56 protein-coding genes, 1 tRNA gene and 1 pseudogene (2 of these 58 cut by a window edge) are annotated in these 55366 nt (G+C 60.1%); 31 read left to right on the top strand and 27 right to left on the bottom strand.

Features of this window, described 5'->3' with window-relative positions; all coding sequences use genetic code 11:
* Positions 1 to 251, bottom strand: partial view of a YoaK family protein gene (locus BLU37_RS25905; RefSeq protein ID WP_090210187.1) — the 5' portion only. It extends 448 nt beyond the left edge of the window; the window shows 251 of its 699 coding nt (coding positions 1-251); its start codon is at positions 249 to 251; the stop codon falls past the left edge of the window.
* A 297-nt stretch (positions 252 to 548) separates the two neighbouring features.
* On the opposite strand from BLU37_RS25905, the gene BLU37_RS25900 reads away from it, so the two are divergent.
* The gene (locus BLU37_RS25900) at positions 549 to 764 is read left to right on the top strand and encodes a DUF2790 domain-containing protein (protein WP_090210185.1); all 216 of its coding nucleotides are present in this window, start codon (positions 549 to 551) and stop codon (positions 762 to 764) included.
* Between the two features lie 104 nt (positions 765 to 868).
* On the opposite strand, the gene lysA is transcribed toward BLU37_RS25900, so the two are convergent.
* From lysA to BLU37_RS25850, 10 genes are all read right to left on the bottom strand, one after another.
* Complete coding sequence (lysA, locus tag BLU37_RS25895) at positions 869 to 2107, bottom strand: diaminopimelate decarboxylase (RefSeq protein ID WP_090210183.1); 1239 nt, start codon at positions 2105 to 2107, stop codon at positions 869 to 871.
* A 205-nt stretch (positions 2108 to 2312) separates the two neighbouring features.
* Entirely contained in the window at positions 2313 to 3230 is a 918-nt protein-coding gene (locus tag BLU37_RS25890; protein WP_090210181.1) for a LysR family transcriptional regulator, read from the bottom strand.
* A gap of 146 nt (positions 3231 to 3376) precedes the next feature.
* Positions 3377 to 4729: an OprD family outer membrane porin gene (locus BLU37_RS25885; RefSeq protein ID WP_090210178.1), complete on the bottom strand. Its 1353-nt coding sequence runs from the start codon at positions 4727 to 4729 to the stop codon at positions 3377 to 3379.
* A 220-nt stretch (positions 4730 to 4949) separates the two neighbouring features.
* Positions 4950 to 6791 (bottom strand): DAHL domain-containing protein, encoded by a 1842-nt coding sequence (locus BLU37_RS25880; RefSeq protein WP_090210175.1) that lies wholly within the window; start codon positions 6789 to 6791, stop codon positions 4950 to 4952.
* 182 nt (positions 6792 to 6973) lie between these two features.
* On the bottom strand, positions 6974 to 8350 hold the full coding sequence (locus tag BLU37_RS25875) for a nucleobase:cation symporter-2 family protein (RefSeq protein WP_090210172.1): 1377 nt from the start codon (positions 8348 to 8350) through the stop codon (positions 6974 to 6976).
* A gap of 75 nt (positions 8351 to 8425) precedes the next feature.
* On the bottom strand, positions 8426 to 9526 hold the full coding sequence (locus BLU37_RS25870) for a DNA alkylation repair protein (protein ID WP_090210169.1): 1101 nt from the start codon (positions 9524 to 9526) through the stop codon (positions 8426 to 8428).
* Positions 9527 to 9637: 111 nt separating this feature from the next.
* Complete coding sequence (gene lpdA, locus BLU37_RS25865; RefSeq protein ID WP_090210167.1) at positions 9638 to 11026, bottom strand: dihydrolipoyl dehydrogenase; 1389 nt, start codon at positions 11024 to 11026, stop codon at positions 9638 to 9640.
* A 2-nt stretch (positions 11027 to 11028) separates the two neighbouring features.
* Positions 11029 to 12309, bottom strand: coding sequence for a dihydrolipoamide acetyltransferase family protein (locus tag BLU37_RS25860; protein ID WP_090210165.1), 1281 nt, complete (start codon positions 12307 to 12309; stop codon positions 11029 to 11031).
* On the bottom strand, positions 12310 to 13365 hold the full coding sequence (locus BLU37_RS25855) for an alpha-ketoacid dehydrogenase subunit beta (protein ID WP_090210163.1): 1056 nt from the start codon (positions 13363 to 13365) through the stop codon (positions 12310 to 12312). It lies immediately after the preceding gene.
* 3 nt (positions 13366 to 13368) lie between these two features.
* A complete protein-coding gene (locus BLU37_RS25850) occupies positions 13369 to 14604 on the bottom strand; it encodes a 3-methyl-2-oxobutanoate dehydrogenase (2-methylpropanoyl-transferring) subunit alpha (RefSeq protein WP_090210161.1) in 1236 nt (411 codons plus the stop codon).
* A gap of 195 nt (positions 14605 to 14799) precedes the next feature.
* Here BLU37_RS25850 and bkdR point away from each other — a divergent pair, with 195 nt between their 5' ends.
* Positions 14800 to 15288, top strand: a complete 489-nt coding sequence (bkdR, locus tag BLU37_RS25845; protein ID WP_010443703.1) for a Bkd operon transcriptional regulator BkdR — start codon at positions 14800 to 14802, stop codon at positions 15286 to 15288.
* A gap of 71 nt (positions 15289 to 15359) precedes the next feature.
* Here bkdR and csrA read toward each other — a convergent pair whose 3' ends face one another.
* Positions 15360 to 15554, bottom strand: a complete 195-nt coding sequence (gene csrA, locus BLU37_RS25840; protein WP_010443705.1) for a carbon storage regulator CsrA — start codon at positions 15552 to 15554, stop codon at positions 15360 to 15362.
* Positions 15555 to 15806: 252 nt separating this feature from the next.
* Here csrA and BLU37_RS25835 point away from each other — a divergent pair, with 252 nt between their 5' ends.
* A complete protein-coding gene (locus BLU37_RS25835) occupies positions 15807 to 16145 on the top strand; it encodes a hypothetical protein (RefSeq protein WP_232000414.1) in 339 nt (112 codons plus the stop codon).
* A 121-nt stretch (positions 16146 to 16266) separates the two neighbouring features.
* On the opposite strand, the gene BLU37_RS25830 is transcribed toward BLU37_RS25835, so the two are convergent.
* Complete coding sequence (locus BLU37_RS25830; RefSeq protein WP_090210156.1) at positions 16267 to 16956, bottom strand: endonuclease; 690 nt, start codon at positions 16954 to 16956, stop codon at positions 16267 to 16269.
* A gap of 3 nt (positions 16957 to 16959) precedes the next feature.
* Complete coding sequence (locus BLU37_RS25825; RefSeq protein ID WP_010443711.1) at positions 16960 to 17160, bottom strand: DUF1654 domain-containing protein; 201 nt, start codon at positions 17158 to 17160, stop codon at positions 16960 to 16962.
* A gap of 371 nt (positions 17161 to 17531) precedes the next feature.
* On the opposite strand from BLU37_RS25825, the gene BLU37_RS25820 reads away from it, so the two are divergent.
* From BLU37_RS25820 to BLU37_RS25770, 11 genes are all read left to right on the top strand, one after another.
* On the top strand, positions 17532 to 17999 hold the full coding sequence (locus BLU37_RS25820; RefSeq protein WP_232000412.1) for a hypothetical protein: 468 nt from the start codon (positions 17532 to 17534) through the stop codon (positions 17997 to 17999).
* A gap of 215 nt (positions 18000 to 18214) precedes the next feature.
* Positions 18215 to 19159, top strand: a complete 945-nt coding sequence (locus BLU37_RS25815; protein ID WP_029532163.1) for a sugar ABC transporter substrate-binding protein — start codon at positions 18215 to 18217, stop codon at positions 19157 to 19159.
* A 71-nt stretch (positions 19160 to 19230) separates the two neighbouring features.
* On the top strand, positions 19231 to 20784 hold the full coding sequence (locus BLU37_RS25810; protein WP_010443714.1) for a sugar ABC transporter ATP-binding protein: 1554 nt from the start codon (positions 19231 to 19233) through the stop codon (positions 20782 to 20784).
* On the top strand, positions 20781 to 21758 hold the full coding sequence (locus tag BLU37_RS25805) for an ABC transporter permease (RefSeq protein WP_010443715.1): 978 nt from the start codon (positions 20781 to 20783) through the stop codon (positions 21756 to 21758). The genes BLU37_RS25810 and BLU37_RS25805 overlap by 4 nt, the downstream gene beginning before the upstream one ends.
* 3 nt (positions 21759 to 21761) lie before the next feature.
* The gene (locus BLU37_RS25800) at positions 21762 to 22772 is read left to right on the top strand and encodes a LacI family DNA-binding transcriptional regulator (protein WP_090210152.1); all 1011 of its coding nucleotides are present in this window, start codon (positions 21762 to 21764) and stop codon (positions 22770 to 22772) included.
* Between the two features lie 55 nt (positions 22773 to 22827).
* Positions 22828 to 23748, top strand: coding sequence for a ribokinase (gene rbsK, locus BLU37_RS25795; RefSeq protein WP_090210149.1), 921 nt, complete (start codon positions 22828 to 22830; stop codon positions 23746 to 23748).
* Entirely contained in the window at positions 23745 to 24149 is a 405-nt protein-coding gene (gene rbsD, locus BLU37_RS25790; RefSeq protein WP_010443718.1) for a D-ribose pyranase, read from the top strand. The genes rbsK and rbsD overlap by 4 nt, the downstream gene beginning before the upstream one ends.
* 28 nt (positions 24150 to 24177) lie before the next feature.
* On the top strand, positions 24178 to 25206 hold the full coding sequence (locus BLU37_RS25785; RefSeq protein ID WP_010443720.1) for a nucleoside hydrolase: 1029 nt from the start codon (positions 24178 to 24180) through the stop codon (positions 25204 to 25206).
* Positions 25207 to 25299: 93 nt separating this feature from the next.
* Positions 25300 to 25605 (top strand): hypothetical protein, encoded by a 306-nt coding sequence (locus tag BLU37_RS25780; protein ID WP_010443721.1) that lies wholly within the window; start codon positions 25300 to 25302, stop codon positions 25603 to 25605.
* Between the two features lie 169 nt (positions 25606 to 25774).
* Entirely contained in the window at positions 25775 to 26098 is a 324-nt protein-coding gene (locus BLU37_RS25775; protein WP_172833063.1) for an I78 family peptidase inhibitor, read from the top strand.
* A gap of 187 nt (positions 26099 to 26285) precedes the next feature.
* On the top strand, positions 26286 to 27176 hold the full coding sequence (locus tag BLU37_RS25770; protein ID WP_090210145.1) for an AraC family transcriptional regulator: 891 nt from the start codon (positions 26286 to 26288) through the stop codon (positions 27174 to 27176).
* Positions 27177 to 27311: 135 nt separating this feature from the next.
* Here BLU37_RS25770 and BLU37_RS25765 read toward each other — a convergent pair whose 3' ends face one another.
* From BLU37_RS25765 to BLU37_RS25755, 3 genes are read right to left on the bottom strand one after another with little or no spacing between them, the layout of a single operon-like run.
* A complete protein-coding gene (locus BLU37_RS25765; protein WP_232000410.1) occupies positions 27312 to 28781 on the bottom strand; it encodes an efflux transporter outer membrane subunit in 1470 nt (489 codons plus the stop codon).
* Positions 28768 to 31860 (bottom strand): efflux RND transporter permease subunit, encoded by a 3093-nt coding sequence (locus BLU37_RS25760; protein WP_090210143.1) that lies wholly within the window; start codon positions 31858 to 31860, stop codon positions 28768 to 28770. The genes BLU37_RS25765 and BLU37_RS25760 overlap by 14 nt, the downstream gene beginning before the upstream one ends.
* An 11-nt stretch (positions 31861 to 31871) precedes the next feature.
* Entirely contained in the window at positions 31872 to 33017 is a 1146-nt protein-coding gene (locus BLU37_RS25755) for an efflux RND transporter periplasmic adaptor subunit (protein WP_090210141.1), read from the bottom strand.
* Positions 33018 to 33366: 349 nt separating this feature from the next.
* On the opposite strand from BLU37_RS25755, the gene BLU37_RS25750 reads away from it, so the two are divergent.
* The 3 genes from BLU37_RS25750 (at position 33367) to BLU37_RS25740 (ending at position 36591) form a co-directional block, all read left to right on the top strand.
* Positions 33367 to 35682 carry a TonB-dependent siderophore receptor gene (locus tag BLU37_RS25750; RefSeq protein ID WP_090210138.1) on the top strand — a complete coding sequence of 772 codons (2316 nt, stop codon included), beginning with the start codon at positions 33367 to 33369 and terminating at the stop codon, positions 35680 to 35682.
* A 131-nt stretch (positions 35683 to 35813) separates the two neighbouring features.
* On the top strand, positions 35814 to 36203 hold the full coding sequence (locus BLU37_RS25745; RefSeq protein WP_232000409.1) for a hypothetical protein: 390 nt from the start codon (positions 35814 to 35816) through the stop codon (positions 36201 to 36203).
* Positions 36190 to 36591 carry a hypothetical protein gene (locus BLU37_RS25740; RefSeq protein WP_090210136.1) on the top strand — a complete coding sequence of 134 codons (402 nt, stop codon included), beginning with the start codon at positions 36190 to 36192 and terminating at the stop codon, positions 36589 to 36591. Before BLU37_RS25745 ends, BLU37_RS25740 begins: the two co-directional genes overlap by 14 nt.
* 92 nt (positions 36592 to 36683) lie before the next feature.
* Here the strand turns inward: BLU37_RS25740 and BLU37_RS25735 are convergent, their stop codons facing one another.
* Together BLU37_RS25735 and BLU37_RS25730 are read right to left on the bottom strand one after the other, a co-directional pair.
* Positions 36684 to 36896 (bottom strand): cold-shock protein, encoded by a 213-nt coding sequence (locus BLU37_RS25735; protein ID WP_007956027.1) that lies wholly within the window; start codon positions 36894 to 36896, stop codon positions 36684 to 36686.
* Between the two features lie 283 nt (positions 36897 to 37179).
* Complete coding sequence (locus tag BLU37_RS25730) at positions 37180 to 37488, bottom strand: hypothetical protein (protein WP_019363482.1); 309 nt, start codon at positions 37486 to 37488, stop codon at positions 37180 to 37182.
* A gap of 382 nt (positions 37489 to 37870) precedes the next feature.
* Between BLU37_RS25730 and thrS the strand changes: the two genes are divergently transcribed.
* The 14 genes from thrS (at position 37871) to BLU37_RS25660 (ending at position 49206) form a co-directional block, all read left to right on the top strand.
* Positions 37871 to 39793 carry a threonine--tRNA ligase gene (gene thrS, locus BLU37_RS25725; protein WP_010443724.1) on the top strand — a complete coding sequence of 641 codons (1923 nt, stop codon included), beginning with the start codon at positions 37871 to 37873 and terminating at the stop codon, positions 39791 to 39793.
* On the top strand, positions 39793 to 40344 hold the full coding sequence (gene infC, locus BLU37_RS25720) for a translation initiation factor IF-3 (RefSeq protein ID WP_172833141.1): 552 nt from the start codon (positions 39793 to 39795) through the stop codon (positions 40342 to 40344). Before thrS ends, infC begins: the two co-directional genes overlap by 1 nt.
* Positions 40345 to 40404: 60 nt before the next feature.
* Positions 40405 to 40599: a 50S ribosomal protein L35 gene (gene rpmI, locus BLU37_RS25715; protein ID WP_002553160.1), complete on the top strand. Its 195-nt coding sequence runs from the start codon at positions 40405 to 40407 to the stop codon at positions 40597 to 40599.
* Between the two features lie 30 nt (positions 40600 to 40629).
* Positions 40630 to 40986, top strand: coding sequence for a 50S ribosomal protein L20 (rplT, locus tag BLU37_RS25710; protein ID WP_010443727.1), 357 nt, complete (start codon positions 40630 to 40632; stop codon positions 40984 to 40986).
* A gap of 109 nt (positions 40987 to 41095) precedes the next feature.
* Positions 41096 to 42112 carry a phenylalanine--tRNA ligase subunit alpha gene (pheS, locus tag BLU37_RS25705; protein WP_019363481.1) on the top strand — a complete coding sequence of 339 codons (1017 nt, stop codon included), beginning with the start codon at positions 41096 to 41098 and terminating at the stop codon, positions 42110 to 42112.
* Positions 42113 to 42139: 27 nt separating this feature from the next.
* Positions 42140 to 44521, top strand: coding sequence for a phenylalanine--tRNA ligase subunit beta (gene pheT / locus BLU37_RS25700; protein ID WP_090210134.1), 2382 nt, complete (start codon positions 42140 to 42142; stop codon positions 44519 to 44521).
* A gap of 3 nt (positions 44522 to 44524) precedes the next feature.
* Positions 44525 to 44827: an integration host factor subunit alpha gene (ihfA, locus tag BLU37_RS25695; protein ID WP_002553164.1), complete on the top strand. Its 303-nt coding sequence runs from the start codon at positions 44525 to 44527 to the stop codon at positions 44825 to 44827.
* The gene (locus tag BLU37_RS25690) at positions 44808 to 45164 is read left to right on the top strand and encodes a MerR family transcriptional regulator (protein ID WP_019363545.1); all 357 of its coding nucleotides are present in this window, start codon (positions 44808 to 44810) and stop codon (positions 45162 to 45164) included. Before ihfA ends, BLU37_RS25690 begins: the two co-directional genes overlap by 20 nt.
* Positions 45165 to 45254: 90 nt before the next feature.
* A tRNA-Pro gene (locus tag BLU37_RS25685) sits at positions 45255 to 45331 on the top strand.
* Positions 45306 to 46640 carry an AAA family ATPase gene (locus BLU37_RS25680; protein WP_157696413.1) on the top strand — a complete coding sequence of 445 codons (1335 nt, stop codon included), beginning with the start codon at positions 45306 to 45308 and terminating at the stop codon, positions 46638 to 46640. Before BLU37_RS25685 ends, BLU37_RS25680 begins: the two co-directional genes overlap by 26 nt.
* Positions 46637 to 47278, top strand: a complete 642-nt coding sequence (locus tag BLU37_RS25675; protein WP_090210130.1) for a DUF4276 family protein — start codon at positions 46637 to 46639, stop codon at positions 47276 to 47278. Before BLU37_RS25680 ends, BLU37_RS25675 begins: the two co-directional genes overlap by 4 nt.
* 169 nt (positions 47279 to 47447) lie before the next feature.
* Positions 47448 to 47621, top strand: coding sequence for a YhfG family protein (locus BLU37_RS29625; protein WP_090210128.1), 174 nt, complete (start codon positions 47448 to 47450; stop codon positions 47619 to 47621).
* A gap of 159 nt (positions 47622 to 47780) precedes the next feature.
* On the top strand, positions 47781 to 48710 hold the full coding sequence (locus tag BLU37_RS25665) for a hypothetical protein (RefSeq protein WP_090210126.1): 930 nt from the start codon (positions 47781 to 47783) through the stop codon (positions 48708 to 48710).
* Position 48711: 1 nt separating this feature from the next.
* Complete coding sequence (locus BLU37_RS25660) at positions 48712 to 49206, top strand: hypothetical protein (RefSeq protein WP_090210124.1); 495 nt, start codon at positions 48712 to 48714, stop codon at positions 49204 to 49206.
* A gap of 156 nt (positions 49207 to 49362) precedes the next feature.
* Here the strand turns inward: BLU37_RS25660 and pabB are convergent.
* The 8 genes and pseudogenes from pabB to BLU37_RS25620 form a co-directional block, all read right to left on the bottom strand.
* Positions 49363 to 49578 (bottom strand): annotated as a pseudogene (gene pabB / locus BLU37_RS25655) (aminodeoxychorismate synthase component I); the annotation flags it as partial.
* An 88-nt stretch (positions 49579 to 49666) separates the two neighbouring features.
* Positions 49667 to 50266, bottom strand: a complete 600-nt coding sequence (locus BLU37_RS25650) for a TetR/AcrR family transcriptional regulator (protein WP_090210120.1) — start codon at positions 50264 to 50266, stop codon at positions 49667 to 49669.
* A gap of 85 nt (positions 50267 to 50351) precedes the next feature.
* A complete protein-coding gene (tnpC, locus tag BLU37_RS25645; RefSeq protein ID WP_090202057.1) occupies positions 50352 to 51863 on the bottom strand; it encodes an IS66 family transposase in 1512 nt (503 codons plus the stop codon).
* A gap of 18 nt (positions 51864 to 51881) precedes the next feature.
* On the bottom strand, positions 51882 to 52241 hold the full coding sequence (gene tnpB, locus BLU37_RS25640; protein WP_004883347.1) for an IS66 family insertion sequence element accessory protein TnpB: 360 nt from the start codon (positions 52239 to 52241) through the stop codon (positions 51882 to 51884).
* An 80-nt stretch (positions 52242 to 52321) separates the two neighbouring features.
* On the bottom strand, positions 52322 to 53137 hold the full coding sequence (locus BLU37_RS25635; protein ID WP_090210118.1) for a 3-hydroxyacyl-CoA dehydrogenase NAD-binding domain-containing protein: 816 nt from the start codon (positions 53135 to 53137) through the stop codon (positions 52322 to 52324).
* Between the two features lie 116 nt (positions 53138 to 53253).
* Complete coding sequence (locus BLU37_RS25630) at positions 53254 to 53955, bottom strand: ABC transporter ATP-binding protein (RefSeq protein WP_078823990.1); 702 nt, start codon at positions 53953 to 53955, stop codon at positions 53254 to 53256.
* A 1-nt stretch (position 53956) separates the two neighbouring features.
* Positions 53957 to 54724: a high-affinity branched-chain amino acid ABC transporter ATP-binding protein LivG gene (livG, locus tag BLU37_RS25625; RefSeq protein ID WP_012722652.1), complete on the bottom strand. Its 768-nt coding sequence runs from the start codon at positions 54722 to 54724 to the stop codon at positions 53957 to 53959.
* A protein-coding gene (locus tag BLU37_RS25620) for a high-affinity branched-chain amino acid ABC transporter permease LivM (RefSeq protein WP_003172374.1) crosses the window boundary here: on the bottom strand, positions 54721 to 55366 show its 3' portion. 608 nt of this gene lie beyond the right edge of the window; 646 of the gene's 1254 nt are visible here — the last part of the coding sequence; the start codon falls outside the window, past its right edge; its stop codon occupies positions 54721 to 54723. The genes livG and BLU37_RS25620 overlap by 4 nt, the downstream gene beginning before the upstream one ends.

Here is a 55366-nt window from a genome sequence, read left to right as displayed (position 1 = left end):
CCGGCAATGAACGCGATTACCGCCGCGACCAGGCGCAGCACCATCGACAGATCGCCCTCGCTGATCGACACCGCCAGGCGCGTGGTGTTGCCGCTCATGAACGAGACAAAGTCGCCGGTGGCGAGAAAGCCAATGGCGTCAGTCATGCCGGCCAGGAAGGACAGGCAGGCCACCAGGGCCAGCCCGACTCGGCCACGCAGGCGACGCAGGTGCAGGCGGTGGCCGGAAAGAAGAGGGGCTGATGGCAGCATCCGCTAGGCTCCTGACGGTACGGTGGGCGGCACGCGGAGGGTGAGGCAGCTCCTGCCGCTCTTCCGGGTTGCCGAATAATGGCAGTTTTCATGAACTTTTTGTCATAAATTTTTATGGAATAAATGATGAGTTTTAGTTTCGAGTTATTAACGTTGATTTAACTAACTTATAACTATTTGTTTAAGTTTATTCATGACTTTCTTAATCCTCGGGTAATGGCTAATTGCGAATCTGCCTCCAGCACCTTCTACCGGTCTGGTAGAGCGGTTTATGTCTTCCCTATCGAGAATATTGTCATGAAGATTTATGCAAAATGTTTAGCGGTCGCCGTTGTTCTTTTCAGTGCCCAGGCATTTGCCCTGGACAAGAACGATGTCGCTGAAGTCATCCGTGTGGACTCCAAACCTTATGCCTGTGGCGTTAACGACGCGAAGATGACTTACAAGACGTCCAGCGGACAGATCAAGGAATACCACTACAAGACCTGGGGCAATGGCTGTGCCGGGGATTAAGGTGAAGTGCGGGGTGTGAGCACTTCGACGTGAAGTACCTTGAATCATGCAATGCCCAACGCGGCGTCACCCTTCAACAGGTGACGCCGCGAGGTTTTTGGGGGTCAGTTCAAACAGGCCAGTTCCGGGCCCAGTAGTTCATCGAACGTCTGTCGGCGCCGAATGAGCCGCGAGTCTTCGCCATCGAGCAGATACTCCGGCACCAGAGGCCGTGAGTTGTAGTTCGAGGACATGCTTGCACCATAGGCGCCGGCGTTGTGGAACAGGATGAGGTCGCCGGGTGTCGGCTGGCTCATGTTCTCGAAGCGCAGGGCGCCGTCGCTGGCGAGGGTGAACACGTCACCGGATTCGCACAGGGGCCCGGCGATGATGGTGTTGATCGAGGGCCGCTGCGGCGCCTGGGCAACCAGTGACGCGCGGTGATAGCTGCCGTAGAGGGTCGGGCGGATCAGTTCGTTGAAGCCGGCGTCGACCAGCGTGAACGGGTTGGCGCCTTGCTGTTTGACCGCACGCACTTCGCAAACCAGCGTCCCCGACTCGGCCACCAGGAATCGCCCAGGTTCCAGTTCCAGGCGTACCGGACGACCGTAGCGGGTTTGCGCGTGGCGGCGAACCGTGTCCCACAGCGAGAAGTAGTGCTCGACGTCGATGGGTTCTTCACCCTCGCGGTAAGGCACCGACAGCCCGCCACCGGCCGACAGCGCCTCGATCGGCCGGTCGATCTGTTCCAGCAGTTGGGTAATGGCGTCGCAGACCTGGCCCAGGTGGCCGTAGTCGACGCCGGAGCCGATGTGCACGTGCACGCCGACCAGGTGCAAGTCGTAACGGCTCAGCAGTTCGAGCGCTTGCTGAAGCTGTTCATGCCAGATGCCGTGCTTGCTGTTGGGGCCGCCGGTATTGGTCTTGGGGCTGTGGCCATGGCCGAAACCCGGGTTGATGCGCAGCCAGACCCGATGTCCAGGCGAGCGCTCGCCCAACTGCTCAATCATGTCCAGTGAGCCGAGGTTGGCTTCGACGCCGAGTTCGACGATGCGCGCCAGGGTCTGGCGGTCGAACACGTCCGAGGTGTAGACCAGATCCGATGGGCCTTCCACGTTGCTGCGCGGGTTGAAGCCGGCCTTGATTGCCCGCTCGATTTCGCCGAGGGACACGGCATCGAGTTTCACGCCTTCCTCTCGCATGAGGCTGAGGATCGACAGGTTCGACAGGGCCTTTTGGGCGAAGCGGACGGTGTCGAAGGTTTTCAGCGTGCGGATACGCTCGCGGATGATCGAGGCGTCATAGATCCAGACGGGGGTGCCATGTTCCTTGGCGATGTGTGCGGCATGCTGTTCGAGGGTCATGGGGCAAGCTCGGGCTGGAGGCGATGTTCCTGGGGTTCACCAGGCTGGGTAGGCCACGTCAGGTGCTGTCGAGCGTCTTCATGATGCGGACCTGGGCGTGGTGCGCATTTTTAGCATTGCGGTATTGGAATAAAAAATATCAGTTTTCGGGGTGTCCATTCATTCCTGATATGGATGGCTGGGCCGGCCCGTCCATGAGTGCCCGCTATGGCATCTGGGCGAGCTGCGCTTCGAGTTCCTGGCAGCAATGGCGCAAGGCATCGACGAACTGGTCGACCAGCACCGAGTGGGGGCGGTGCAGCGGGCGCACCACCCTTATGGAGTAGGGAATCGAGACGGCGAACCGGCGAATCGTCAGCCCGAGGTTGAGGTAGGCGAGGGCGGTGAGCGGGTTGATGATGGACACGCCGACACCGTGGGCGACGGTGCTGCATACAGCGGCGGCGCTATGGGTTTCCACCACCAGTCGCCGGCTGATGCCGTGCTCCTGGAACAACGAGTCGATTTTCTTGCGATAGGGATCGTTGGCAGCGACTGAAGTGAACGGCTCGCCTTCGAAGTCCTCGGGGCTGAGCACCGACTTGTCTGCCAGGCGGTGGTCGGTGGGTAGAACGCAGACCATGTCCGAGGTGAACACGCAGTCGCTTTCGGTGCCGATCGGCACGGTGGACTCCTCGATCAGCCCGAGGTCGTAGCGCTGTGAGGAGAGCCATTCATTCAGCAGAGGGGCTTCCTGCGGGGTGATGCTCAGGGCCACATCCGGGTACTGCCCGAGAAAGCGTTTGCAGACCCTCGGCAACAAGGCCTGGGAAAAGGCCGGCAAGGTCACCAGGGCGATCTGGCCGTGCTTGTGCTGGCGGATGGCTTCGGCGGTACGCTCGATCCGCTCCATGCCGAAATAGGCGCGCTCCACTTCCTCGAACAGGCGCAGTGCCTGCTCGGTGGGGATGAGCTTGGCATTGGCCCGCTTGAACAGCACCAACTGGGTGATGGATTCCAGGCGGCTCAGCTCGCGGCTCACGGTGGGCTGCGAGGTGTGCAGCAGCTCAGCCGCGGCCGTGGCGCTGCCGGTGGTCATCACGGCCCAGAAGATTTCCATGTGCCTGAAGTTGAGCTTGGCCATGTGCCTTGATGTCTCGGTGTTGCGGGAGGGGAACGGATTATATCTGAATCGGGAGGTGGCCTTGAGGGGCACAACCATGGGGCTCCCGCAAAGTCTTGGGGCAACACTGAGATCGTGTTTCAGGACCTGCGGGAGTGGGGAGGTTGTTACCAGAGCGGAATAACGTAGCTCACGTAGAAGCGGTTTTCATCCTGGAGGGTCTGGCCGGTGATTTCCGGGGCGGCGTGGGCGTTCTGCCATTTCACGCCCAGGCCCTTGAGTTGACCGGTTTGCACTTCATAGCTCAGCGCCAGGTCGCGTTCCCACTCGCTGGCGTCGCTGTTGGCGGCCGTGCGGACCTGGTCGCCGTGGGCGTAGGTGGCAGCGAATTTCAGGCCGTCGATACCCAGTTGGGCGAAGTCATATTTGTATTGGGCCATCCAGGTGCGCTCGCCGGCGTGCTGGAATTTGTTCAGTTGCAGGTTGGTCAGCGCCGGGGTGTCGGCACCCGAGCCCGGGCCCTGGCGGTTGTCGCCGCTGTTGAGGCCGGAGTCCAGGTACGGGAAGTCGCTGTCGCCGCTGTTCTTCTGGATGCCCAGGCCCACGGTGTGGCCGGCCAGGCTGTAGCTTTCCATCAGGCTGAGGGTCGACTGGTTGATCCGGCCCTTGCTGAGGCCGTTGCCGTAGTAGCCGGCTGCTGCGTACTCGCTGTCGCCATCACCGTTGCCACCGATGCCGAGGCTGCGGTAGGCACGAAAGTCGCTGTCGATGGCGCCGACAGGCAGGACGTCATGGCGCTTGGCGCCGAGGAAGGCCTGCTGGTAGTAGTCCTCAAGGCTCGAGTACCAGGCGCCCAGGGTGGTGTCGGGGATACCCGCGTAGTCCGCGCCGCCGTAGAGGAAACGATCGCTCTTTTGGGTACCGCCAGCGGTGATCATGCCGGTGTCGCCGGTTTCGTTGCGGATCTTGGTCTGGTTGATGTCACCGACGGTGAATGTGAAGTTGTCCAGGTCCTTGGACACCAGTTGCGCGCCGGTGTTGGTCTGGTGGTACAGGCGGCCGTCGGTGTTGGCCAGCATCGGGTTGTTCTGGTACAGGGTGCCGATGCGCAGTTCGTCCTTGAGGAAACGCGCCTTGAAGGTCGGGCTGAGTACGCCGAACTGGTCGGCGGACTGGCCGTCATCCAGCGGGAACATGCTGCCGGGGTAGCGGCCCTGGTGGTTCTTGTCGTTGAGGTCGCCGCCCGAATCGAGCTTCAAACCGTAGAACGCCTGCAGGTCCAGGCCCAGGCCAATGGTGCCTGCGGTGTAGCCGGACTTGAAGTCGAACTGGAAACCCTGGCCCCAGTCACGAATGCTGTGGGCTTTGGCACTGCTGCCACTGATGTCGCGTCCCTGCTGATTCAGATAGCGGTTGAGAAGGGTGACGTCGGCGTGGCTGTCATCGATGAAGTCGGCATGGGCGGACATCATGACGCTCGCCAGGGCGGCCCCCATCAGGGGACTAAACAACTGGTTCATGGGTTCGGATCCTGGTCACGGAATTGAAATAAGAGCTGCAAACTCTTGAAACAATTAAGGAGTGGCCATGTGACAGTTCCGAGTCAAAGGCGGGGGCTGGCGGATGAAATTAAATTTAGTAAGGGAGCCTTTTTAAAGATTTATTTCATTGATTTTTAAAGGTTTTTATTTTAAATCCAGCCTTCTCGTCCCGATGCGTATGCTGTGCCGGATGCAAGGGCTACTGTGGGTGCGTGGTCGCCGCCGCGCTCGCCTGCGCAGGTTTTTGCGGCAACTCGTTCAAGGGCACCTCCAGGGTGAACATCGCCCCTTTGCCTGGGCCATCGCTCTGCGCGCTCAGGTGCCCCTTCATCTCGACGGCCGCCAGGGCGCAACTGTGCAGGCCAAAGCCGTGGCCGTCCTTGCGGGTGGTAAAACCGTGGGTAAAGATCCGCGGCAGGTTTTCCGGGGAGATGCCCTCACCATCGTCCTGCACGCTGATGCGCAAGATCGCACCGTCGACCACTCGCACACTCACGGTGATTTCGCGCTCGCGGTTCGTCATGTCTGACACCGCCTGCTTGGCATTGCTGAGCAGGTTGATGAGGATCAGCAGCAGCCGGTGCTTGTCCCCGAGGAAGATCGGTACCGGCTGGTAATCCCGGATGACCTTGATGTGGTGCCGAATCAGTGAGCCGGTGTTCATGCGCAGGGCATCCTCGATCAGATCGGCGATGCTCAGGGGCTCGAGCAGCTTGGGGGCGCCAGCATAGGACTGCTGGGTGCTGACGATTTCCTTGATGTGCTCGACGCTTTTGCTCAACTGCCCCAACTCCTGGACGATCTCCGTCTGCTCGGTACCGATGGCGGTGACCAACTGGTTGAGATAGCCGGGCAGCAGCTTGCCCTTTTCGTCCTGGCTGAAGAAATGGCCGAGGTCATCGGCACGTTCGTTGATCAATTGCACGGCCTTGCCCAATCCCTGGGTCTTGCTGCCACGCACCTTGCGCGTCACCAGCTCGGCCGAGATATTCACGCTGTTGAGCACGTTACCGACGTTATGCAGCACATTGGTAGCGATTTCCGCCATACCCGCTGCCCGGGCCGTGCTCATCAACTCGCTCTGCGTCTCCCGCAGTTCGCGCGTGCGCTCTTCCACCCGCTGTTCGAGGCGTTCGTTGGCCGCCTGCAAGGCGCTGTTCATCTGGTTGATCAGGGCATGGCTACGCAACTGGCGGATGATCAGATAGAACACCCACAACACCATGAGTGCCGCGCACAGGCTTAGATAAACCAGGTACTGGCGGTTTTGCAGGTCGGCGCGCCGCTGGTTCTCATTGAGCAGTTCATTGATGGCATCGAGGTTCGCCGCCACCGGGATAAAACCTAGGCGTTCGAGCAGGTCATTGGTCTGGGGCTGCTCGCGCACCACCAAGTTGACCTGTTCGATCAGTTTGTCGATCGGCGCGGTGAAGGCGGGGGGTAGGTTGTTTTTCTGTGCCGTCAGGTGCTGAATCTGGCGCTCGATCTTCTCGGCCCGGCCATTGGTCACATGGTGCGCGTACTCCATCGTGCTCAAGGTCAGTTTCGAGGCGCTGTACAGCACGCTGAGCGTTTCCACCGGGTGTGCAACGCTGAAGGGCTCCAGGTTGGCCTGGATGGAATCCTCGATCGCCGACAGGCTTTCGAGGTCATCGCGCAGGGCGGTGTTGTGCGTCTGGAACTGCTCGATCAGTGTGCTCTTTTCCCCCCAGGCATCGAGGTAGGCTTTTTTGCGCGCCTGCCAGATGGCGGAATTCTCCAGAGCGCTGTTCAGCGTGACCAGTTGTTCCCAGCGCTTGCCCGATTCCGCAGCGGGGCCGGCCAGCAGGTTGTAATTATATTCGTCGCTGATGCGGGTCTTGAGAATCCTGGCATCAAGCCTGGCGTCCAGTTGCTTGAGCTGGCGGATCAGATCGCGGGATTCGACGTAGGTGGAGGTCTCGCCCGAGAAGGCCTTCACGAGAAGGAAGGCCAGAAGACTGGCGAGAACGACAAACAGGGTGATCAGCGCGGTGCCTCTGTACCTGCTCCATTGCAGCATGGTGTACGTCCTGTGCACGACTGGAAAACATGAGGTGTCTTTGCGAAGTGTAGCGCCGGTTAGCGTTTGCGCACGGGCAGGTAGTGTTTTGGTTCGACACTCGGATCGTTCCACTCAAGCACAGACGGTGGTCACCGCCCTTCGGGCCGGGTGCGGGGCAACATTGCGTTGCCCCGTGGCAATCAGTTGCTTTTCGGCGAAGCGGGCAGGAACCAGTTCAGCAGCAGGGCGCAGAGGCCGCCGGTGGCCACACCGGATTCGAGCACGTTGCGCAGCGCCGTCGGCATGTGTGCGAGGAATTCCGGTACCTGCGATACGCCCAGGCCCAAAGCCAGGGACACGGCGATGATCAGCAGCGCGCGGCGGTCGAGGGTGATGCTCGCCAGAATGTTGATACCCGAGGCCGCCACGGCGCCGAACATGACCATGGCCGCGCCGCCCAGCACGGGCTCCGGTACTGCCTGGATCGCACCGGCCACCGACGGGAACAGTCCCAGCAGGATCAGCATCAGGGCGATCCACTGGCCAATGTGGCGGCTGGCGATGCCGGTGAGCTGAATCACGCCGTTGTTCTGGGCGAAGATCGAGCTGGGGAAGGTATTGAATACCCCGGCCAGCAGCGAGTTGGCGCCGTTGACCAGCACGCCGCCCTTGATCCGTTGCATCCACAGCGGGCCCTCGACCGGCTGGCGCGACACCTTGCTGGTGGCGGTGACATCACCGATGGCTTCCAGGGACGTCACCAGGTAGATCACCAGCATCGGAATGAACAGCGACCAGGAGAACCCGAGACCGAAGTGCAGCGGTGTCGGCACCTGGAACAGCGCCGCTTCGTGCATGCCGGTGAAGTTCAGGCGGCCCAGGTAGCCAGCCAGGGCGTAACCGGCGGCCAGGGCGATGACGATGGCGCAACTGCGCATCCACACCAGCGGGATGCGGTTGAGCAGCACGATGATCGCCAAAACCGTGCCGGACAGCAGCAGGTTCTCGCCGTTGGCGAAGGTGCCGTTGCTCATGGCGCTGAAGCCGCCGCCCATGCTGATCAGGCCGACCTTGATCAGGGTCAGGCCGATCATCAGCACGACGATGCCGGTCACCAGTGGGGTGATCATGCGTTTGACGAAGGGCAGGATGCGCGAAATACCCATCTCGACGAAGGAGCCGGCGATGACTACGCCGAAGATCGCGGCCATCACCGCTTCCACCGGCGTGCCTTGCTTGACCATCAGCGCGCCGCCGGCGATCAGTGGGCCGACGAAGTTGAAGCTGGTGCCCTGGACGATCAACAGACCGGCACCGAACGGTCCGAAGCGGCGGCACTGAACGAAGGTGGCGATGCCGGAGATCACCAGTGACATCGAGACGATCAGGTTGGTGTCACGGGCCGAAACGCCCAGGGCCTGGCAGATCAGCAGGCCGGGGGTGACGATCGGCACGATGATCGCCAACAGGTGCTGCAGCGCGGCGAGCAGGCCGATCAGCAGGCGAGGCCGGTCCTCCAGGCCGAGAATCAACTCGTTTGCCTGGGGCTCGGTGGGCGGAGTCTGGTGAGAGGTCATGGCAAGTGCCCTGGAAAAAAGAGCGGCGATTTTACTGCAATGCCCCGGGGCGTGAAGCACTATCTGTAGCGGCTCTCAGTCGAGGATATCGAAACCGCTGCTGCCCAGGCGTTCGCCGTTGATCAGCAGGTGTACCGCGTGGTGACCGCTGTAGTGGCGGCGGGTAGTGAGTTCGCGGATGTGCTGGTGGCGGCTCAGGGTTTCGCTGGCACCTGGGGCCAGGTGCAGGGTCTTGAGCTTGAAGACCTTGGTCGAGGTGCCGCCTGAGGCCTTCACGTAGTCGATGCCGTAGTCGATCACCAGCTTCTGGCTGGCCGGTGCAGTGGAGGCCAGGGTGAAGGAGAGGGTGATGCTGTCGCCCAGACGGATCTGCGCCGGTTCGACCTTGAGGTCCCGGACCTCGACCTGGGCCTTGGCGCCCGCACCCATCAGGGCCAGGGCGCGTGGATTGCCCTGCTTGATCAGGCTGCGCAGGGCATGGCGGGCGATCCACGCGGTGCGCGGGTCGTCCAGCGACCAGCCTTCGAGCAGGTCCAATACCCAGTCGGGATGTTCCTTGGTGATGTCGTTGAGGTGGTTGGCCACCGATTTGCGCACGTACAGGCTGTCGTCGCACTTGAGCTGTTCGAGAATCCCGGCGGCGAGGTTGGGGTCTGCCTGGATGCGCGCCAATCGGAACGACCACGGCAGTCGTGGCCGCGAGCCTTCGCTGGCGAGGCGGCGCACGTGTTCGTTGGCGTCTCGTGACCATTCCTGCATGACCGCCAGGGTTCGCTCGAAATCGCTGAGCAGAAAGTGCCGCACCGCGAATTCGGAAGAACCGAAGCGGGTGAAGTATTTCAGGGCCTCCATCGACAGCTCGAAATCATCGCCGCCGTAGCTGGCCACGTAGTGCGGCAGGCTGATACTGACGAAGCCGCTGTTCAGGCGCGGGGCGAGCTGGCGCAGTACCTCGATCGACTGCCGGTAGTCCAGTGGCAGCACCGCGTGCAGGCTTTCGCTGACCCTTACCAGGCGCTGCATGAGCGACAGTTCGCCCAGGCCCTGGTGGGTACGGCGCAGAAATTCGGCGCTGTCGAATGGGGGGTATACCGCCTGCATTTCATCGGCGATGTGCTGCAGGCGTTCGCTGTTGAAGATTTCCTTCAGCGCGGGGGCGGCTTGTTCGGTACTCATGGCCTGCTCCGGTCCTTGAAAGCTGAGCAGTATAAGTGAGCGGGGAGGGCTTGGGAGGGTAGGTCAATGAACCGGGGCGCCAGGCCGCCGGTTCATTTGCTGCCCGGATCGTCAGATGTGCAACGCATGCCCCAGGGCTTTCAGCGCCGCTTCCTGCACCGCCTCACCCAGCGTCGGATGGGCATGGATGGTTCCGGCAATATCCTCCAGCCGTGCCCCCATCTCCAGCGACTGCCCAAACGCTGCCGCCAGTTCCGAAACGCCAACCCCCACCGCCTGCCACCCCACGATCAGGTGATTGTCGCGACGTGCCACCACCCGCACGAAGCCGCTTTTGGACTCCAGGGTCATGGCCCGTCCGTTGGCGGCGAACGGGAAGTTCGCGACGAGGTAATCCAGCCCGGCGGCCTTGGCGTCGTCCGGTGTCTTGCCGACCACCACCAGCTCCGGGTCGGTAAAACACACGGCGGCGATGGCCGTCGGGTTGAACTCGCGGTGCTTGCCGGCAATCAGCTCGGCGACCATCTCCCCCTGGGCAATGGCGCGGTGAGCCAGCATCGGCTCGCCGGTCAGGTCGCCAATCGCCCAGACGTTGCGCATGCTGGTCTGGCAGTGGCTGTCGATACGGATCGCCGCACCGTTCATGGCCAGCGCCAGGGCTTCCAGGTTCCAGCCCTGGGTCCGCGGCTTGCGCCCGACCGCCACCAGCACCTGGTCGGTGGCCAGCGTCAGGGTTTCACCCTGGGGATCGCGGACCTTGAGGCTGTTGCTCGCCGCCTCGAAACCTTCGACGCTGTGCCCCAGCAGGACGTTGAGGCCCAGGGCCTTGAGCGAATCGGCCACCGGCTGGGTCAGTTCGCGATCATAGGTTGGCAGAATGCGCTCGCGGGCTTCGACCACCGTCACCTGCGAACCCAGCTTGCGGTAGGCGATCCCCAGTTCCAGGCCGATGTAGCCGGCACCGACCACCACCAGGCGCTTGGGAATCGACGTCGGTGCCAGAGCTTCGGTGGAGGAAATCACCGCGCCGCCAAATGGCAGCATCGGCAGTTCCACGGTCTGCGAGCCGTTGGCCAGCAGCAGGTGTTCGCACTGGATGCGCAGGCCGTCGACGTCGACGTTCTTGCCGTCGATTATCCTTGCCCAACCGTGAATGACCTTGACCCCGTTCTTCTTCAGCAAGGCCGCGACACCGCTGGTGAGGCGGTCGACGATGCCGTCCTTCCACTCCACGCTCTTGCCGATATCCAGGCTCGCCTGTGCCACCTGGATGCCCAGCGGTGAATGACCGCCGCTGTAGCCTTGGGTGGCGTGGAACTGCTCGGCGACATGGATCAACGCCTTGGACGGAATGCAGCCGACGTTCAGGCAGGTGCCGCCCAGGGACTGGCCTTCCACCAGGATGGTCGCAATGCCCAGTTGCCCGGCCCGAATGGCCGCGACATAACCGCCGGGGCCGCCGCCGATGATCAGCAGGGTGGTGCTTTGAGTCTGTTGCATGCTCACTCCACAAACAGGCAGGCGGGTTGTTCGAGCAGGCCGCGAATGGCCTGGATGAATTGCGCCGCGTCCATGCCGTCGACCACGCGGTGATCGAACGAGCTGGACAGGTTCATCATCTTGCGTACGACGATCTGGCCCTTGATCACCACGGGCCGTTCGACGATGCGGTTGACGCCGACGATCGCCACTTCCGGCAGGTTCAGTACCGGCGTGCTGACAATGCCGCCCAGAGCACCGAGGCTGGTCAGGGTGATGGTCGAACCGGACATTTCCTCGCGGGTGGCCTTGCCGCTACGGGCGGCCTTGGCCAGGCGGTTGATCTCGTCGGCGCTGCTCCACAGGTCAAGGCTCTCGGCATGCCGTAGCACCGGCACCATCAGGCCGCCGTCGGTTTGCGCGGCAACGCCGACATGCACCGCGCCATGGCGGGTGATGACCTGGGCCTCGTCGTCGTAACGCACGTTGATCTGCGGAAAGTCGCGCAGGGCCACGACCAGCGCCCGCACCAGGAACGGCAGCAGGGTCAGCTTGCCGCGACTGTCGCCGTGCTGGTGGTTGAGATGCACGCGCAGCTCTTCGAGGGCGGTGACATCGACCTCCTCGACATAGCTGAAGTGTGCGGCACGGCGTGTGGCGTCCTGCATGCGTTGGGCGATCTTGCGGCGCAGACCGATCACCGGGATCTGTTCTTCATCGGTACGCCGCGCGTAGCGGCTGCTGACGTTCTGGGCAGGCTGTTCGGCCTGGGCCAGGTAGGCGTCGAGGTCGTCGTGCAGAATGCGTCCGGCCGGGCCGCTGCCGTGGACAAAACGCAATTCGATCCCGGCATCCCAGGCACGTTTACGCACCGCTGGCGAGGCCAGTGGGCGTTCGTCGGGCTGGCGGGCGACGGGGGCCGCCCGGGTCGGCGCAGGTGCGGGCACCGCAGCCGGTTTGGCGACGGGCTCGACGACTGCCACTTCCACTGGCTTTTCCGACACAGGCGCAGGGGCCGGCTTGGCTGGCGGCGCCTCGCTGCCTTCACGAACGTTGCCAGCACCTTCGACTTCGATGCTGATCAGGATGCTGCCGACTGCCATGACTTCACCCGGCTGGCCGCCGAGGGCGATCACCTTGCCGTGCACCGGCGAGGGAATGTCGACCATGGCCTTGTCGGTCATGACATCGGCCAACACTTGATCCTCGACCACCAGGTCACCGACCTGCACGTGCCATTGGGACAGTTCCACTTCCGCGATGCCTTCGCCGATGTCCGGCATCTTGATGACGTGCGTACCCATTCAGACCTCCATGACCCGTTTCAATGCCGCCCCGACCCGCACCGGGCCGGGGAAGTACGCCCATTCCTGCGCATGGGGGTAGGGCGTGTCCCAGCCGGTGACGCGCTCGATCGGCGCCTCCAGGTAGTGGAAGCAATGCTCCTGCACCAGCGCGATCAGCTCGGCACCGAAACCGCAGGTGCGGGTGGCTTCGTGGACGACCACGCAACGACGGGTTTTCTTCACGGAATTGACGATGGTTTCCAGGTCCAGCGGCCACAGGCTGCGCAGGTCGATGACTTCGGCGTCGACCCCGCTTTCCTCGGCGGCGGCCTGGGCCACGTAGACGGTGGTGCCGTAGGTGAGGATGGTCACTTCGCTGCCCGGGCGGGTGATCGCCGCGCTGTCCAGCGGTACGCTGTAGTAACCATCGGGCACGGTGCTGGCCGGGTGTTTCGACCAGGGCGTGACCGGGCGATCGTGATGACCATCGAACGGGCCGTTATAGAGGCGCTTGGGTTCGAGGAAGATCACCGGGTCATCGTTTTCGATGGCGGCGATCAGCAGGCCCTTGGCGTCGTAGGGATTGGACGGCATCACGGTGCGCAGGCCGCAGACCTGGGTGAACATCGCTTCCGGGCTCTGGCTGTGGGTCTGGCCGCCGTAGATACCGCCGCCGCAGGGCATGCGCAGGGTCATCGGGGCGACGAACTCGCCGGCCGAGCGGTAGCGCAGGCGCGCCGCTTCCGAGACGATCTGGTCGGAGGCCGGGTAGAAATAGTCGGCGAACTGGATTTCCGCCACCGGGCGCAGGCCGTAGGCCCCCATGCCCACTGCCACGCCGACGATGCCGCTTTCCGAGATCGGTGCATCGAATACCCGCGAGGTGCCGTACTTGGCCTGCAGGCCCTCGGTGCAGCGGAACACGCCGCCGAAGTAACCGACGTCCTGGCCGAACACCACCACGTTGCTGTCGCGCTCGAGCATCACATCCATGGCCGAGCGCAGGGCCTGGATCATGGTCATGGTGCTGGTGGCCACGGCGTTCTCCGTTTGCAGTTTGCTGTGATCGTTCATGGCTTATAACCCTAGTTCCTGGCGCTGCCGACGCAGGTGGTCGGGCATTTCCTTGTAGACGTCCTCGAAGATGGTCGCGGCGCTGGGCATCTGCCCGTCTGCCAGGGTGCCGTACTGTTCGGCTTCCTTCTGCGCGGCGATGACCTCGGCTTCCAGTTCCGCACTGACCGCAGCGTGTTCCTCTTCGGACCACTGGCCGATGGCGATCAGGTGCTGCTTGAGGCGGGCGATCGGATCGCCCAGGGGGAAATGACTCCAGTCGTCGGCGGGACGGTACTTGGACGGATCGTCGGAGGTGGAATGCGGGCCGGCGCGGTAGGTGACCCACTCGATCAGCGTCGGACCGAGGTTGCGCCGCGCGCGTTCGGCGGCCCAGGCGGACGCGGCGTACACCGCGATGAAGTCGTTACCGTCGACCCGCAGCGAGGCGATGCCGCAGCCGACGCCGCGTCCGGCGAAGGTGGTGGCTTCACCGCCCGCGATGGCCTGGAAGGTGGAAATCGCCCACTGGTTGTTGACCACGTTGAGGATCACCGGCGCGCGGTAGACGTGGGCGAAGGTCAGGGCGGTGTGAAAGTCCGACTCGGCGGTGGCGCCGTCGCCGATCCAGCCCGAGGCGATCTTGGTATCGCCCTTGATCGCCGAGGCCATGCCCCAACCGACCGCTTGTACGAATTGGGTGGCGAGGTTGCCGGAAATGGTGAAGAAGCCATGCTCGCGTACGGAGTACATGATCGGCAGTTGCCGGCCCTTGAGCGGATCGCGCTCGTTGGACAGCAACTGGCAGATCAGGTCCACCAGCGGCACTTCGCGGGCCATCAGGATGCTTTGCTGGCGGTAGGTGGGGAAGCACATGTCGTCGACGTTCAGCGCCAGCGCCTGGGCGCTGCCGATGGCTTCCTCGCCGAGGCTCTGCATGTAGAACGACATTTTTTTCTGACGCTGGGCGACGACCATGCGAGTGTCGAAGATCCGCGTCTTGAGCATGGCGCGCATGCCCTGGCGCAAGATGTCCACCGGCACGTCCTCGGCCCACGGACCAAGGGCCTGGCCCTGGTCGTCGAGCACGCGGATCAGGCCCTTGGCCAGGTCGGCGGTGTCGGCGGGTTCGACGTCGATGGGGGGCTTGCGGACCTGGCCGGCATCGGTCAGGCGCAGGTAACTGAAATCGGTCTTGCAACCGGGACGGCCTGAGGGTTCAGGAACGTGCAGGCGCAGCGGTTCATACGCTGAGGTCATGGCTTTCTACGCTCTATCTTGTGAATTTCTTGTAGTGGGCGCGCGAGCTGGAAATCATTCCCTGGGTAAGGGAAATCTTGTCCTACAACAATCATAGGCCGGTCGTAGGAGAATATTTATCTCTGTTAGGTTGCGCCTGAGATTATTTGCAGATAAAAAATCTGTATAAGTCTAAAAAACAGGTGATTTTGTCTCATGCGCAAACTGGATCGTACCGACATCGGGATTCTCAACAGCCTTCAGGAGAATGCCCGCATCACTAACGCCGACCTGGCCCGGTCGGTCAATCTGTCGCCGACACCGTGTTTCAACCGGGTGCGGGCGATGGAAGAGTTGGGGCTGATCCGCGAGCAGGTGACCTTGCTCGATGCCGATCTGCTGGGCCTGCACGTCAACGTGTTCATTCACGTCAGCCTGGAAAAACAGGTGGAGGAGGCGTTGCAGCACTTCGAGGCGGCGATCGCCGATCGGCCGGAAGTGATGGAGTGCTATCTGATGGCGGGGGATCCGGACTATCTGATCCGCGTGCTGGTGCCGACCATCCAGGCGCTGGAGCGCTTCATGATGGACTTTCTGACCAAGGTGCCGGGGGTGGCGAACATCCGCTCCAGCTTTGCGCTCAAGCAGGTGCGCTACAAGACGGCGCTGCCGTTGCCGGCTGGCGGTCTGACGTTGGCGATGTAGAGGAGAGTGGGAAGAGCGAGAGACTTTCGTCAGCCGCGACCCTGAATGCCAGGGCTGACGAGTTCGAGTGCCTACAGATTGTCTTTCTTGTCTCCGGCAGACAGGCCGGCCTGGATCCGCTGGTAAATCTCTTCACGGTGCACGGCAACGTCTTTTGGCGCATTGATGCCGACGCGTACCTGCTGGCCGCTGACGCCCAGAATAGTGATCGTGATGTCGTCACCGATGTTGATGCTTTCACCGACTTTGCGGGTGAGTATCAGCATGTCTTTACTCCTTGATTGTTACTAAGGTGCCTTTCTCAGGCATTCCTGGCTTAGGTCTTACATACAGAATACCGCCAAGTTGATCCGAGCGGGTGGTTCATTACAGACGTCATTTCATTCTATTTAATTCCCCGGAGCCGGAAAATCGTCGGTAATTCAGTCTGATAGGGCATCAATAGGGCAGTTCTACAAGGTTGAGACAGGCCGTAAGGTGATAAAATCACATTAACTGACGATTACGGGAGACGCTTTGTGCGCAGAATAGCAGTGATGATGGCATTCGTGGTGCTGGCCGGATGTGGTGATGGCTCGGGGCACAAGGTCGAGCCGGCCAAGGCAGCGCTGGCACCGGTGACCGCAGCCGTGCAGAGCACGGGTTGGGACCTGCTGATCAAGGACGACAAGACCAAGGCGTTGACCGACTGGACGGCCTGGCTGATCGAGCACGGCTTCCCGTTCAAGATTCTCGATGATGGCCAGGTCATTGCCGGTCCGTTCGCGACCAAGGAAATCGCCGAGCAGAAAAAGGCCCAGTTGGCCGACAAGCAGAACATGGAATCGCAAGTGGTGGAGCACAAGGCGCAGCCGTGAGGCTGTAGGGGCTGGATTGTCGGGACGCCGCACCGCCGCGAAGCTTTTGGCGGCCCCATTGGCCCCTGGCGGCGTCCCGACAAGCCCGCTCCTACAGAAAAGGCCGGTTTGTGCAGGCGACTCAGCCGCAGGCTTTGAGGTCCACCGCCCCGACAAACTCGTTGCCGCGCCCCATCACGCACGCCACGTGCTGGTTGCGCTGGCGTTCCCAGGGTTGCACCGGGTAGGTCTTGTTCCAGGCTTCATACAACTGCCGATCCTGTTTCGACAGGCGCAGGCCGTATTGCTTGCTCATGTAGAAATAGGTGCGGGCGATCATCCCGCGAATCGATGGGCGCGGCATGACCTTCTTCGCCTTGAAGTCGACCTGGGTCAGGCAGGCGCCGTATTGGCCTTTCTGCTCCGGCAACCAGCCGAAGCTGAAGTTGCTGCGGTCGCCGTTCACTTCGCCGATGCTCGGCACCAGGTTGTGCAGGTCGGCTTCGGCGCGCTTGTAGGCCGGATCGTTCTGGCTGCAGTTCTTGCGCCCGCCCTGTTGCCAGCATTGGCGCTGATGACCGATCTGCCAGGCCGGCACGATATGTTCCCACTCGATGCGCGCGGCACGGTTGGCGTTCTTGCGGGGGACGTAACCGCAGGCCTGGAGGTCGACCCGGTTGCCGCTGTACTTGCAGCCGCAATAGAACTCGGTGGACTGGCGTTCATACAGCTTCCAGGCGACCTTCTTGGCTTCGCTGAAGGTCCGTGGCGCTTCGGCGTGGGCTGGTAGCACCCAGCACAGACCGAGCAGGGTGATAACAAGCAGACGCATGGCTCAGTCTTCCTTCGGCACGGTCCAGAAAATCTGCACGCCGCCGTCATCGCGGTAGGCCAGGGTGACGTTGTCGTTCTCGCCGATTTCCTCGAGCAGTTGCTCCCACTCATCGGCGGGCTCATCCGGCATGCGGAAGATCAGCGCGGCCTTGGCTTGCTGGGCGGATTGCGAGTTGATGATTTTCTGTACGCGCAGGCCCATGCGCTCGTAGGCGCTGGGTGCGATGGAAGCTGAGGTTGGGTTTGCCACGAAACAATCCTTAATTAAGCTGTACGTGCATACAGTATTTAACTGTAGGCAATTTCGCAACTGTCAGGGCGTGTTGGAGCATTTCTGACAGCGCTTTTTGGGATTTGGCGTCAGCTGTAGGAAAAATTATAAGGATTTACAAAAGGATGGATGTCGGTGGGCGTTTTTTTAACGAGTAGGTTTTTTCGCGGTGTTGGGTGAGAGATTGCTGTGTCGGCTGCAGAGTCTTTGTATCGGGATGGGATGCATTGACGTACACGAACGCTAAAGTTCAGCAGGTTGCTGCCGATAGGGCGGTACAGAAATTTTTCGAGGCGCTTATCATGTCAGTAGGTTTTCCTTCCCCCGGCGGCTTGATGATCAACGGCCGCACCGCGGGTTCGACGGAGTCCAAGACCATCGCCATGACTGGCGAGATCGACAAGGCAGTGAAGGACACCAGTGAAGCCGACACCAAGGACGGCAAGGTCCGTGCGGGCGGCGGTAGCGCGCAAGCCGCCGAGAGCACCGACGAAAGCGCAGGCAGCAGCCATAGCGCTGCGGTCAAGGCGCTGCAAAAACGCATGAAAGAGCTGCAGCAACAACTGCGTGAACTCCAGCAGCAACTGGTCGCCGCGCAGAAGGCTTCCTATCCTTCGGACGATGCCCGCACCAGCGCCGTGATGGGCGTTCAGGGGCAGATCAGTACGGTCAGTGGCGCCCTGATGACCACCGCCGCCGCGCTGCTGAAAGCCCTCACCGACGAGGCCAAGTCCGGTAGCACCGGCTCGCTGGTCAGCACCACCGCCTAAGCCCTTAACCGCCGGGCATTGCGTCCGGCGGTGATTTCATGGCTATTCTCTGATCGAGCCTGTGCAACCCCGTTGACAAATGTCGGCGGGGTTCGCATAGTTTGTCTTACGCAAACGTTTGCGCAGACTGTTTCGGGGCTTCCCACAGGTAGTGGCGCAAGCTTCGTCGCGCTCCTGGCGTTGCCCACAACAATCATAAGATCTGGAGTGAACCCATGAAGTTGCCATTCGCTGGACGCCTTCTCGCTGTCGCCGTACTCGCTGCCGTCATGCCACTGTCTTCGGCTTTCGCCGACGCGGCCAAGCCCAAGGTTGGCCTGGTCATGAAGTCCCTCGCCAATGAATTCTTCGTCACCATGCAGGACGGCGCCAAGGACTACCAGAAAGCCCACTCCGCCGATTTCGACATGATCACCAACGGGATCAAGAACGAAACCGACACCGCTGCCCAGATCGATATCGTCAACCAGATGATTCTGTCCAAGGTCGATGCCATCGTGATTGCCCCGGCCGACTCCAAGGCCCTGGTGACCGTGCTCAAGAAAGCCTCGGACGCCGGAATCAAGGTGGTCAACATCGACAACCGCCTCGATCCGGACGTGCTCAAGAGCAAGCACCTGGAGATTCCGTTCGTCGGTCCCGACAACCGCAAGGGCGCCCGCCTGGTCGGTGACTACCTGGCCAAGACCCTGGCCGCCGGTGACAAGGTCGGCATCATCGAAGGTGTACCGACCACCACCAATGCCCAGCAGCGCACCGCAGGCTTCAAGGATGCGATGGACGCGGCCGGCATGAAGATCGTTTCCACCCAATCCGGCAACTGGGAAATCGACCAGGGCAACAAGGTCGCCTCGGCCATGCTGAGCGAATACCCGGATATCAAGGCGCTGTTGGCCGGTAACGACAACATGGCCCTGGGCGCTGTGTCGGCAGTACGTGCTGCGGGCAAGGCGGGCAAGGTGCAAGTGGTCGGTTACGACAACATCGAAGCGATCAAGCCGATGCTGCAGGACGGCCGTGTGTTGGCCACCGCTGACCAGGCTGCTGCCCAGCAGGCGGTGTTCGGTATCCAGAACGCACTCAAGCTGGTCAAGGGTGAGAAGGTCGATGCCGTCGATGGCGTGATCCAGACTCCGGTCGAACTGGTTCTCAAGAAGTAAACCCTGGTGGCCATACAGGCCACTCGCTGCAACCGCCCGCTCGTTCTGAGCGGGCGCTCGGAGATTTTTCTATGTCATCTTCCGCCCCGAACGCTGTCCTGTCGGTCAGCGGTATCGGCAAGACCTATGCGCAACCTGTCCTGAGCAACATCGACCTGACGCTGATGCGTGGCGAAGTGTTGGCGCTCACGGGTGAGAACGGCGCGGGCAAAAGTACGCTGTCGAAGATCATCGGCGGGCTGGTCACACCGACCACCGGCCAGATGCACTTCAATGGCCAGGCTTATGCCCCCGGCAGTCGGGCCCAGGCTGAAGAGCAGGGCGTTCGCATGGTCATGCAGGAACTCAATCTGTTGCCGACCCTGTCGGTGGCGGAAAACCTGTTTCTCGATAACCTGCCCAGCCACGCTGGCTGGATCAGCCGCAAGCAGCTGCGCCAGGCTGCCATCGAGGCGATGGCCCAGGTCGGCCTGGACGCGATCGACCCCGACACCCTGGTCGGTGAACTGGGGATCGGCCACCAGCAGATGGTGGAAATCGCCCGCAACCTGATCGGCGATTGCCATGTGCTGATTCTCGACGAGCCGACCGCGATGCTCACCGCCCGCGAAGTCGAAATGCTCTTCGAACAGATCACCCGCCTGCAGGCCCGGGGCGTGGCGATCATCTACATTTCCCACCGGCTCGAAGAACTGGCCCGAGTCGCCCAGCGCATTGCGGTACTGCGCGACGGCAACCTGGTCTGTGTCGAGCCGATGGCCAATTACAATAGCGAGCAGTTGGTCAACCTGATGGTCGGCCGCGAACTCGGTGAACACATCGACCTGGGTGAGCGCACGATTGGCGCGCCGGCCCTGACGGTCAAGGGCCTGAGTCGGGCCGACAAGGTGTTCGACGTCTCCTTCGAAGTGCGCGCGGGCGAGATCTACGGCATTTCCGGCCTGATCGGCGCCGGGCGCACCGAACTGCTGCGCCTGATCTACGGCGCCGATATCGCCGACAGCGGCACCGTGGCCCTGGGCACACCGGCCAAGGTCGTCGACGTGCGCTCGCCGGTCGATGCGGTGCGCCATGGCATCGCCCTGATCACCGAGGACCGCAAGGGCGAAGGCCTGCTGCTGACCCAATCGATCAGCGCCAACATCGCTCTGGGCAACATGCCGGCGATTTCCAATGGCGGGGTGGTCAACGGTCGTGATGAAACCGCGCTGGCGCGGCGGCAGATCGAAGCCATGCGGATTCGTAGTTCGAGCCCTGAACAACTGGTGTCCGAGCTGTCCGGCGGCAACCAGCAGAAGGTGGTGATCGGCCGCTGGCTGGAGCGCGACTGCTCGGTGCTGCTGTTCGATGAGCCAACGCGCGGGATCGACGTCGGCGCCAAGTTCGATATCTACGCCTTGCTGGGCGAACTGACCCGCCAGGGCAAGGCGCTGGTTGTGGTCTCCAGCGACCTGCGCGAGTTGATGCTGATCTGCGACCGGATCGGTGTGCTCTCGGCTGGCCGTCTGATCGAGACTTTCGAGCGCGATAGCTGGACTCAGGATGACTTGCTTGCTGCCGCCTTTGCCGGCTATCAGAAACGTGATGCGTTGCTCAACGAAGCGGCGCCTAGGGATACCCTATGAAAACTGCACCTTCGACCGGCAAGGCCGGCCGTAATTTCTATGGTCTCGGCACCTACCTGGGGCTGGCCGGCGCGTTGCTGGCGATGATCATCCTGTTCTCCAGCCTGAGCAGCCATTTCCTGTCCTATGACACCTTCAGCACCCTGGCCAACCAGATCCCCGACCTGATGGTGCTGGCGGTCGGCATGACCTTCGTGCTGATCATCGGCGGTATCGACCTGTCGGTCGGCTCGGTGCTGGCACTGGCGGCCTCCACCGTCAGTGTGGCAGTGCTGGGCTGGGGCTGGAGCGTGCTGCCAGCAGCATTGCTGGGCATGGGCTGTGCGGCGCTGGCGGGGACCATTACCGGCTCGATCACCGTGGCCTGGCGGATTCCGTCGTTCATCGTCTCCCTCGGCGTGCTGGAAATGGCCCGGGGCGTCGCCTACCAGATGACTGGCTCGCGTACCGCCTACATCGGTGACGCCTTCGCCTGGTTGTCGAACCCGATCGCCTTCGGTATTTCGCCGTCTTTCATCATTGCGCTGCTGGTGATCATCGCCGCGCAACTGGTGTTGACCCGTACCGTGTTCGGTCGTTACCTGATCGGCATCGGCACCAACGAGGAAGCCGTGCGCCTGGCGGGGATCAATCCCAAGCCCTACAAGATCCTGGTGTTCAGCCTGATGGGCCTGCTCGCGGGCGTTGCGGCGCTGTTCCAGATTTCCCGCCTGGAAGCGGCCGATCCGAACGCCGGTACCGGCCTGGAACTGCAGGTGATCGCCGCAGTGGTGATCGGTGGTACCAGCCTGATGGGCGGGCGCGGTTCGGTGATCAGCACCTTCTTTGGTGTGCTGATCATCTCCGTGCTGGCCGCGGGCCTGGCGCAGATCGGCGCGACCGAGCCGACCAAGCGAATCATCACCGGTGCGGTGATCGTCATCGCCGTGGTGCTGGATACCTATCGCAGCCAACGCGCCCGCCGGCGGGCCTGAGTCATGGCGACCATCAAGGACGTGGCCGCGCTGGCGGGAATCTCCTACACCACGGTCTCCCACGTGGTGAACAAGACCCGGCCGGTCAGCGAACGGGTGCGGCTCAAGGTCGAGGCGGCAATCGCCGAACTCGACTACGTGCCCAGCGCCGTGGCGCGCTCGCTCAAGGCCAAGACCACCGCGACCATCGGCCTGTTGGTGCCCAACAGCCTCAACCCGTACTTCGCCGAGCTGGCGCGCGGCATCGAGGATTACTGCGAGCGCAATAATTACTGCGTGATCCTGTGCAATTCCGACGATGATCCGGACAAGCAGCGCAATTACCTGCGGGTGTTGCTGGAGAAACGCGTCGACGGGCTGATCGTTGCCTCCACCGGCGGTGACGACAGCCTGGCCTCTGGCCTGCTGGCGGTGCGCACGCCGATGGTGATCGTCGACCGCGAGATTGCTGGCGTCGAGACCGACCGGGTGCGTATCGACCACGAGGAGGGCGCCTACCTGGCGACCCGGCACCTGCTGGAGCTGGGGCATCGGGCGATTGCCTTCATCGGTGGGCCGCTCGACAACAGCGTTGCGCAGTTGCGTCTCGCCGGTTATCGCCGGGCACTGCGCCAGGCCAAGGTCAAAGTGTCGGCCTCGTCGGTACTGGCCAGCGACTTCACCAGCACCGGCGGTTACCGGGCGGCGGCCCAACTGCTGGAGGGCGAGCGCCCGACGGCGATTTTCGCTGGCAATGACCTGCTCGGCATCGGTGCCCTGCGGGCTGCGGCGGAACGTGATATCCGAGTACCGGGCGAATTGTCGGTCATCGGTTTCGACGATATCCAGATGAGCCGTTATGTGTACCCGGCGCTGACCACGGTCGGCCAGTCGATTCTGCAACTGGGGGAGACGGCGGCCGAGTTGCTGCTGCGTCGCCTCGCCACGCCGGAACTGGCGCTCGACCAGCGCATCGTGATTCCCAGCATCGTCTTGCGTGAATCGACGGCACCGGTTCCGGACGCGTCCGCCTGAAACGTCGGTCCAGCGCTGCTGGCTCCGACCGAACTGAATTCAAGAGTACAGATGCATGCAAGCAAAAGTAGTGGTCATAGGCAGTCTCAACATGGATCTGGTCAGCCGCGCCGAGCGCCTGCCGCGTGCGGGTGAAACCCTGATCGGCCAGTCGTTCGGCACCGTGCCTGGCGGCAAGGGCGCGAACCAGGCCGTGGCGGCGGCGCGCCTGGGCGCACAGGTGTCGATGGTCGGCTGTGTGGGTGATGACGCCTACGGGCAGCAATTGCGCGATGCCTTGCTGGTCGAAGGGATCGATTGCCAGGCGGTCACGGCGGTGGACGGCGTTTCCAGCGGGGTGGCGCTGATCGTGGTCGATGACAGCAGCCAGAACGCGATTGTCATCGTCGCCGGCGGCAACGGTTGTCTGACCACCGAAGTGGTCAAGGGCTTCGACGCGGTGCTGCAGGCGGCCGATGTGATCATCTGCCAGCTCGAAGTGCCGCTGGAAACCGTCGGTTATGCGCTCAAACGCGGCCGCGAGCTGGGCAAGACCGTGATTCTCAACCCGGCGCCGGCGAGTGCGCCGTTGCCGGCCGACTGGTATGCGTCGATCGACTACCTGATCCCCAACGAAAGCGAGGCATCGGCCCTCAGTGGCCTGCCGGTGGATTCCCAGGCGACGGCCGAAGCCGCCGCGACCCGACTGATGGCGGCGGGGGCGGGGAAGGTGATCATCACCCTTGGTGCCCAGGGCTCGCTGTTCGCCGACGGGCAAGGCTTTACGCACTTCCCGGCGCCCAAGGTGCAGGCGCTCGATACCACTGCGGCGGGCGACACCTTCGTCGGCGGTTTCGCCGCAGCGCTGGCTGCTGGCAAGAGTGAGGTCGAGGCGATCCGTTTTGGCCAGGTCGCCGCAGCGTTGTCAGTCACCCGGGCCGGTGCTCAGCCATCCATTCCACAATTGTCCGAAGTGCAGGGGTTCAAACTGTCATGAAAAAAGCACCATTGCTCAACATCGCGCTGTCACGCCTGATCGCCTCGCTGGGCCATGGCGAGATGCTGGTGATCGGCGATGCCGGCCTGCCAGTGCCGCCAGGTGTCGAACTCATCGACCTGGCCCTGACCCCGGGCATTCCCGATTTCGTCAGCACCCTGCGCATCGTGCTCAGCGAGATGCAGGTAGAGAGCCATGTGCTGGCCGAGGAGATCCTGCTCAAGCAGCCGCCGGCATTGACCTACCTGGAGGCGCTTGAGTCCCGTGGCGAGTTGGGGCAACGTCGTCTGCTCAGTCACGAGCAATTCAAGGCGCTCAGCCAGCAGGCCAAGGCCGTTGTACGCACCGGCGAGTGCCAGCCGTACAGCAACGTCATCCTGGTGGCAGGCGTGACATTCTGACTTTTCCCTCATGCGCAAGGAGTGCACCATGCAACGCTATACCAAGACTGTGTCACGCTGGTTCAGGAGTCTGCTGATCGTGTCCCTGTTCACTGCTACCGGCGCCCAGGCGGCGGAAAAGATCGACCTGATCATCGACACCGACCCGGGCGCCGATGATGTGGTTGCGCTGTTGTTCGCCCTGGCTTCGCCGGAGGAATTGAACATTCGCGCGCTGACCACCGTCGCCGGCAACGTGCGCCTGGACAAGACCTCGCGCAACGCCCGGCTGGCCCGTGAGTGGGCCGGGCGCGAAGAGGTGCCGGTGTATGCCGGCGCGCCACGGCCGCTGCTGCGCACGCCGATCTATGCCGAGAACATCCACGGCAAGGAGGGCATCTCCGGAGTCACCGTGCACGAACCCAAGGCGCCGTTGGCCAAGGGCAATGCGGTGAACTACCTGATCGACACCCTGCGCGCGGCCAAGCCCCACAGCATCACCATTGCCATGTTGGGGCCGCAGACCAACCTGGCGCTGGCGCTGATCCAGGACCCGGAAATCACCCAGGGCATCAAGGAAGTGGTGGTCATGGGCGGTGCGCACTTCAACGGTGGCAATATCACGCCGGTGGCCGAGTTCAATCTGTTCGCCGATCCGCAGGCCGCCGAAGTGGTGCTCAAGAGTGGCGTCAAGCTGACCTACCTGCCGTTGGACGTGACCCACAAGATCCTCACCAGCGACGAGCGCCTGAAGAAGATCGCCGCGCTGAACAACAATGCTGGCAAGGTGGTCGGCGACATCCTCAACGACTACGTCAAGGGCGACATGGAGCACTACGGTATCCCAGGTGGCCCGGTGCACGACGCCACGGTCATCGCCTACCTGCTCAAGCCGTCGCTGTTCAGCGGGCGTGAAGTCAACATGGTGGTCGACAGCCGCGAAGGTCCGACCTTTGGCCAGACCATCGTCGACTGGTACGACGGCCTGAAGCAGAACAAGAACGTGTTCTGGGTCGAGAACGGTGATGCGCAAGGCTTCTTCGACCTGCTGACGGCCCGCCTGGGGCGTCTCAAGTAACCCTGCCAGCCGCAGGCGCTCGCCTGCGGGGCCGCTGGGCACAAGGCCCGGCATCGTGCCACACTGCGGTTTTGCCTTTTCTGGAAAACCGCCGTGCAGATCGACCTGAACCACCCCGACAATCTCACCATCGAGGCCGTGCGCCAATTGCTCGCCTCGGCCAGCGATGACGTGCACACCCAATTGCGGGTGACCCGCTCAGGGATCGCCTATCTGTCCAGTGGCGTGGTCGGTGGGCGTGATATCGAGGGGCTGCTGTTTCGCCTGGAAACCTGGGCAGCCGGCTCCGGCTACGTTGGCAATGTGGCGGCCAGCGATGACGTATGGGTGCGGCAGATCTTCAATGCCTTGAAGGACAACTGGCCCAATCCGCCCTTCGATTACATCGACGTCTACTGAATATACAAGTCGTTCATATTCAGTCACGATTGATTGCGCCCGCAGGCGGGCGGCTGAGGCAGACTTGTCTGGTATTGCTGTCAGAATCAGTGCCTCCGCCAGTCGATATGCAACCAATCATGTAAACGGCGGTCGCACGCACTCTATCTATTTTTTCAAAGGAGGCTTCATGCCTTGGAAGCTTGCATCTTTGGGGGCGATTATCGCCATGTCGGTCCTGACCGGTTGCGCGACGAACAGCGGTTCTACGCCGGCCAGTCATAGCGAGTCCGCCAGTCAGAACGACAGTGGTCGTTGCGAAGCCAAAGGCGCCGAGTTCGCGATCGGCCAGCAGGCCTCTGCCGAGCTGCTGGAGCAGGCACGTAGCCGCAGCGGTGCACAGAACGCCCGGGTAGTGGGGCCGGATGACATGATCACCCTGGAATACCGCTCCGACCGCCTGAACCTCAATGCCGACCGTACCGGCAAGATCGAGCGGGTCAACTGCGGCTGATGTCGCACTACTACCAGCAGAAAGCCGCATTGTCAGCTGGGTTTGGGTGACGCGGCCTTGCGCGCGTTGCCCTTTCTGCTGGTTAATCTCACCGTCCCTGCGAATGGCTGGACGTCATTGAGCAAGTTGATCATAATCTTTTCCAATTAGGCCAGTGCCCCATCTTCCATCCGAGGCTCTACACCTCATGTCGAGCATTGCCATCACCGATCTAACTGTGTCCAGGGACGTCGACAGCGTATCGCGTCCGGTTGTGGCCTTGAGCGCCACCTCGGTGACAAAGGATTGGGAAAATGCGAGGCATCAGCACCGCAAGGCACAGCTTATCTACTCCGCGCGCGGCATCCTCAACTGCGAAATCGAAGACGGCGTCTGGATCGTGCCGCCGCAGTGCGCCATATGGATACCGGGAGACTTGCCCCATGCGGCACGGGGGTCGGGTGAAACGGAATGCTATTGTCTGTTCGTCGAGCCTGACGCCGCACCGGATCTTCCGAAAACCTGTTGCACGATTTCAGTATCACCATTGCTACGCGAGTTGCTACTGAAGGTGGCCGGTGTTCCTGAGTTGTATGCGCTGGGGGGGAGGGAAGACCGGCTGATTGCCGCATTACTCGATGAGTTGGTGGCGGCACCGGTGGAAGATTTGCATCTGCCCATGCCGCGCGATCCCCGATTGCGCCGTCTCGCGGAAATGATGCTGACCGACCCCGCGGACAAAACCTCGAAGGCCGATTGGGCTACTCGAATTGGCATGAGCGAGCGAAGCATGAGCCGTCTTCTGCTGCTCGAAATTGGAATGAGCTTCGGGCGTTGGCGTCGGCAGCTGCATGTGATCCTGGCGCTGCAACGTTTGACCAAGGGCGAAAGCGTGCAAACGGTGGCGTTGGAGCTGGGGTATGAAAACGCCAGTGGCTTCGTCACCATGTTCCGCAAAGCGGTGGGCAAGCCTCCGGCACGATACCTCTCGGATCGCACGAGCGGTGCGGAGCTTGTTCCCGTGCCCGGGATCATGCTCCCCGATGAAGTCGAGAGTGAGGCCCTCCTCGGATGCCAGCGACCGCAGGTGTTCACATAACGCTAGGTCTTCAATGAAAACCCGTCGCGCGCCACAATGACATTGCCGTGTTTCGTACGGCTCGTTTAGCGTTTCCGGTTTGATTGCCTGGAGCGCGCGAGGGTGGGGGCCCCCCCTCGCAAGTGCCCGTCTTGGCTACTGCTTCGCGGTCTGTTCCCATCCTCCACCAAGTGCCTTGAACACGCTGACCTGTGCGGAACCTACGCGCTGATCGGCAGCGGCCACCTGCGATCTTGCGTCGATCAGACTGGTCTGTGCCACGATCACGTCAAGGTAGCCGATTGACCCGGCGCGGTAGCGCTGGTCTGCCAGTTGGAAGGCTTTGTCGGCCCGGTCACGCGCTTCGATCAGCGCCTGACGCTGCTGCATGGCCGCACCGTAGGCACTCAAGGATTGCTCGGACTCCTTCAGCGCATTCAGTACTGCACCATCAAAGGTTGCCAACGACACCGCGGCTTGCGCCTTGGCCTGCGCGATACGGCTGCGTGCGACCATCGTGTTGGGGAAACTCCAGGAGATCAGCGGCCCCAAAGAGAACGACCATGTGCGGTTGCCCTTCAGATAGTCGTCGCGCAGGTAGTTCGCCGAAGCGCCCAGTGTGACGCGTGGATACAGGTCGGCCACCGCCACGCCAATGCGTGCGGTATCGGCGGACAGTTGGCGCTCGGCCTGACGCAAGTCCGGGCGGCGACGCAGCAGTGCGGTGCCGTCACCGATGGGCAGTGCCCCGGCGATCTGTGGTGCCTTGCTGCAGGTGCGCGCAGACTCGGGCACTTGCGAGGGCGTGCGCCCCATCAGCGCAGCCAATTCGAACAACGTGGCATCCCGCTGCCCCTGCAGCGGCGGCAAGGTGGCCTGTGCCTGGGCAAGCGTAACGCCGGCCCGTTCCACATCCAGATGCGAAGCCGAGCCTGCGTGTTCCTGGCGGCTGATCAGATCCAGGCTGCGCTGAGCCAGTTCAATGGACGAGTGCGCAACGTCGATGGATTCGCCATAGGTACAGGCGTCCATGTAGGCCCTTGTCGTCTCGGCGACGACGACGACCTTGGCTGCATCATGAGCAGCAGCGACTGCATCGGTATCGTCGCGTGCTGCTTCGATGTCGCGCCTGACCCGGCCAAACAGGTCGACTTCGTAAGAAATGTCGAGCCCGCCGCTGTAGCTCCACTGTGTGGGCGCCTGGCCGGTACCGGTCCATGTGCTCTGGTCGCGGCCAGAGCCCAGGCCGGCGGACACATTGGTCGAGGGGAAGAGGCCACCGCGCGCTTCCTTGTAGATGGCCCGTGCACGGTCGAGGTTGGCCAGTGTCATGCGCAGATCGGTATTGGCCGACAGGGCTTCCTGCACCAGATTGTCGAGCGCGGGATCGTTGTACAACTTCCACCAGCCCGCCAGTGCTGAGGCAGATGCATCGGTATCGGCCGGCTTGCTGACGAAGGCGCCTATTGCGGCTTCAGGTGTTGCCGGAGGGTGATAGTCAGGGCCGCTGGTGCAGCCCGCGCTAGCGATGGCAGTGATGATCGCCATCAAGGCAACGCGGCGCGAGAAGAATGTGGGCGCACGCGAAGCAGCAGACAGGGTAAGGATCGGTTTAGAGTGCGACATCGGGTGCCTCCGCAGTAGCAAGTTCGCGGGCGCGGCCACTTTGCGCTGATACCCGATGATCTTTGGCAATGAAGCTGTAGAGGGTGGGCAGTACGAACAGAGTAAAGAAGGTGCCGATCATCATGCCCATCACCACCACGATTCCGATGGAGAAGCGGCTGGCAGAGCCCGCTCCGTTTGCGAAAAGCAAGGGCACCAGGCCCGCGACCATCGCTGCAGTTGTCATCAACACAGGACGCATGCGCACCGCCGCCGCTTTCTCGATAGCCTCGATGCGGCTCAGGTTTTCGTGTTGCTGGATATGGTTTGCGAAGGTGACCATCAGGATGCCGTGTTTGGAAATCAACCCTATCAGCGTGACCAGTCCGATCTGGGTGTAGATGTTCAGCGTCGCATAGCCCAGCCACAGCGGTACCAGCGCGCCGCAGATCGCCAGCGGCACCGTCACAAGGATCACCAGCGGATCACGCAAGCTTTCGAACTGCGCTGCCAGTACCAGGAAGATGACCGCCAGTGCGAAGCAGAACGACACCAGCAGGCTGTTGCCTTCCTGCACGAACTGGCGGCTGTCGCTGAGCCAGTCCACACTGGTGCCAGACGGCAGTGGCTGCGATTGCAGAAACGCAATCGCTTCGCCCATGCTGACGCCCGGCGCTGGCAGCATTTCCAGCGTGGTCGAGTTCATCTGGCCGAACTGGGTGAGCTGGTTCGCCTGCGCACGCATGTCGACGCTGGTCACGGTCGACAGCGGCACCAGGGCGCCGGAGGTCGCCTTGACGTAGAAACGCCCGAGGTCTTGCGGCGTCATGCGCTCGCTACCGAGCACCTGCGGGATGACGTCGTAAGAGCGGTCATGGAAGTTGAAGCGGTTGACGTAGTTCTCGCCGACCAGCACGGCCAGCGTGTCGGCGATCGACTGCATGGTCACGCCCATTTCGCTGGCCTTCGCGTTGTAGATCGTGATGTGCGCCTGGGGGCTGTCGTAGGACAGGTCATTCTGCACGTAGAGGAATAGGCCACTGGCATAGGCGGCAGCCTTGATCTTCTCGCCGGTCTCGTACAGCGTCTTGAAGTCGTCGGGCGAGCGCAGCACCATCTGCACCGGCAGGCCACCGCTGGAACCGGGCAGCGCAGGCAACTGCACGGCGGTCAGCGTCTCGCCGTCGATGGCGCCGCCAGCCGCCTGAATCTGGCCCTGGATTTCGGTTGCCGATCGCTTGCGTTCCGACCAGTCCTTGAGGATCGCGCCGCCGATCATCATGTTCTGGCCGCCGGGATAGTCGCCGATGTGCATGAAGCTGCTATCGAACTCCGGGATCGACTCGAACAGCTTTTCGATCTGTTGGGCATAACGGGCGGTGTAGCCCACGCCGGCATATTGCGGCGCCTTGGTGACGACGATGATGGCGCCCTGGTCTTCTGTCGGCGCCAGTTCGTGACGGGTGCCCAAGAACAACACCACGATAGCCGCCAGCACGACCGCGCCGACCAGCAGAACCGCGCCGCGAGCGGCCAGGGTGTGGGCCAGCATGCGTCCATAGCACACCGTCAGACCTTCCATGTAGTGCTCGACTCGCTTCGCCAGCCGCCCTTCGCCTTGCTTGGAACTGAGCAGCATTGAACTCATCACCGGCGAGAGCGTCAGTGCGACGACTCCCGAGACGATCACCGAGCCGGCTAGCGTGAACGCGAACTCCTTGAACAGTGCGCCTGTCAGCCCTCCCATCATGCCGATAGGGGCGTAGACTGCTGCCAGCGTGATGGTCATGGCGATCACCGGCCCGACGATTTCGCGAGCGCCGAGCAATGCCGCTCGCGCGGGTGACAGTCCTTCCTCGATGTGGCGATGGATGTTCTCCACCACGACAATGGCATCGTCCACAACCAGGCCGATCGCCAGCACCATCGCCAGCAATGTCAGCAGGTTGATCGAGAAACCGCAGGCCAGCATCAGTGCCGCCGTGCCGACCAGCGACAGCGGGATAGTGACCACGGGAATGATGACCGCGCGGAAGGTGCCGAGGAACAGGAAGATCACCACGATCACGATCACGATGGCTTCGACCAGCGTGTGCTTCACTTCCTCGATGGACGCATTGACGAAACGTGCCACGTCGTAGTTGGGGGCGACGGTGAGCCCCGGCGGCGCCATCGCGCGAATCTTGGGCAGCAGTTCGTTGGCCTGCTTGACGATCTCCAGAGGGTTACCATCGGGCGTGGGCTGCAGGGCAACGAAGATCGCAGGGACGCCTGTCGCGAATGACAGGTTGTTGTAGTTCTGGCCACCGATTTCCACCGTGGCGACATCCGACAACCGCACCACGCCGCCCCCAGGGCTGGATTTGACGACCATCTGGCGGAAGTCCTCGACGCCGCGCAGGTCGGTGGCCGCGTTGATATTGGTGACGGTCAGCGAGCTCTTGAGCTGGCCCGGCGCAGCCTGCACGTTGTTGGCGCGCAGCGCGGCCGAAATCTCGCCGGCCGACAGTCCATGTGCGGCCAACCGTACCGGGTCGATCCAGATACGCATCGCCAGCGCCTGGCCTCCAAAGACATCGACCGAGGCCACACCGGGAATGCTGGTGAGCAACGGCTGCGCCACCCGGGACGCGAAATCCGTCACCTGCGGGATCGAAAGGGATTTGCTATAGAAGGCAATGTATTGCACCGCAGTGCCGCCTTCGGTGGACTTGCTGATGACCGGATCGGTGACGCCCGCCGGCAACTGGTACTTGACCTGCTGCACCTTGGCGAGGATTTCGGTCATCGTTCGATCGGCGTTGGCATTGAGCACCAGACGCGCCTTGATCTCGCTCTTGCCCTGTTTGGTGGTCGAACTGAGGTATTCGATGCCGCTGGCCGTGGCGATGGACTGCGCAATTGGCGTGGTGACGAAACCCTGCATCACGTCCTGAGTTGCCCCCGGAAGCGTGGTGCTGACCGTGATAGTGGCGTTTTCCAGATAGGGATACTGCCGCACGGGCAGCAGGAACATGGCGGTGGCGCCCATCAGCAGGATCAACAAGCTGACGACGAGTGCCAGGATGGGGCGGCGGATGAAGATGTCGGTGAAATGCATGATGCCGTCCTCTACCGTGCGCCAGCGGCGGAGGCGACCGCCGGGGCCGCTGGCGACGTTGCGACAGCCGCTGCGGGCATATTGATCTTCACCATCGCCCCGGGCGGCAGCCGATTCTGACCGGCCATCACCACGATGTCGCCGGCCTTGACGCCCTCGGTCACAACGACGTCTTCGCCGAGCTGCCGACCGGTGATGACCGGTACGGCGACCGCCTTGCCAATTCCCTGAGCGTCAGCATCCTGGACGAGCACCACGCCATCACCGGAGGCGGATGTCTGGATCGCCGTCAGCGGCAACACGATGCTGTCGGTCGTAGCGGGCAACGTCAGCCGCACGGTTGCATACATGCCGGACTTCAGGAGCCGGTCGTCATTGGACAAGAGTGCCTGTACGGCCACATTGCGGGTTTCGCCGTCGATGCGTGGTTCGATGCTGTTGATCCTGCCGGTAAACACCTGGTCCGGAGCGGCGTCTACCGTGACCTGCACCAGCGCACCTTGCGTCAGCTTGGGCAAGTCCTGCTGGGGGAGCATGAAGTTCACGTAGAGCGGGTCGAGCTGGGTCAGTGTGGCGATCACTTCACCGGCATTGAGATACTGACCGGGATTGACGCGTCGGATGCCGAGCTGACCGGAGAACGGCGCACGTATGCTCTTCTGCTGGATACGTGCGTCCAGTTGCCGGACTGCCGCGGCGGCCTGAGCGGCCTCTGCCTTGCGTTGTTCGAGCAACTCACGCGGCTCGGCGCCGGTGGGGGTCAGTTCCTGCGAGCGCCGTAGTTGCAACTGGGTGAAATCGGCTTTGGCCGCAGCCGCCGCGCGATCCGCTTGTTCGGGGGCGTCATAGAGCTGAATGAGCACTGCCCCTTCCTTGACGGTCTGGCCGGCCTCGAAATTGATGGCGGTCACGCGGCCCGACGTGTCGGGGGCCAACAGCACTTCGCGCACGGCTTGCAAACTGCCGACGGCTTGCAACTGCTCGGCCACGCCACGAGGTTCGGCGCGCAGTGTTGAAACCGGCATCGGCGGCAGGGTGGGGTATTCAGCGCCACCGCTGCGGGCGGTGCGCCAGGCATACAGCAAGCCGAAGACCACGACGAGGCCAACAACGCTTATGGCAATGGACTTGGCATAGGGGAGGGCGGCGTTACTCATGCGTTCCTCTCCACAATCACTGGTGTTAATGGCGCGCTTGGCCGACGGTACAGAGCCGATATACAAAGGCTAGGAGGGGACATAAGGGGATTTCCTCGTAAGAACAAAGTGCTTGTTCGGCCGGCCAAGCACGCTGTGCTCAGGCATGGCAAACCGCAATCAAGCGCAGCCTACCCCCATTAAAAAATTGCAGCATTGCGAAAGCAGGTCAGAATGTTTCTCAATACGGCCATTGCGCTGGGAGTAATCATGATTGGCCTAATCGAATAACAATCTGGCTTGGTTGCGACATCGTTTCCCCTTGTCTCTATTGTTAAATAGGGTATCTAAATGCAAATGAGTATTGTTGATGACCGCCCTCACGACTGCTGGGAAGTCCCGTTGGCCAATTGATATGCGCGCAAAGCCCGCCGTCTATCCTCATCTGGATGGGCCGTACAGGGGTGGGATCAGAAGCGCGCCCCGCACCGTGCTGGGCTCGGCAGTTGCGGCGGCAGTTCTCATCAGTGCGCAGGGCGCATTCGCCGCCGAGCCAGCGCAGGTCCAAAACCAGGTTGGCGGGGGGGCGTCCCAGGAGGAGCTGACCTTGCCGGCCATCAGCGTAACCGGCCGCGGGGATGCGGCGGTGACCGAGGGTACAGGCTCCTACACGACGGATGAGACGTCGGCGGCCACGCACTTGCCGCTGTCGCTGCAGGAAACACCGCAGTCGGTGACAGTGGTCACGCGCCAGCGCATGGACGACCAGCAATTGAATTCGGTACAGAGCGTACTGGAGAACACCACCGGCATCGCGTCGTACCAGTCCGACAGCGAGCGGACGAGTTTCTATTCGCGTGGATTTCTGATCAACAACGTTCAGTACGACGGCATACCCACGGTCGTGGGCGACATTGTCAATGGGAGTGGCATCAGTTCTCTCGATACCGCGTTCTATGATCGTGTCGAGGTCGTACGCGGCGGCTCCGGCTTGCTGACCGGCACCGGCAATCCTTCGGCCGCCATCAACCTGGTGCGCAAACGGCCGACCCCTGAGTTCTCAGCATCCGCCTCGCTCGGTGCAGGAAGCTGGGATACCCAGCGGGAAATGGCCGACGTATCGACGCCGTTGACCGAGGACGGTCGGATCCGTGCGCGCATGGTCGGAACGAACCAGGACGGACACTCGTACATCGACGGCTACAAGCCGCAGAGGAATTCGTTCTACGGGATCATCGAGGCAGACCTGACCCCGGATACGACGGTGAGTGTGGGTTATGACTATCAGAACATCACGCCGACAGGCTCGACCTGGGGCGGGCTGCCGCTATGGTTCAGCGATGGCACGCAGGCGCAGTACTCACGCTCCAAGACCTACGCGCAGGACTGGAGTCATTGGAACAACACTCTTAAAACAGCGTTTGCCGAGGTCGAGCACCGCTTCGACAACGGCTGGAAACTGCGGGCCGTCGCCAACCAGTACCGCACCGAATACGATGCCGAACTGCTCGGCCTGGTCGGCCGTCCCGATCGCGCCACAGGGCTGGGCACCTTTCCCTCTGGGGCCTATCCGGTAGCGCTGGCGTCCGACGGTCGCAGCCGTCAAAACACCTTCGACGTGATGGCGAGCGGTCCATTCGATATGCTGGGCCGCCAGCATGACCTGGTGGTGGGGGCGACGAGTTCACGTCGCACGTCCAGCAGTGAAGATATCTCTCCGTTCTACGCAAGCTTTATTCCGGTCAATGTCTATGACCTGGGCTCAGCCTTTCCCCGGCCCGACTTCAATGCTCAGGCTTGGATACCGACCCGCACCACCATCAAGCAGAGTGGTGTCTACAGCGCCGCCCGGTTTTCTCTGGCCGACCCTTTGAAACTCGTCGTCGGTGGCCGCTTCAGCAACTATGAAATCGACGAGAGCGTCAGTGGTGTGCCGTTCCACTACAACAAGACCAGTGAATTCACCCCGTACGCCGGCCTTATCTACGACATCAACAATACCTACTCGACCTATGTCAGCTACACGGGCATCTTCAACCCGCAGACCGACTACAGGGACGAAAAGGGCAACGTGCTCACGCCGTCCAAAGGTAAGACCAAGGAAATCGGCCTGAAAGGACAGTACCTCGACAAGCGTCTGAATGCGTCGGTCGCCTTGTTCGAGACCGAGCTGGACAACGCGGCGCAGATCGTCGCGGGCACCTACACGCCAAGCGGAGCCCAAGCCTATACCGGCTCCGATGGGACGAAGTCTCACGGGGTCGAGCTGGATCTGCAGGGCGAGCTGACGCGCGGCTGGAACATCTACGCCGGTATTGCCAGCTTCACCGCAAAAGACGGCGATGGCGTGCGCTTGAATTCGCAAATACCGCGTACCACGGCCCAGCTTTTCAGCACCTACCAGTTGCCGGGAGAGTGGAGCAAGGTGACGCTGGGCGGGGGCGTCAAATGGCAAAGCCGCTTCTACGAGGCGGCCAACACCGGCACCAGCACGCTGGGCGGGGAGCAGGGTTCTTATGCCCTGGTGTCACTGCTGGGGCGTTACGCCATTACGCAGAAGATCGACGTAGCCCTTAACGTCAACAACGTGCTCGACAAGAAGTACGCGTTGCAGAAAGGCGATTTCGACACCGTCAGTTATGGCGCACCGCGCAACATGATGGTGACGCTGAACTACAAGCTGTGAGCATGACAGCAGCGCACATCCCAAATCCCAAGCATCTCACCCTTCGCCAGAGAGAAAGTGCCATGTCGTCTCATTCCCCTCCCGCCCAGCGGTCTTGCGTCACCGTGACCCACCGACAAAACAGGGTTGCCTTGTTCTGGTTGACGACAGCCGTCGGCGCCGTACTGTTCGTGACGCTGCAGTCGTTCTCCTTCGTCAACGACTATGTGGTGACGCACGGCGCGATGCCCGCTATCACTTTCGATGCCAGCGCGCTGTGGATGGTCTCGGTGTTCTATGGCTCCTGGATCACCACGGTCCTGCTTGCCTTGGTCGGGAGCACCAGGACGCAATGGGCCGCACTGATTCTTGGCGGCCTGATGGTTGTCCTGAACACCGCTGGAGGTGTCTTCGACGGGCTCAGGGATGGAGGGCATATCGCTTTCTCGGCCGTGTTTTTCATCGCCCTTCCCGGCGTATGCGCCATCGTCGCCGCATGGCGCCACCTCATGAGTAAAGGAGCACGTGATGTCGATCAATAGCTCGAACTTTCCGTATGTCTGGATGAATCTTTCGCACGAACCTGGAAATGATCCTGAAAAGGACTTCGAGGAATTCGAGGTCAACCTGAAGCGCGGCGAACCGTTCGTGCTCCTGAGCGATGTCGTGCCGACCGAAGGTCATGAGCACACGCCTGAAGAAAAGAAACGTACTTCACTCTGGATGAAGAAACATAAGGTCGAATTGCGCAAGTGGGTTCTGGCGATGATTATGGTCGAATCCAGCTCGGCAAAGCGCCTGGGTTTCAAGGCATTTGCGGTCGTTTTTGCCAAGTTCTGGGGCTACCCTCTACTCCTTGCTGCTTCGCGTGAACAGGCAATGGAGATGGCAAGAGAGCTGCTTTCAGGGGAGGGGAGGTCATCCCGCTGACGGTTACGCTGCCGCCCAATCTCTCGGTACTGAAATAAAAGCCAATAAAAAACCCCGCACATGAGGCGGGGTTTTTTTAGTTCGCGGAAAACTTACTCCGGACGAACCTGTGCAGCTTGCATACCCTTTTGGCCTTTCTCAGCCACGAACGAGACGGTCTGGCCTTCTTTCAGGCTTTTGAAACCGTCAGTTTCGATAGCTTTGAAGTGTACGAACAGGTCGTCACCGCCACCTTGAGGAGTGATGAAGCCGAAGCCTTTTTCATCGTTGAACCATTTTACGGTGCCGGTTTGGCGATTAGACATGGTGTATCTCCAAGAAACATATATTTTCAGTAGTGCTGTGCTGCTCAGGCCAACTGGGCACACGGGCCTATCATAGTCGAAATGTTCGACTTGGGAGCCCCCCTCAGCGGCTGATTGCCAATCAGTCGCGCTTTCTTTACCGCACTGATCGGCTGAAAGCCACGGTTTAAGCGGCTTTCAGCAAAAAACGGCTGTGAGAAAAAAAGCCGTAAAAACTGCATAAAATGTGTGAAATAACGACTTTTAGCCTCTGAAGCGCGGAGCAATCCCGGCATTTGCCCGGTTATTTGCTCACCCGGCAGGCTGAAACGACTTGCAATGCTTTGGTCTGCAACTCCTTGCTAGGGCCCTTGCTGGGGTCCTTGGGGTGCATCAGTTCGGCCAGTTCGGCGCTGGTGAACTTGTCGTTGAGCTGGTCGGCGCTGCAGGCGCAATGCTGTTGCGCGGTCTTGAGGTCGACACTGCGGTTGGCGGCGATGGTGCAGTCCTTCATGTAAGCCTCGCGCTGGCCGTTGGGCCAGGCGGCCTGTGCGCTCAGGGGCAGCAGCAGGGCGATGGGCGCGGCGAGGGCGAGGAGGTGGGTCAGGCGCATGTTCGTACTCCTTTGGAAAAACGTGAACTGAACGTCGCTTACGGGGTGTTTGAGGGCTCGAGGGCAACTCAAGTTCACCGATGGCAGATGAAACCTGGTGACTCTAGCAGTTTGTGCTCCAGGCGAGGCGATGACCGTTCATCTGTGTTAGCATCCGCGCCTTGGCTTTTTTTCGGCGTCGTAGCGGGGTTCCCCGGACGAAGCCGTGCCATCAACCTTTTTCGTGAACTCCAGTCACTCTGGTTCGTTTCCGGTTGGCCTTACGGCTCCTGCCACTGTGCGGCAGGCGTTCTTCACTGAACGGCTGGACGGATCGCGTACTGGCTGCTCATCCCAACCCACGTGACCTTTGGTAGGGGTCACCACTAGGAGAGGAGGCGCCATGCCCACCATTACTCTTCCCGACGGCAGTCAACGTTCGTTCGATCACCCGGTTTCCGTAGCCGAAGTTGCCGCTTCCATCGGCGCCGGCCTGGCCAAGGCCACCGTGGCCGGCAAGGTCAACGGCAAACTGGTCGACGCCTGTGACCTGATCGATGCTGACGCCACGCTGCAAATCATCACGCCCAAGGATGAAGAGGGGCTGGAGATCATTCGTCACTCTTGCGCCCACCTGGTTGGCCATGCGGTCAAACAGTTGTATCCGACCGCCAGGATGGTGATCGGCCCGGTCATCGACGAAGGCTTCTACTACGACATCGCCTATGAGCGTCCTTTCACCCCGGACGACCTGGCGGCGATCGAAGCGCGCATGCACCAGCTGATCGACAAGGACTACGACGTGATCAAGAAGGTCACGCCGCGCGCCGAAGTCATCGACGTGTTCACCCAGCGTGGCGAGGACTACAAGCTGCGCCTGGTCGAGGACATGCCGAACGAAACGGCAATGGGCCTGTACTACCACGAAGAATACGTCGACATGTGCCGCGGTCCGCACGTGCCGAACACCCGTTTCCTCAAGTCGTTCAAGCTGACCAAGCTGTCCGGTGCCTACTGGCGCGGCGATGCCAAGAACGAGCAGTTGCAGCGCGTCTACGGCACTGCCTGGGCGGACAAGAAGCAACTGGCCGCCTACATCCTGCGTATCGAAGAAGCGGAAAAACGCGACCATCGCAAGATCGGCAAGCGCCTGGGTCTGTTCCACACCCAGGAAGAAGCCCCGGGCATGGTGTTCTGGCACCCCAACGGCTGGACCCTGTACCAGGTGCTCGAGCAGTACATGCGCAAGGTGCAGCGTGACAACGGCTACCTGGAGATCAAGACCCCGCAAGTGGTCGATCGCTCCCTGTGGGAGAAATCCGGGCACTGGGCCAACTACGCCGAAAACATGTTCACCACCGAGTCGGAAAGCCGCGACTACGCCATCAAGCCGATGAACTGCCCGTGCCACGTGCAGGTGTTCAATCAGGGCCTGAAGAGCTACCGCGAGCTGCCGATGCGTCTGGCCGAGTTCGGTGCCTGCCACCGTAACGAGCCGTCGGGTGCGCTGCACGGCATCATGCGCGTGCGTGGCTTCACCCAGGACGACGCCCACATCTTCTGCACCGAAGATCAGATGCAGGCCGAATCCGCCGCCTTCATCAAGCTGACCATGGACGTCTACGCCGACTTCGGCTTCAAGGACATCCAGATGAAGCTGTCGACCCGCCCTGAAAAGCGCGTGGGCTCCGACGAGCTGTGGGATCGGGCTGAAAACGCCCTGGCCGCGGCGCTCGACAGCGCCGGTCTGGCCTATGACCTGCAGCCGGGCGAGGGCGCCTTCTACGGACCGAAGATCGAGTTTTCGCTCAAGGATTGCCTGGGTCGTGTCTGGCAGTGTGGTACCCTGCAGCTGGACTTCAACCTGCCGATCCGTCTGGGCGCCGAATACGTGTCCGAAGACAACAGCCGTAAACATCCGGTGATGTTGCACCGGGCGATCCTCGGTTCCTTCGAGCGTTTCGTCGGAATTCTGATCGAGCACTACGAAGGTGCGTTCCCGGCCTGGCTGGCGCCAACCCAGGCGGTGGTGATGAATATCACCGACAAGCAGGCCGATTTTGCCCTCGAAGTGGAAAAATCTCTGGCCGAAAGCGGATTTCGTGCCAAGTCCGACTTGAGAAATGAGAAAATCGGCTTTAAAATCCGCGAGCATACCTTGCTCAAGGTTCCCTATCTTTTGGTTATCGGAGATCGGGAAGTCGAAACGCAAACTGTCGCTGTGCGTACTCGTGAAGGTGCTGACCTGGGCTCGATGCCCGTCGCCCAGTTCACTGAGCTGCTCGCGCAAGCGGTTTCCCGGCGTGGTCGCCAAGATTCGGAGTAATTATTATTAAGCGTGATATGAGACAAGATAAACGAGCTGCACCGAAAGCCCCGATCAACGAGAATATCTCGGCACGCGAGGTTCGGTTAATTGGCGCTGATGGCGAGCAGATTGGCATCGTCTCGATTGATGAAGCGCTTCGAATTGCCGAAGAAGCCAAGCTGGATCTGGTGGAAATCTCCGCCGATGCAGTGCCACCCGTCTGCCGGGTGATGGACTACGGCAAGTCGATCTTCGAAAAGAAGAAGCAAGTTGCTGCTGCGAAGAAAAACCAGAAGCAAGTGCAGGTTAAAGAAATCAAGTTTCGTCCAGGGACGGAGGAAGGGGATTACCAGGTAAAACTACGCAACCTGGTACGTTTCCTGAGTGACGGGGACAGGGCCAAGGTATCCTTGCGATTCCGCGGCCGTGAGATGGCCCACCAGGAGCTGGGGATGGAGCTGCTCAAGCGGGTTGAAACTGACCTGCAAGAATACGGCTCGGTCGAACAGCATCCTAAGATGGAAGGACGCCAGCTGATCATGGTCATCGCCCCGAAAAAGAAGAAGTAATCAACAGGGCACGGCAGGCCTTCTGATTATGTTTATCAACTGAATGCGGAGTATCCGAACATGCCAAAGATGAAAACCAAAAGTGGTGCTGCTAAGCGGTTTCTGAAAACTGCTAACGGTATCAAGCACAAGCACGCTTTCAAGAGCCACATCCTGACCAAAATGTCGACCAAGCGTAAGCGTCAACTGCGCGGTAGCAGCTTGCTGCATCCGTCTGACGTGGCAAAAGTCGAGCGCATGCTGCGCCTTCGTTAATTTTTGGATCAAGAATAGAGGAAGTAACTCATGGCTCGTGTAAAGCGTGGCGTCATTGCCCGTAAGCGTCACAAGAAAATTCTGAAACTTGCCAAAGGCTACTACGGTGCACGCTCGCGCGTATTCCGTGTTGCCAAGCAAGCGGTAATCAAGGCAGGCCAATACGCCTACCGTGACCGTCGTCAGAAAAAACGTCAGTTCCGCGCTCTGTGGATCGCTCGTATCAACGCTGGTGCGCGTATCAACGGTCTGTCCTACAGCCGTTTCATCGCGGGCCTGAAAAAAGCGTCGATTGAAATCGACCGTAAGGTTCTGGCTGATCTGGCAGTGAACGAAAAAGCGGCGTTTGCTGCGATTGTCGAGAAAGCTAAAGCCGTTCTGGCCTAAGTCCCCCGACAATCACCGAGGTTCGTATTCGCGGGCTTCGGTGTTAAACGTCAGTAAATAGGGGAAGAGCCTTCAGGCTCTTCCCCTATTTCGTATCTGGAGTCTGTACATGGAAAACCTGGACGCACTGGTCTCTCAAGCACTTGAGGCTGTGCAAAGCGCTGAAGACATCAATGCCCTGGAGCAAATCCGGGTTCACTACCTTGGCAAGAAAGGCGAGCTGACTCAGGTGATGAAGACCCTGGGGAGCCTGCCGGCAGAAGAGCGTCCGCAATTCGGCGCCCTGATCAATGTCGCCAAGGAGCGTGTCACAGAGGTTCTCAATGCGCGCAAGGCGTCGTTCGAGGAGGCGCAACTGAGCGCCAAGCTCGCCGCCGAGTCCATTGACGTGACCCTGCCTGGTCGTGGCCAGACCTCGGGTGGTCTGCACCCGGTTACCCGGACTCTGGAACGAGTCGAACAATTCTTTACCCACATCGGCTACGGCATCGCCGAAGGTCCCGAAGTGGAAGACGATTACCACAACTTCGAGGCGCTCAACATCCCAGGCCATCACCCGGCCCGGTCGATGCACGACACCTTCTATTTCAATGCGAACATGCTGCTGCGCACCCACACCTCGCCGGTCCAGGTGCGCACCATGGAATCGCAGAAGCCGCCGATCCGCATCGTCTGCCCAGGCCGCGTGTATCGCAGCGACTCCGATATCACCCATTCGCCGATGTTCCACCAGGTCGAAGGCCTGCTGGTCGATCGCGACATCAACTTCGCCGACCTCAAAGGCACCATCGAGGAATTCCTGCGGGTGTTCTTCGAGAAAGAGCTGGCGGTGCGTTTCCGCCCGTCCTACTTCCCCTTCACCGAGCCCTCGGCCGAAGTCGACATGGAATGCGTGATGTGCAGCGGCAAAGGCTGCCGCGTGTGCAAGCAGACCGGTTGGCTGGAAGTGATGGGCTGCGGCATGGTGCACCCGAACGTGCTGCGCATGTCTGGCATCGACCCGGAAGAGTTCCAGGGCTTTGCCTTCGGCATGGGCGTTGAGCGTCTGGCCATGCTGCGTTATGGCGTGAACGACTTGCGTCTGTTCTTCGACAACGACTTGCGGTTCCTCGCGCAATTTCGCTAGTCGTCACGAATCTATTGGGAGAACAGGATGAAATTCAGTGAACAATGGCTGCGTGGCTGGGTAAGCCCGCAGGTAAGCCGCGACGAGCTGGTGGCTCGTCTGTCGATGGCGGGTCTGGAGGTCGACAGCGTGACCCCGGCCGCCGGCGAATTCAGCGGCGTGGTGGTCGGTGAAGTACTGAGCACCGAACAGCACCCGGACGCCGACAAACTGCGCGTCTGCCAGGTCAGCAACGGTACGGAAACCTTTCAGGTAGTCTGCGGCGCGCCGAACGTGCGTCCTGGCCTGAAAGTGCCGTTCGCCATGATCGGCGCCCAGTTGCCGGGCGACTTCAAGATCAAGAAGGCCAAGCTGCGCGGTGTCGAATCCAACGGCATGCTCTGCTCGCAGGTCGAACTGCAGATCGGTGAAGACAACAACGGCCTGTTCGAGCTGGCCGCCGATGCGCCGGTGGGCGAGGACATTCGTGCCTACCTGAACCTGGACGATGCCAGCATCGAGGTCGACCTGACCCCGAACCGTGGCGACTGCCTGTCCCTGGCCGGTTTGGCCCGTGAAGTCGGCGCGCTGTACGCCGCTGACGTCGCGCGCCCAAGCGTGCCTGCTGTGGCAGCGGTGCACGACGAAGTGCGTCCGGTCGAAGTCCTCGCGCCGGCCGCCTGCCCACGCTATCTGGGTCGCGTTATCCGTAACGTCGACCTGTCCAGGCCGACCCCGCTGTGGATGGTCGAGCGCCTGCGTCGTTCCGACGTGCGCAGCATCGACGCCGCCGTCGACATCACCAACTACGTGATGATCGAGCTGGGCCAGCCGCTGCATGCCTTCGACCTCGCCGAAATCAACGGCGGCATCCGTGTGCGCATGGCCGAAGAAGGCGAGAAGCTGGTACTGCTCGACGGTCAGGAAGTCACCCTGCGTAGCGATACCCTGGTGATTGCCGACCACAGCCGCGCCCTGGCAATTGCCGGCGTGATGGGGGGCGAGCACAGTGGCGTGAACACTGCCACCACGCGCGACATCTTCCTGGAAAGCGCGTTCTTCGATCAGATCGCCGTCGCCGGCAAGGCTCGTTCCTACGGCCTGCACACCGACGCCTCGCACCGCTACGAGCGTGGCGTGGACTGGCAACTGGCCCGTGAGGCCATGGAGCGCGCCACTGGCCTGCTGCTGGAAATCACTGGCGGCGAAGCCGGCCCGATCATCGAAACCGTCAGCGAAGCGCACCTGCCGTCTGTTGCACCGGTCACCCTGCGTGCCGAGCGCGTCACCCAGATGCTGGGCCTGGAGCTGGAATCGAGCGAAATCGAGCGCCTGCTGACCGGTCTGGACCTGGGCGTGACCGCCAGCGGGGCAGGGCAGTGGACCGTTGAAGTCCCAAGCCACCGCTTCGACATCAGCCTGGAAGTCGACCTGATCGAAGAGCTGGCGCGCCTGTACGGCTACAACCGCCTGCCGGTTCGTTACCCGCAAGCCCGCCTGGCGCCAAAAGCCAAGGCTGAAGCCCGTAGCGGCCTGCCTGAGCTGCGCCGCCTGCTGGTGGCCCGTGGTTACCAGGAAGCGATCACCTACAGCTTCATCGATCCGAAGCAGTTCGAGCTGTTCAGCCCAGGCGTCGGGCCTCTGCTGCTGGCCAACCCGATCTCCAACGACATGGCTGCCATGCGCTCGTCGCTGTGGCCGGGCCTGGTCAAGGTGCTGCAGCACAACCTCAATCGTCAGCAGGATCGCGTACGCCTGTTCGAAAGTGGCCTGCGTTTTGTCGGCCAGCTCGACGGCCTGAAGCAAGAGCCGATGCTCTCCGGCGTGGTTTGCGGCAGCCGTCTGCCGGAAGGCTGGGCACAGGGTCGCGACGCGGTCGACTTCTTCGACGTCAAGGCTGACGTGGAAGCGGTGCTGGGCGCTGCCGGTGCACTGGACAGCTTCACCTTCGTGCCGGGCCAACACCCTGCGCTGCATCCGGGCCAGACTGCACGCATCGAGCGTGACGGCAACCTGGTCGGTTTCCTGGGCGCCATTCACCCGGAACTGTCCAAGACCCTGGGTCTGGATCGTCCGGTGTTCGTCTTCGAACTGGTGCTGGCGGAAGTGGCGGCGGGCAAGATGCCGAAGTTCAGCGAGCTGTCGCGCTTCCCGGAAGTGCGCCGTGACCTGGCCCTGCTGGCAGACAAAGGCGTGGCGGCCAGTGCCGTGCTGGAAGTCATTCGGGAAAATGCAGGCGAATGGCTGACGGACCTCAGGCTTTTTGACGTATATGAGGGTAAAGGCATTGATCCTCATAGAAAAAGCCTTGCCGTTGGCTTGACCTGGCAGCATCCATCGCGCACTCTTAATGACGATGAGGTGAACTCCGCAACGCACAATATCCTCACCTCGCTTGAAACCAGGTTGAACGCCACGTTAAGGAAGTGACGTATGGGGGCTCTGACGAAAGCTGAAATGGCGGAACGTCTCTACGAGGAGTTGGGTCTTAACAAGCGCGAGGCCAAGGAATTGGTCGAGCTGTTTTTTGAAGAGATCCGTCACGCGCTCGAAGACAACGAGCAGGTCAAACTGTCGGGTTTCGGCAATTTTGATCTGCGCGACAAACGCCAGCGGCCTGGCCGCAATCCAAAAACGGGAGAGGAAATCCCGATCACGGCTCGCCGTGTGGTCACCTTTCGTCCAGGGCAGAAGTTGAAAGCCCGAGTTGAGGCCTATGCTGGAACCAAGTCATAACGACGAGCTCCCGCCGATCCCAGGCAAACGCTACTTCACCATTGGTGAAGTCAGCGAGCTGTGTGCGGTCAAACCGCACGTGCTGCGTTACTGGGAGCAAGAGTTTCCTCAACTCAACCCCGCCAAGCGAGGTGGCAATCGCCGGTATTACCAGCGCCACGACGTGCTGATGATCCGCCAGATCCGCGCCTTGCTGTACGACCAGGGTTTCACCATCGGCGGGGCGCGTCAGCGCCTCTCCGGTGACGAGGCCAAGGATGACAGCACCCAGTACAGGCAACTGATCCGCCAGATGATCTCCGAGCTGGAGGATGTGCTGGTGGTGCTGAAGAAGTAAATTATTTTGGAAATAATACTTCCAAAATTCAAAAGCTTAGGTTAAATTCCTAATCGCTTTCAGAGGTTTGGAAGCACAGCTACTCAGTGTCGGGGCGTAGCGCAGCCCGGTAGCGCACTTGCATGGGGTGCAAGGGGTCGAGTGTTCGAATCACTCCGTCCCGACCAATATTCGATGACAGAGCCACCTTCGGGTGGCTTTGTTGTTTTTGGGATAATTGACTTTCCGAGCGACGCCATCTGTTCCATCATCCTGGGCGGTGCTGCGATTCGGCAGGTCAATGACGCATATCAGGGAGCAGACGCAATGCTGATCCACTCCATCCAACTGGCGAACTTTCTCAGCTTTGGCGCCTCATCCACAGCTGTCCCCTTGAAGCCGCTGAATGTCATCATCGGGCCGAACGGCTCGGGCAAGTCCAACCTGCTGGAATCCATCGAGTTGTTGCGCAGTGCGCCGGAGCAACTGTCGAAGCCTATCCGTGAAGGCGGTGGTGTTCGCGATTGGCTCTGGAAAGGTGCGAAGGGAACGCCAATTGCTGCCTTGGACTTTGTGATCGCCCACCCCAAGGGGCCGCAAAACCTGCGTTATCAACTGGCGTTCACAGAGGTCGGACAGCGTTTCGAGATCTCGGATGAGCGCGTCGAGAACGAAACGCCGGATGGAGCGCATCACGCCAAGCCATATTTCTTCTATCACTTCAACGGTGGCCGGCCGGTACTTAATCTGAAGGGTGGGGGCAGTCGTTCCCTGCAACAGGAAGATGTGGACTTGGAAAAGTCCATCCTTTCCCAGCGTCGTGACCCGGATCAGTACCCGGAAGTGACCTACCTGGGGCAGACGCTTGGCAAGATTCGGCTTTATAGAGAGTGGAGTTTCGGCCGTTATACCGCGCCTCGGCTGCCACAAAAGGCGGACCTGCCCAATGATGTGCTAGAGCCGGACTGCAGCAACCTGGGTTTGGTGCTTAACCGGCTGCGCCGAGATCCGGCTGTTAAACGACGGCTGTTGACGGCGTTGCAGGCGCTTTACAGTGGTATTGATGACTATGACGTACAGATTGAGGGAGGTACGGTACAAGTATTTTTCCACGAGGGTGGAATCACGGTGCCGGCGACTCGCCTGTCAGATGGTACCTTGCGTTATCTGTGCCTCCTGGCTGTTCTGTGTCACCCCACCCCCCCACCCCTGATCTGTATTGAAGAACCTGAGCTCGGGCTGCACCCGGATATTTTGCCGACGTTGGCGGACCTGCTGAAAGAGGCGTCGACGCGGACTCAGCTGATCGTGACCACGCATTCCGATGTGCTGGTGGATGCCATGAGCGATCAGCCCGAATCTGTCCTGGTGGCGGAGAAAACGGAATCTGGCACCACACTTACACGCTTGAATGCCGAGAAGCTCAAGCCTTGGTTGGAGAAATACCGACTGGGTCAGCTATGGACGCGAGGTGAAATCGGAGGGACGCGCTGGTGAAGCTCTATGTCGAAGGAGGGGGGAGTGCAGCTTCATTGAGAACGGCTTGCCGTGAGGGCTTTTCGAAGCTTCTGGACAAGGCTGGTTTCAAAGGACGTATGCCCAGGATAGTGGCCTGCGGCAGTCGCAACGACGCCTACGATTCTTTCTGCACCGCGATACGCAATGGCGAGAAGGCCATGTTGCTGATAGATAGCGAAGCGCCGGTGATCGCAGCAGCGCAACCAGGTGATGCGCGCGAGATTGCCGATCGCGCCAACTGGTTGCCATGGCAACATCTGCTGCAGCGCCAGGGGGATGGTTGGAAAAAGCCTGAGGGCTCCGAGGACTGGCAGTGTCAGCTGATGGTGCAATGCATGGAAAGCTGGTTGCTGGCGGACCGGCAGGTGCTCAGGGAGTTTTTCGGGCAGGGTTATCAGGAAAATAAACTGCCGGCTCTGGGCAATTCTCTTGAGCGTGTGGCTAAGGAGCGTGTCTACGATGCCTTTGCTGAGGCGACTCGTAATTGCAAATCCAAGGATCAGTACGGCAAGGGCGAGCATTCCTTCAAATTGTTGGCGTTGATTGACCCGGCCAAGGTGAGTGAGGCTTCGCCTTGGGCCAAGCGGTTTTTTGAGGTGCTTGAAAAACGTATGTGATTTATTGGAGCGTTGTATCTTCGGCGTGATTCGATGACAGAGCCACCTTCGGGTGGTTTGTTGTTTCTGGCTGTTGGTCATTTTAGGGAAATCTTGAGTTTGGTCGGCATGGGGTTGTAGGTGATGATCGGATAAAATTGTCTGATCAATGTACGTGAGGTGACTCGTCATGGGGGCTCTCAGTTTGGAAGCCAAGAAAGCCTATGCTGCCAAGACTCGCCAATCCAACTATGCGGCCAGTCTGCGTCTGGCGGGCTTTAAAATGACTCCTGCTGATGGAGAGAAAAGCTTACCCTCGCGTGAGGAGGTTCTGAGAGCTTTCTGTAGAAGTAGGGGCTCATGAACAGAGCTTGACCTCAGTAGTTGATCCCGGATCGACTTCAGTTGCTTGCCAAGGGTGGGGGTAGCTACTAGAGGTGTGATATTATATTGATATCATTGTGAAAAAAAGGTACGTTATCAATATTTTCTGCGTTTCTAATAAGTTTGCAAGGGTGTTTCTGTGAAGGGATTCAAGTCGTTTTTAGTTCTGCGATATTCGTTGATTGAGAATAAACAAGGTACGCTTGTTTCAAAGGCTTTGCCAAATCCCAAAGGGGCAGCTGTTGTCTCTGCGTTACAGGATGATGGGCGCGAGTTCTTGCGAAATAAGGTTAGGTACAGTTTTGTAGGCTTTTCGTTTGTTGAGCCTGTCGCGGATGAATTTCCGAGGGGTAGGTTTTTATTAGGGAAGACGGCCAAGCATAAAATAACTAAGGTCGGTGACAAAATTCCGGGTGATATCATTTCCCATGATGCTGATGATTGGGTTCCTGTAATAACAATTGTGGATATCGTTGATCAGTATATTTTTGTACATCATGATTGGCGGTTTGGTACTGAAGAGCAGATTGCGAATGCTGTTCATGCTGGTTTGAAAGGACCGATTTTGGATGAGTATAATTATTCAATTTTTATTGAGCCAAAAACCATCAGGGGGGAGTTTTGGAATATAGTTAGGTCTCATAAGAAGATCTACGAGGTTGAGCTTGATCTGATTTCTCCGAATATATTGGAAACGAATGTTAAAGCTCGTGATGCTCTTAAGGCCATGAAAGAGCTTTTTGGACAGGAAGAGGTTAAAGTTACTTTAAGTAATGAATATGGTGACCTGAAAGTTCCGAAAAATCCTATCGAGGATTATTTGGACTATATCGAGGAAGGCGAAGGTAAGTGGAGTGTCACCACTGAGGGGGAGTACTCTCCTAAAAAAACGCACAAAAGTAGTTCTGCGATAGTTCGGATCGACTTGGATGTTCCTTCGGCTGAAGTGGTTTTGCAGGAGGCTCAGTTAGAGCTTGAGACTGGGGAGCCTGCTCCTGGAAGGGCTGGCAATGATGCTAGGATAGTGGCTGATGTTTTCTCAGTTATAGGGCAAACGTTGAGGCGTTAATATGCTTCGTCTGTTTTTTGTTTTTTTTGCTTCGCTGGGGCTTTCCTTTTTTCTTCTATGGGGTACAAGAGGTGAGGCTAGCTCTGTTTTTAGTGGGGCCAATACGGTGTTGTATGTTTTGGGTGCTTTGTTCGGGGCAATGTCTTTTGCGTTTTTCAATTATGTCGAAGGAGTTATGAAGGATGTGCCGAAAAAGCTAAAATCTCAAAGGCCTGAAAAGTACTCTCTAGTAATTTCTACCTTAACTGATCTAAAGCGCGAGGTTGTCTTGAATGTGGTCTTGGTTGTTCTGCTGTTGATGATCTCGTTTGTTGTTGCAGCGATCGGTGAGATGGGTTTAATGCAAAGGCTGGGGAGCACAAGTTATTGGGTTTGGAGTGCGTTGTCTGTTCGTGGTGCCTGTTTTGTTAGTATCTTGGTTGTGATGTTTGTACAGCTGTCAGGGTTCGTGATTGCGAATAATTTGCGTGCTGAAATCTCGATGCATGGAGAGTGAATTCATGGGTTTTGAGTAGTTTCAGCAGCCTTGGCGTTAGATTGCTTTGACAGTAAGCGTACGGCGAACTCACCTTCCGAACTCCAGCATTAAGGGCGATGGTGTCTCGAACTTTCCAAGCAATGTGAAGGTATCGCAATGAACCACGAGCTCAGATTTGCTAAATAGCTGGCACAGTCGTTCAAGTTCTGTTTGCGCTAGTGCAGGATGAAACACAAGCTGGCTGGTACCCAGCAGATGATCGGTAATCAGTGCCCAAGAGTACAGTCCAAGCACGGCATCCGGCAGATTAAGATCGTCTTTCGCTCTGGCAGGCAAAACCTCGACGTGTCGACCAAAATCGTAGGCTAGGTAGCCAATAAAGCCTCCCGCAGGTCACATCGCTAATCATCAATGCCATCAAATGTGACAGGCCCGGTGATCAGCCACATTGGGTTTACGTATCCGCATGCGCGTCTCGTCACATTTCGCCATCGTCGCTGTTGCAGTACGTCAGCAATTTTCCTACGGCTGTCGTGAGTAAAGTTTGCAATAGTTCTTCGCGAGTTTGCTTTTCCAAGGTCGAGTCTATTAGCCAGGCAGGCGTGCTATTCAGGAGGCTGGCGACAAGCGCGGCAATCGTCAAATAGGCCGATTCTGATGCTTCAGAAGTGGCTCCCAAAACGGTGTGCAGAGACCGTTCATATCGCTCTCGCAATGTTTTTATCCTGCATTGCTGCTCTACAGTAAGACAACAAATGTCCCGTTCAGCCAGGCAAGAATGCCAAGGCATGTCATCGTGTAATTTTAAATGAGCGATGATCAGCGCATTGAGTCGGTCTTGTCTCTTTTTGAGGCGGTCGCCCACTTGGGCCACGAGTCTCAGCCTCTGTTCGTATAATTCTTCAATAACCTCGAACAGCATCTCTTGTTTACTTGAATAATAGTGGTAAAGCGTGCCTGCTGATAAACCCAAGCAGGCGGCCAGCTCACGCATCCCCACCTGCATGAAGCCCTTTTTGGCGAACAATTCCACGGCCTTTTCGCGTCTTTCGGCAAAGCGTGAGCAGCGCTCAACCATAGAGATGAAAGCCTCTACCGATCTTGCGGCCCAGATAACCGTAAGCGCTCCATAAACCCCACTTGGCTAAAGATAGGTAAAGCGCTTAGCTGTGAAGTCGAGGTTCGCAGTTCCACGGCAGCAAGGCTTCGTAATCCTCAACCGAAGTCGCCGTTGGCAGGCGTTCCAGTGCGTGGCGCAGCCACGCATAAGGCTCTTGGCCGTTGGCTTTGGCAGTCTCGACCAAGCTGTAAAGTTGAGCACTGGCCGTCGCGCCCTTGGGCGTGTCGCTAAACAGCCAGTTCTTTCTTCCGATCACGAAGGGGCGGATCGCGCGTTCTGCCGCGTTGTTGTCCATCGGCAAATACCCTTCCTCGACGTATCGCTCCAGCTTGCTCCAGTTACTTGCGAGGTAACTGATGGCTTTGCCCAAGGCATTCTGAGCGGTGACCTGGGGCTGCGTCTTTTCGATCCAGCTTTTCAACTGAGCCAGTATCGGCAGGCTATGTTCGTGACGGCCGATTTTACGATCAGCGTCGCTACTGGCCTTCAAGTCGCGTTCGATCCCATACAGCTTGTTGATCAGATTCAGCGCGATATCCGCACGTCCCGTTTTACCTTTGGGCTGCACTTTCTGTGCTTCAACAAACTTGCGTCGCGCATGCGCCCAGCAGCCTAGACGCTCAACTCCGTCCTGCGCGCCCAAGGCATTGTAACCGGCGTAGTCATCGGTCATCACGTAACCGCGATAACCTTCGAGCAGGCGCGTTGGCACCTCCTGCGCACGGCTGGTGGAGTAGTCAAAAAGGATGACCGGCCTATCCGGTGGGCCGCCGGTTTGCACCCACATCCAGGATTGGCTGCTCGGTTCTCGATCTGGTTCTTTCAGCACTTGCACGCGCGTTTCGTCGCAGTGGATGACGCGGCTTTCCAGTAGCCGGTCGCGCATCAAATTCAGCAGCGGCTGAAAGTGTTCGCCGCACTGGATCACCCAGCGAGCCAAAGTCTGGCGCGGGATATCAATACCGTAGCGACCCAACACTTTTTCAAATCGATGAAGCGGTAAACCGTCAACGTATTTGGTAGTCAGCAACATCGCCAAAACGCTGGGGCTGGCCATGCTTTTTTCAATCAGTTGAGCAGGCTTGTCCGCAGTGACTGGGGCGGCTTCGCATTCACGGCAACCGTAGATCTTGCGCACATGCTTGATCACGCGGATCTGCATTGGCACGATCTCAAGCTGCTCGCTGATTTCCTCACCAATGCTGTGTTTACGGCAACCGCAGGCGCAGGTCAGTTCGTGCTCGGGCAGTTCGTGGATGACTTCGATGCGCGGCAGATCGGCAGGCAGCGGCTTGCGCTTGCCACGGCGCTTGGCGGGGGCGACAACCTCTTCTTCAGCGTTTTCGTCGATAGCTTCGACGACGCTTTCGGCTTCGTTGAAGAGCGCCAACTGCGGTGTGGCCGGATCGGCTGTTTGCTCGGACTTGCGTCCGAACAAGCGCTGGCGCAGCAATGCGTTCTCTTCTTCTAGAAAACCGACCCGCGACTGCATCTTCGCAAGCATTTGCTTGAGCAGTTGGAGATCGTCGGGAAGGTTGTCGGGCATGGATTTCATGCCCTGGATTATACCGAATCAGGCCACGAATCGCGGCGTCAAAACCTGATGGGGACGGTTACGCCAGAGGTCAAAACCGTCGAGCAGCCAGTTCAGTTCCTGGACGGTGAGGACAATCGCCTCGTCGGTGGCATCGGGCGATGTTTTGAATCGCTCTGATTCCAGGCGTTTGAGCCAAAGGCAGAAGCCGTTGCGCTCCCAGTACAAGATTTTCACTCGGTTGCGCGGCTTGTTGAGGAAAACGAAAAGTACCGGGTCGAATACGGCAACCTTGATATCCAGTTCGACCAGCGCAGCCAGTCCGTCGATGGATTTTCGAAAGTCTACAGGTTTGGGGTAGAGGTACACTTTTTCGACTTTGGCGTCGGGTCGCATCATGGCGCACGGGCTCCTGAGAGTATCGGGAGCCCAGCATCCCGCGTTAGCTTAGTGCTTTGAATGTGGGGTTTATGGAGCGCTTACAGATAACCGGCGGCGACCATTTCCTTGAGCAGTGGTGCAGGGCGGTACTTGCTGTCGTTGAAGCCGTCGTAGAATGTTTGCAGGATCGCCAGTACGGTATCGAGGCCTATCAGGTCGGCAAGTGCCAGAGGTCCGATGGGCTGGTTACACCCTAGGCGCATGCCTGCGTCGATGTCTTCGGCGCTGGCCAATCCCTCTTGAAGTACCATAATCGCTTCATTAATCATGGGCATCAGAATGCGATTTACGACGAAACCTGGACGATTACCAGTGTTGATCGCGATCTTGCCCAAGGTTTTAGCCATGGCCAGTGCCAGCATGTGAGTGGCATCGCTGGTTTGCAAACCGCGAATTACTTCGACCAACCCCATAAGTGGCACCGGGTTGAAAAAGTGCAAACCTATAACTCTATGAGGATGGTTTACGTTGGTGGCCAACTGGGTAATCGACAGCGATGATGTATTGGAAGCTATCACACAGTCGGCACTGACATGCGTCGCGATCTGTTGAAGTATGCCCAGTTTAAGGTTGATGTTTTCGGTGGCGGCTTCGATCACCATATGCGCATATTGCAGGCTGACGTAATCGGTGCTGGTACTGATTTTCCCGAGCGCAGTCAGCCTTTGCTCTGGTGTCAGGGTGCCTTTGGTGACTAATCGGGTGAGGTTGCTGTCAATGGTCGCCAATGCCTTTTCCAAGGCAGCTTCGCAGATATCGATCAAGATCACGTTAAGGCCGGCCTGCGCGCAGACTTGCGTGATGCCATTGCCCATAATGCCGGCACCAATGACGCCGACGTTTTGTTGATTCATGTGTATTTCCTTATCATCAAACACGACGAGCCCTTGGCTGCTGCCAAAAAACGCGCATCAATGGATGGTGCAGGAACGATCTCTTCAGATCGTCCCTATGGATGTTAATCCAGCCGTTAACCGCCCAGGTACGCCTCACGCACCTTCGGATCGGTCAGCAATTGCTTGCCAGTGCCCTGCATCACCACCCGGCCGTTTTCCAGTACATAGGCGCGGTCGGCGATTTTCAGCGCCTGGTTGGCGTTCTGTTCCACCAGAAACACCGTGACACCGTCTTTGCGCAGCTGTTCGATGATGTCGAAGATCTGCTGGATGATGATCGGCGCCAGGCCCAGGGACGGTTCGTCCAGGAGCAACAGCTTGGGCTTGCTCATCAGCGCCCGGCCGATGGCGAGCATTTGCTGCTCGCCGCCGGACATGGTGCCGCCGCGTTGGCTGAAGCGTTCCTTGAGCCGGGGGAACAGGTGCAACACCTTGTCCATCTGCTCCTGGTAGTCGCCCTTGTCGGTGAAGAACCCGCCCATGGCCAGGTTCTCTTCGACGGTCAGGCGCGAGAACACGCGACGGCCTTCCGGCACCACCGCGATGCTCTTGCGCATGATGTGCGACGATTCCTGGCCCACCAGCTCTTCACCCATGTAGCGGATGCTGCCGCTGTGGGCCTGCGGCGATCCGCACAGGGTCATCAGCAGGGTCGACTTGCCGGCGCCGTTGGCACCGATCAGGGTCACGATCTCACCCTGGCGCACTTCCACGTTGACGCTGTGCAGGGCCTGGATCTTGCCGTAGAAAGTGGAAACGTTTTCGAATTGCAGCATTTTACGCTTCCCCCAGATAGGCTTTGATCACTTCAGGATTATCGCGGATCTGCTCCGGCGTGCCGTCGGCCAGTGGCGTGCCCTGGTTGATCACCACGATATGGTCGGAAATGCTCATGACCAGCTTCATGTCGTGTTCGATCAACAGCACCGTGGCGTTGTTTTCCTCACGCAGCACGCCGATCAGCGCCTTGAGGTCTTCGGTTTCCTTGGGGTTCAGGCCGGCCGCCGGTTCGTCGAGCATCAGGATCCGCGGACGGGTCATCATGCAGCGCGCGATTTCCAGACGGCGTTGCTGACCGTAGGCCAGGGTGCCGGCAGGGCGGTTGGCAAACTCGGTGAGGTTGACCTTGTCCAGCCAGTACTCGGCGTATTCCATCGCCTCGCGCTCGCTTTTGCGGAACGCCGGGGTCTTGAACAGGCCGGCAAAGAAGTTGGTGTTCAGGTGACGGTGCTGAGCGATCAGCAGGTTTTCGACCGCCGTCATGTCCTTGAACAACCGCACGTTCTGGAAGGTGCGCACCACGCCCTTGCGGGCGATCTCGTGGCCGGCCAGGCCCTGGATCGGCTGGCCGTCCAGCAGGATGCTGCCGCCACTTGGCTTGTAGAAGCCGGTGAGGCAGTTGAACACCGTGGTCTTGCCGGCGCCGTTGGGGCCGATCAGCGCTACCACTTGTTTCTCTTTCACGGTCAGGGCCACGCCGTTGACCGCCAGCAGGCCGCCGAAGCGCATGCTCAGATTTTCGACTTTCAGTATCTCGCGGCTCATTTGCGCAGCTCCATGTGTGGACGTTGCATGGGCAGCAGGCCTTGAGGACGCCAGATCATCATCAGCACCATCATGGCGCCGAACATCAACATGCGATATTCGCTGAACTCACGCATCATTTCCGGCAGCAGGATCATCACGATCGCCGCCAGGATCACGCCCAGTTGCGAGCCCATGCCACCCAGTACCACGATGGCGAGGATGATCGCCGACTCGATAAAGGTGAACGACTCAGGTGTTACCAGGCCTTGGCGAGCGGCGAAGAAGCTACCGGCGAAACCGGCGAACGCAGCACCTAGGGTGAACGCGGAGAGCTTGATGATGGTCGGGTTCAGCCCCAGCGCGCGGCAGGCGATCTCATCTTCGCGCAGCGCTTCCCACGCACGGCCGATTGGCATGCGCAGCAGGCGGTTGATCACGAACAGCGCGGCCAATGCCAGCAACAGTGCCACTAGGTAGAGGAACACCACCTTGCTCACCGGGTTGTAGGCGATCCCGAAGTACTCGTGGAAGGTCTGCATGCCCTCGGCAGCGCTACGGTCGAACGACAGCCCGAAGAATGTCGGCTTGGGGATGCTGCTGATGCCGTTGGGGCCGCCGGTGATGTCGGTGAGGTTACGCAGGAACAGGCGGATGATTTCC

This window comes from Pseudomonas asplenii, from assembly GCF_900105475.1.
Lineage (GTDB): Bacteria > Pseudomonadota > Gammaproteobacteria > Pseudomonadales > Pseudomonadaceae > Aquipseudomonas > Aquipseudomonas asplenii.
Note: the sequence above shows the minus strand (reverse complement) of the source record. Positions and strands in the feature narration are given on the sequence as shown.

Bases quoted from the DNA above. Each gene is read 5' to 3' on its own strand.
- BLU37_RS25800 (WP_090210152.1), top strand. From the start codon at position 21,762: ATGGCGACCATCAAGGACGTGGCCGCGCTGGCGGGAATCTCCTACACC.
- BLU37_RS25900 (WP_090210185.1), top strand. From the start codon at position 549: ATGAAGATTTATGCAAAATGTTTAGCGGTCGCCGTTGTTCTTTTCAGT.
- BLU37_RS25810 (WP_010443714.1), top strand. From the start codon at position 19,231: ATGTCATCTTCCGCCCCGAACGCTGTCCTGTCGGTCAGCGGTATCGGC.
- livG (WP_012722652.1), bottom strand. From the start codon at position 54,724: ATGAGCCGCGAGATACTGAAAGTCGAAAATCTGAGCATGCGCTTCGGC.
- BLU37_RS25805 (WP_010443715.1), top strand. From the start codon at position 20,781: ATGAAAACTGCACCTTCGACCGGCAAGGCCGGCCGTAATTTCTATGGT.
- BLU37_RS25820 (WP_232000412.1), top strand. From the start codon at position 17,532: ATGTCAGTAGGTTTTCCTTCCCCCGGCGGCTTGATGATCAACGGCCGC.
- BLU37_RS25850 (WP_090210161.1), bottom strand. From the start codon at position 14,604: ATGACCTCAGCGTATGAACCGCTGCGCCTGCACGTTCCTGAACCCTCA.
- BLU37_RS25830 (WP_090210156.1), bottom strand. From the start codon at position 16,956: ATGCGTCTGCTTGTTATCACCCTGCTCGGTCTGTGCTGGGTGCTACCA.
- pheT (WP_090210134.1), top strand. From the start codon at position 42,140: ATGAAATTCAGTGAACAATGGCTGCGTGGCTGGGTAAGCCCGCAGGTA.
- thrS (WP_010443724.1), top strand. From the start codon at position 37,871: ATGCCCACCATTACTCTTCCCGACGGCAGTCAACGTTCGTTCGATCAC.
- BLU37_RS25860 (WP_090210165.1), bottom strand. From the start codon at position 12,309: ATGGGTACGCACGTCATCAAGATGCCGGACATCGGCGAAGGCATCGCG.
- csrA (WP_010443705.1), bottom strand. From the start codon at position 15,554: ATGCTGATACTCACCCGCAAAGTCGGTGAAAGCATCAACATCGGTGAC.
- tnpB (WP_004883347.1), bottom strand. From the start codon at position 52,241: ATGATGCGACCCGACGCCAAAGTCGAAAAAGTGTACCTCTACCCCAAA.
- BLU37_RS25740 (WP_090210136.1), top strand. From the start codon at position 36,190: ATGTCGATCAATAGCTCGAACTTTCCGTATGTCTGGATGAATCTTTCG.
- BLU37_RS25815 (WP_029532163.1), top strand. From the start codon at position 18,215: ATGAAGTTGCCATTCGCTGGACGCCTTCTCGCTGTCGCCGTACTCGCT.
- BLU37_RS25855 (WP_090210163.1), bottom strand. From the start codon at position 13,365: ATGAACGATCACAGCAAACTGCAAACGGAGAACGCCGTGGCCACCAGC.
- lysA (WP_090210183.1), bottom strand. From the start codon at position 2,107: ATGACCCTCGAACAGCATGCCGCACACATCGCCAAGGAACATGGCACC.
- BLU37_RS25635 (WP_090210118.1), bottom strand. From the start codon at position 53,137: ATGAATCAACAAAACGTCGGCGTCATTGGTGCCGGCATTATGGGCAAT.
- rplT (WP_010443727.1), top strand. From the start codon at position 40,630: ATGGCTCGTGTAAAGCGTGGCGTCATTGCCCGTAAGCGTCACAAGAAA.
- lpdA (WP_090210167.1), bottom strand. From the start codon at position 11,026: ATGCAACAGACTCAAAGCACCACCCTGCTGATCATCGGCGGCGGCCCC.
- rpmI (WP_002553160.1), top strand. From the start codon at position 40,405: ATGCCAAAGATGAAAACCAAAAGTGGTGCTGCTAAGCGGTTTCTGAAA.
- BLU37_RS25755 (WP_090210141.1), bottom strand. From the start codon at position 33,017: ATGAGTAACGCCGCCCTCCCCTATGCCAAGTCCATTGCCATAAGCGTT.
- BLU37_RS25785 (WP_010443720.1), top strand. From the start codon at position 24,178: ATGCAACGCTATACCAAGACTGTGTCACGCTGGTTCAGGAGTCTGCTG.
- BLU37_RS29625 (WP_090210128.1), top strand. From the start codon at position 47,448: ATGGGGGCTCTCAGTTTGGAAGCCAAGAAAGCCTATGCTGCCAAGACT.
- pheS (WP_019363481.1), top strand. From the start codon at position 41,096: ATGGAAAACCTGGACGCACTGGTCTCTCAAGCACTTGAGGCTGTGCAA.
- ihfA (WP_002553164.1), top strand. From the start codon at position 44,525: ATGGGGGCTCTGACGAAAGCTGAAATGGCGGAACGTCTCTACGAGGAG.
- tnpC (WP_090202057.1), bottom strand. From the start codon at position 51,863: ATGAAATCCATGCCCGACAACCTTCCCGACGATCTCCAACTGCTCAAG.
- BLU37_RS25660 (WP_090210124.1), top strand. From the start codon at position 48,712: ATGCTTCGTCTGTTTTTTGTTTTTTTTGCTTCGCTGGGGCTTTCCTTT.
- BLU37_RS25875 (WP_090210172.1), bottom strand. From the start codon at position 8,350: ATGACCTCTCACCAGACTCCGCCCACCGAGCCCCAGGCAAACGAGTTG.
- BLU37_RS25825 (WP_010443711.1), bottom strand. From the start codon at position 17,160: ATGGGCCTGCGCGTACAGAAAATCATCAACTCGCAATCCGCCCAGCAA.
- BLU37_RS25735 (WP_007956027.1), bottom strand. From the start codon at position 36,896: ATGTCTAATCGCCAAACCGGCACCGTAAAATGGTTCAACGATGAAAAA.
- BLU37_RS25890 (WP_090210181.1), bottom strand. From the start codon at position 3,230: ATGGCCAAGCTCAACTTCAGGCACATGGAAATCTTCTGGGCCGTGATG.
- BLU37_RS25870 (WP_090210169.1), bottom strand. From the start codon at position 9,526: ATGAGTACCGAACAAGCCGCCCCCGCGCTGAAGGAAATCTTCAACAGC.
- BLU37_RS25880 (WP_090210175.1), bottom strand. From the start codon at position 6,791: ATGCTGCAATGGAGCAGGTACAGAGGCACCGCGCTGATCACCCTGTTT.
- BLU37_RS25730 (WP_019363482.1), bottom strand. From the start codon at position 37,488: ATGCGCCTGACCCACCTCCTCGCCCTCGCCGCGCCCATCGCCCTGCTG.
- BLU37_RS25750 (WP_090210138.1), top strand. From the start codon at position 33,367: ATGACCGCCCTCACGACTGCTGGGAAGTCCCGTTGGCCAATTGATATG.
- BLU37_RS25770 (WP_090210145.1), top strand. From the start codon at position 26,286: ATGTCGAGCATTGCCATCACCGATCTAACTGTGTCCAGGGACGTCGAC.
- rbsD (WP_010443718.1), top strand. From the start codon at position 23,745: ATGAAAAAAGCACCATTGCTCAACATCGCGCTGTCACGCCTGATCGCC.
- BLU37_RS25885 (WP_090210178.1), bottom strand. From the start codon at position 4,729: ATGAACCAGTTGTTTAGTCCCCTGATGGGGGCCGCCCTGGCGAGCGTC.
- BLU37_RS25630 (WP_078823990.1), bottom strand. From the start codon at position 53,955: ATGCTGCAATTCGAAAACGTTTCCACTTTCTACGGCAAGATCCAGGCC.
- BLU37_RS25760 (WP_090210143.1), bottom strand. From the start codon at position 31,860: ATGCATTTCACCGACATCTTCATCCGCCGCCCCATCCTGGCACTCGTC.
- BLU37_RS25775 (WP_172833063.1), top strand. From the start codon at position 25,775: ATGCCTTGGAAGCTTGCATCTTTGGGGGCGATTATCGCCATGTCGGTC.
- bkdR (WP_010443703.1), top strand. From the start codon at position 14,800: ATGCGCAAACTGGATCGTACCGACATCGGGATTCTCAACAGCCTTCAG.
- BLU37_RS25650 (WP_090210120.1), bottom strand. From the start codon at position 50,266: ATGGTTGAGCGCTGCTCACGCTTTGCCGAAAGACGCGAAAAGGCCGTG.
- BLU37_RS25690 (WP_019363545.1), top strand. From the start codon at position 44,808: ATGCTGGAACCAAGTCATAACGACGAGCTCCCGCCGATCCCAGGCAAA.
- rbsK (WP_090210149.1), top strand. From the start codon at position 22,828: ATGCAAGCAAAAGTAGTGGTCATAGGCAGTCTCAACATGGATCTGGTC.
- BLU37_RS25765 (WP_232000410.1), bottom strand. From the start codon at position 28,781: ATGTCGCACTCTAAACCGATCCTTACCCTGTCTGCTGCTTCGCGTGCG.